This is a genomic window from Streptomyces sp. NPDC059787 (genome assembly GCF_042732315.1).
GTDB lineage: Bacteria > Actinomycetota > Actinomycetes > Streptomycetales > Streptomycetaceae > Streptomyces > Streptomyces atrovirens.
The window spans coordinates 1-54,745 of sequence record NZ_JBHWHX010000041.1 but is presented as its reverse complement, the minus strand read 5'-3'; the positions used below and the strand labels follow the sequence as shown (position 1 = coordinate 54,745).

Genomic DNA, 54,745 nt, shown 5'->3' with positions numbered 1-54,745 from the left:
GACACCCGGTAGAACAGCGGCGACACCAGCACCCCCGTCACCAGCATCGCCTGTGTCAGCCCGTTGCCCAGCAGGGCGATCACGGCGACGGCGAACAGCAGGAACGGCAGGGCGACGAGTGTGTCGGCCAGCCGCAGGGTGATCCACTCGAAGACCCGGCCCAGGTACACCGACAGGATCCCGGGGACCGCCCCCACGACCAGTGCCGTGAGCGCGACTTCGAGCGCGCCCAGCACGCTGACGCGGGAGCCGTCGAGCAGCCGGCTCAGGACGTCCCGGCCGAGGTAGTCGGTGCCCAGCCAGTGGCCGCCGGACGCGGCGGCGAGGGTGTTGTCGCTGGTGGCCAGCGGATCCTGCGGGGCGAGCAGCGGCCCGAGGAGCGCCAGCAGCGCGACCGCCGTCAGGATCGCCACGGCGATGCGGCCGGAGGTGAGGGAGAGGACACGACGCACCATGGTTCACACCCCCCGCTGCGAGGCCGGCGTGACACGTGCCAGCACCAGGTTGACGACGACGTTGAAGGAGACGACCAGCGCGATCGACACCACGAGGACACCCTGCACGGCCGGTACGTCACCGGCCTGCGCGGAGTCGTTGGCGAACCGGCCGAAGCCCTGCAGGCCGAAGATCCACTCGGTGACCACGGAGGCGCCGACCAGGGCCGGGAACTTCAGGCCCAGGGTGGCGAGCGTCGGCCCCAGGCCGTTGCGCAGTACGTGGACGAAGAAGATCCGCCGTGGGCTCAGCCCCCGTACGACCGCGCCCGTCACGTAGTTCTCCCGGTAGGCGGCGACCAGACCGGAACGGAGCTGGCGGGCGACATCGGCGATGACGTCGAAGCTCAGCGCCAGCGCCGGAAGCGTGATGTGCGCGAGCCACGGCCCGAACCCCTGCTCCGCCGGGACGTACCCGGCGGAGGGGAACAGGTCCAGCTGGACGGCGAGGACGGCGACCAGCACGATGCCGACCACGAAGGCGGGCATCACCGAGATCACCGTGACGAACCCGGTGATCGCGCGGTCCACCCACGTGGTGCGGCGCAGCGCCGCCAGCGTGCCGAGCGCGAAGCCCACGACCACACCGATGACCAGCGCGAACGTCGCGATGGACAGGCTCACCCCCAGTCCGAGGCCGATGAGGGTGGAGATGTCCGCGCCGTTGGTCCAGCTCGATCCGAGCTCCCCGCGCAGGACACCGCCGATCCAGTCCCCGTACTGGACCAGGAAGGGCCGGTCCAGGCCCCACTGCGCCTCGACCCTGGCGACGGCCTCGGGGGTCGCCTCCTCGCCCAGCTGGATACGGGCCGGGCTGAGCCCGCTCAGCGACCGCAGCGCGAACGTCACGAACGTCGCCACCAGGAACACGGGCACGAAGATCGCGACCGACCGGGCGAGGGTGACCAGCACGCGGACCAGTGTCTGTCGCGCCCTCCTCATGGCGGGCCCGCCACGGAGGACGGGTCCCGCCTGCACCTCGGCGGCCGTCACGGGGTCGCCCCCTCGCCGCCGATGGTCACGCCGGTCCAGTCGATGTGGGCGGGGATCTTCGGCAGGTCGGAGACCGACTTGCTCTTGGCGATGAGGTTGGGCGAGGAGTACGTGAACACCAGCGCCCTGCTCTCCAGGCCGGCCCGCGTCGCCGCCTGGAGCACCCGCGGGTACTCGGGGGCGTCCAGCGGGGTCTGCCGCACCTTGGTGACGGCCGCCTCGAAGCCGTCCGGCTGGTAGGGGGAGCTGAGGTTCAGCGGACCGTCGGGGCCGAAGTGGGCGGTGAGGGTCTGCACCGCCGAGTCCCGGCCGGTGGTGCTGTAGAGCGAGAACGTGAGGTCCTTGGCGAAGAAGGGCGTGGCCCAGTTCTTGTCTATCCTGATGTCGACGGTGATGCCCACCTTCGCGAGCTGCGACTGGACGATCTCCGCCTGGGGGTCCTCCGCCGGGACGACCAGATCGAGCTCGATGTCACCGGCCCGGTAACCCGCCTCGGCGAGGAGCTTCTTCGCCTTCTGCGGGTCGTAGGGGTAGGCGTCCTCGGACTCCGGGTCGTAGGCCACGTACCCCTTGGGGAACGGCTGGTTGGTCGCCTCGCCGTGACCGAAGGTCAGTTTGTCGACGAACTCCTGCCGGTCGACCGCGTACCGCACGGCGTCGACGACCTTGTCGTTGTCGAACGGCGCCTTGTTGACGTTCAGGCTGATGTTGGAGGCGTTGAACCCGGGCTGGACGAAGACGTCGAGGCCGGCCTTCTCGGCGGCGTCCGCCTGACTCGGGTCGATGTCGGCGAAGTCGTACACGCCGGTCCGCAGTCCGGAGACGACCGTGGAGGCGTCGGGCGCCGAGGTCAGCTCGACGTTGTCGATGTGGATGTTCTCCGCGTCCCAGTAGTCGGGGTTCTTCTTCAGCACCGCCTTGGTCCCCGGCACGAGCTGTGTCACGGTGAACGGGCCGGCGCCGACCGGGTTCCGGTCCAGTTCCTCGGGCGAGGCGGCCGCCTTGGGACTGGCGATCTGCAGGACCCGCTGACCGAGCAACTGTGGGATCTGGTAGTCGACTTGATTGAGGTGGACGACGGCGTCCAGACCCTTGGCCTCCACCGACTCGATCGAGGTCAGGTCGCCGAAGAGGGCCGAGTTCTGCTGCTTCTGGGCCCGCTCGACGGCGGCCTTGACGGCGGCGCCGTCCACCGGTTCCCCGTCGCTGAACTTCAGTCCGGGGCGCAGGTGGAAGGTGATCCGGTCGCCCCTGTCGTTGTACTCCCAGCTCTCGGCCAGGTCCGGGACCGCCTTGCCGGTGGCGTCGGTACGGGTCAACGAGGCGTACACGAGGGCGAGTTCACGGAACTGCGCGCCGCTGCCCGAGACCACCGGGTCCCAGTGGGCGGGGAAGTAGGTCGAGGTCCACTTCAGGGTCGCGGCACCGTTCGCGGAGGCCGCGTCGCCGCCGCAGGCGCTGAGGGCGGGGACGAGCACGGTGGCGAGGGCGGTGCCGAGTGCGGTGGCGCGCGGTCGGCCGGATCGGCAGTGCGGTCCGGGGCGTCGGGGCGTGAGTCGTCCGGGCATCTCGTACTTTCTGTGACGGTGCCGGCTCCCGGGGCCGTACGGCCGCGGGCGGGAGCGGGGCAGGGGAGGGCCGCGCCGCCGCGCCCGACGCCGGTACGGGCGTGCCGGGGCAGGCTCGGAGCGCACGGCGTCGACGGGTTCGCGGAGGCGGACCGCACCAGGAGGGAGGGCTGGCGGGAACGCGCGGAAGGAGGGCGGCGCGGGCGGCGGGCGCGGCTCGGCTGAGCGGCGGACGGCCGGAACTGACGGAAGAGGTCAGGCGCCTGGGAGCCGCGGAGGGCGGCCGGTCAGCGACAGAGGGCGCTGCAGGTGCGCCGCAGGTCCACGTAGCGGCACACCACGCCGGGGTGCGTCGTGAGCATGTGCCACATCCTGTGGGCAGTCGCGAGCGCCTGTCAATGGACACCTAATGGTGTCTCATTCGGCGGGACGGGCCGCTGACCGCGGATCAGGGACCTGTCAGGGGGCGGAGGGAGCGCCCCGCCGGGTGGCCGGATGCGTCGCGGCCTCGTCCGGGTGCAGCCACAGCGGACCGTTCCCGGTCTCGACCCGGACCGCCCCGGGCGGTGGCCACGGCCCGTCCGTCAGCAGCCGGACCTCCGGCCCGGTCAGGCTGCCGTAGCGCTCCAGCGCCTCGTCCGGTGCCGTGGCGGCCGGCCCCCTGTCCCGCATCGGCCGCGAACACAGCTCCTGTACGGCGGCGGCGTACGCCTCGTAGGGACGCCACCCCGGAACCACGCGGTGGCCGCCCGGCGCCCGGACGAGCACGGTCGGCAACGCGTACCGGAAGCCACCGTCGGCGGTCTCCTTGGCGGCGCCCGGATGCGGCGAACCGCCCGGCGCGGAACGGGCCTCGGGAACCGGGCGGCGCGCTTCTGCGTGGTCGGCGCGGACCCGCTCCAGCACGGCGCCGGACAGCGCGTCCACGGACAGCCGAGCCAGGTCCAGTCCCGGTGTGCCCCGTACCGCGGACAGGACCCGCGCGGGAGTGTCGGCCGGTTCGCCGAGGACGAAGACCGTCTCCCGGAGCCTGCGCAGCACCCGGTCGGCCACCTCGGCGCCCTGCAGTTCCGCCGCCTTCGCGGCGAGCGAGGCGGGCCAGGAACTCGCCGCCACCCGGCTCAGCCGGGCCGCCCGCGGAGCACCGGTGTGCCGGCAGACCTCGTCGACGTAACCCGCGTACCAGGCGGTCTCCGCCGCCGGGTCGGGCGGCGGGTCGTCGTCCTCGTCGAAGAGGACGCAGAAGACGCGACGCGGACGGACCCGCTCGGGCAGCACCGCGCGCAGCCGGCGGAACACGGGCTCCGAACCCCACGCCCAGGGGCACAGCGGATCGGTGTACTCCACCACCTCCACCAGGGACCCGTCCGGCTCCGCCGTCACGCGGCTCCCTTCCCGGACAGCCCCTCGCCGGCCGGTGCGGGCAGCAGCGAGGCCACGGTCACCCCGCCCAGCACGGCCGCGGCGTCCGCCTCGATCCGGCGCCACACATCGGGCAGCCCGGCCGCGGCGCCGGGGTAGTCCAGCGCGGCCGGGGACTCGCCGCGCAGGGTGAGCAACTCCCCGTCGACCGCACGGGAGATGTCCAGCAGCGTGATGTCCTCGGCGGGCCTGCCGAGCCAGTAGCCGCCCTCGCAGCCGCGCTGGCTGCGGACCAGTCCGCCCCTGCGCAGCTCGCCCACGACGGACTTCAGGAAGCGGAACGGGATCTGCTGGGAGGAGGCGATGGCCTCGCACGTCAACGGGCGGGCGGGTTCACGGGCGAGCTCCAGCAGGGCCCGCGTGGCGTAGTCCGCCTTCGCGGAGATATGCATGCGCCCATGATGCCGGACCGCACCCTCCCGGCGAGGGGATCCACCGCTTCACGCCCTCTGTTGCGGGAACATTGCCGCAGGTGAACAGCAATGGACACCTCTTGACATCTTTTTCGGCGCCCTTCTAGCGTCCCGGCATGAGCGAGCCGTTGACAGCCCCCGGTGAGGGCTTCCACCCCCATCTTCACGACAGCCCAGGGCGTTCGACCGCCCCGTTGCGCACCCGTCTGCACCATGTGCGCGCGGACTCGCTGGACGGTGACACGGCGCAGACCGGCGGCATGCGCAGATTCGCCGCCGTGAGCGGGCGGACGGTGGGCTCCGAGAAGCTGTGGATGGGCCGGACCCACGTCGCTCCCGCGACCTCCTCCTCCGACCACCACCACGGGGAGTCGGAGACCGCCATCTATGTGGTCAGCGGCCACCCCGAGTTCGTGTTCCTGGACGACTCGGGCGACGGCACCGAGGAGGTGCGGCTGCGCACGTCCCCGGGTGACTACGTCTTCGTCCCGCCGTTCGTCCCGCACCGGGAGGAGAACCCCGATCCCGCCGAGGAGGCGGTGGTGGTCATCGCCCGCAGCACCCAGGAGGCGATCGTGGTGAACCTGCCCCGGCTGCACGCGCTTCCGGCCGAGGAGGCCTGACCTGCACCGGTGTGCCCCGGAGTCGGGCGGACGGTCCGGCCTCCGGGGCACCGCGGTTCAGGTCCGGCAGCTCACAGGATCACCACCGGGCCGGGGAACCGTCACGGTACGAGCCTCAGCAACCGGTTCGGCGAACCCGAGCCGGGGCCGGTCACCTTGCCGGTGGTCGCACCGTTCACCAGGGCCGAGGCGACCTGGGCCGGGGTGGCGGAGGTGTGGCCGGCCAGGTAGACCGCCGCCGCTCCGGCGACGTGCGGGGTCGCCATCGAGGTGCCGGAGATGGTGTTGGTCGCGGTGTCGCCGGTGTGCCAGCCGGCCGTGATCGAGGAGCCGGGAGCGAAGACGTCCAGCACCGAGCCGTAGTTGGAGTAGCTCGCCCGGGCGTCCGTACTGGTCGTGGCGCCCACGGTGATGGCCTCGGTGACCCGGGCCGGGGAGTAGGAGGAGGCGTTGGCGCCGCTGTTGCCGGCGGCGACCGCGTACGTGACGCCGCTCGCGACGGAGTTGCGCACCGCCGTGTCCAGGGTGGTGGACGCGCCGCCGCCGAGCGACAGGTTGGCGACCGAGGGACCGGAGTGGTTCTTGGTCACCCAGTCGATGCCGGCGATGACCCCGGCGGTGGTCCCGGACCCGTTGTTGTCCAGCACCCGTACGGCGACGATCTTCGCCTTCTTGGCCACTCCGTAGGTGGATCCGGCGATGGTGGTGGCCACATGGGTGCCGTGGCCGTTGCCGTCGGAGGCGGTGGTGTCGCCGTCCACGGCGTCGTAGCCGTAACTGGCACGACCGCTGATCTGCTGGTGGGTGATACGCACGCCGGTGTCGATGACATAGGCCGTGACACCACTGCCCGCGCTGTCCGGGTAGGTGTAGGTACCGGACAGCGGGAGCGAGGCCTGGTCGATGCGGTCAAGGCCCCACGGTGCGTTGGACTGTGTGGTGTCGGCCGCGCTCACCCGCTGGTTCTGCTCGACGGAGGCGACCGCCGGGTCGGCGGCCAGGCGCCTGGCCGCGGTGGCGGAGAGGGCGGCGGTGTAGCCGTTCAGCGCGCTGCCGAACGTCTTCCGCACGCTGCCGCCGTACTGCTCGACCAGGTCCCTGCCCGCGGCCGAGGACGCCTTGAGCCCGGCGGCCTTCTTCAGCGTCACGATGTAACTGTCCTTGACCGCGGTCGCGGAGCCGGCGGCGAGCACCGTGCCCTCGGCGGGGGCGGCCTGGGCGGGGGCCGAGGTGACACCGCCGGCGATCGCCGCCGTCGCGACACCGGCGATCGCCGCGAACCGTATTCTCTTGCTGCGCAGTCGTGCCATGACGAGGGGGTCCTCCTCCGGGCGGCGTGCCTGGGTGGGGCACGCGTCTGTGGGGGTGGGTACGCGTGATCGCGCACCCCTGCCTGGACCGTTGCGTTCCGCTCCGGGCTGCAAGCAAGGCTCATCCATGACTTCCTTGCCGGACAAGGGAGTTGAGCATCTGTCAACAATGTCGTCATGGGCACGACATACAAGTATCTCGAATCTGGTATACCGTCCCGAATATGAAACACGAGAAGTCCGGAGGTGCTCCGGACCCCGTCGACGTCCGGCTCGGTGCGCGACTGTCCCGGCTGAGGAGCGAGCACGGCTGGTCGCTCGGAGAGCTGGCGGAGCGCAGTGGGATCAGCCGGTCCACGCTGTCCCGGGCCGAGCGGGCGGAGACCAGTCCCACCGCCTCCCTGCTCAACCGGCTGTGCGCCGTCTACGGGCGGACCATGTCCCAGCTGCTCAGCGAGATCGAGGCGGAGCCCGCGCCGGTGGTGCGGGCCGCCGACCAGCCCGTGTGGGAGGACAGGGCCTCCGGTTTCGTCCGCCGCTCCGTGTCCCCGCCGCACGGCGGGCTGCGCGGCGAACTCGTAGAGGGCCGGCTCGACGCCGGCGCGGACATCTCCTACGACCGGCCGCCCGTCCCCGGCCTGGAACAGCACATCTGGGTCCTGGAGGGAACCCTCGTCGTGACGGCCGAGGACGTCGAGCACCGTCTCGGCGACGGCGACTGCCTCAGACTCCGCGTCTGGGGACCCACCCGGTTCCGCTGCCCCGGCCCCGGAAGCGTGCGCTACGTGATGGCGGTGGTGCGACCGTGAACACCGTCCGGCTGGACGCCGCTCGACTGGACCGTCTCGCACCGTCGTTGGCCGAGCTGCTGGCCGACACGGTGGACGGTGGAGCCTCCGTCGGCTTCCTCGCCCCGCTCGACCGCGCGGAGGCGGTCGCCTGGTGGAAGGAACGGGCCACGGCCGTCGCCGCCGGCCGGCTCGCGGTGTGGGTGGCGTACGAGGAACCCGGAAGGGTGCTGGGCACCGTGAGCCTCGCCCTCCCCGACAAGCCCAACAGCGCCCACCGTGCGGAACTGGTGAAGCTGATGGTGCACCGCGCGGCCCGCGGCCGGGGCCTCGGCCGGCGGCTGCTGGCCGTCGCGGAGGAGGCCGCCGCCGCGCGGGGCGTCACCCTGCTGCACCTGGACACCGAGACCGGCAGTCCGGCCGAGCACCTCTACCGCTCCTCCGGCTGGATTCCCGTCGGCGCCATCCCCGACTACGCGGCGGACCCCGCCGGGGTGCTGCGGCCGACGACGATCTACTACAAGCGTCCGGGAACGGGCCCCGTACCGCCCGCCCCCGGGTGAGTGTCAGTGCCGGCCGCTACGGTGCCTGCCATGCCGGATGCCGAAGACGTACGACGGATCGCCCTGTCCCTGCCGGACACCACGGAGAAGGTCGCCTGGAGCATGCCCACGTTCCGGGTCGCGGGGAAGATGTTCGCCACCCTGCCCGAGGACGAGACCTCCATCGCCGTGCGCTGCCCCAAGGAGGAGCGCGACGAACTGGCCCTCGCCGAACCGGGGAAGTTCTGGATCGCCGGCCACGAGGCACAGTTCGCCTGGGTCAGGGTCCGTCTCGCCGCCCTGGAGAACGAGGACGAGCTGCGCGACATCCTCGCCGACTCCTGGCGCCAGGCGGCTTCGGCCCGGCTCCTCGAGGCGCACCCCCGGCTGGGTCTGCCGCCCGCGGACCGACACGCCTCGGACCGCCGGTCGCCGGGGTGACCGGCCTCGTCGTCCCGGCCCGGTCGGGCCCCGGGGAGGGCCGGTGGTCGTAAACGAGTGCGCGATCACCGCCCGGAGTGCGGTATGGTTTCCGTGCGCGTTCGGCCCGGGGAATCCCCAGGTCAGACGGGCAGCGGGACGTGGCGCAGCTTGGTAGCGCACTTGACTGGGGGTCAAGGGGTCGCAGGTTCAAATCCTGTCGTCCCGACTTGTTGAGCAGCAGGTCGGAGGCCGTATCGGGGATGCCCGAGACGGCCTCTTCGTCATTTCTCCACGCACCGGCCGAAGGGGCCGCCCGCAACCACGGTTGAGTGCGCCTGACGGAGTACCGCCAAGGTCTACCGCGATCGTCGGCCGGCGATCCGCCGGAGCCGGCGGCATGAATTCACCCATGATCAGGAATGGTGATGGCGGGACGAGGGCTCTGCTCGCCTCCCTCCGCGCGGCACCGGCCGCGACCACGGCCGTGACGGTCCCGGGCCGCACCTCGCCCGCGGACCCGGCGTGGTGCACGGGGAAGCCGCGCGACCCGACGTGCGCCGAGCAGGTCACGGCCGAGCGCGGGGAGGAGGCCCTCGTCGAAGAAGACGGCCCGGAGCCTCACCGCTCCCCGCACGCCGAAGATCGTCGCCGAACCCGTCCGAACCGCACGATGCCCGGGCCCGGCCTCGACAGCCGCGCCCGGGCCGTCGTCGTGGTCTACGGGACCGGCCCGGTGGTGCCGGGCTGTTCCACCGGCTGAACCGGCACCCGCACGCCGAACGCCCGGGGTGAATCATCAGCGAATGTCCTTGATATCGACCTATGTCCTGTTTAACGTTCGCCGGGTAGGCGCCGCAGCGGGGTCGGACACCCGCGCCGCGATCCCGGAAGCGAGGTGTGGAGCGCGTGCACGCGAGGCGCGGACGTACCGGAAGGCCGCGACGGACGCGGGCGCTGGTCGCGCTGACCCTGCTGGCATCGGTGCTCGCCGCCTGCGGCGGTGACGAGGACACCTCCCGGCCCACCCTCGACTGGTACAACTTCCCCGACGACTCCGGCGCCCTGCAGCAGGCCGCCGACCGCTGCAGCCGGGCGTCCGGCGGCCGTTACCGCATCAGCTACCACAAACTGCCCCGCGCCGCCGACGGCCAGCGCCAGCAGCTGGTGCGCAGGCTCGCCGCCGAGGACGACTCCCTCGACATCCTGGGCCTCGACGTCACCTGGGCCGCCGAGTTCGCCGAGGCCCGCTGGATCCGGGAGTGGACCGGCGAGACGAAACGCCGGGCCACCGAGGGCACGCTCCGCGTCCCCCTGCAGACGGCCACCTGGAAGGGCAAGCTGTACGCCGTTCCGTACAACACCAACATCCAGCTCCTGTGGTACCGCGAGGACCTGGTGCCCACCCCGCCGAAGACCTGGTCCGAGATGCTGAACATGTCCCGCGAGCTCGCCCGGCGGGGCGAACCGCACTACGTGGAGATCCAGGGCGCCCAGTACGAGGGCCTGACCGTCTGGTTCAACTCCCTGGTCAACAGCGCGGGCGGCTCCATCCTCGACCCGAGCGCCACCGAGCCCTCCCTCGGACCGCCCGCCGTACGGGCCGCCTCGATCATGCGCGACCTCGCGAACTCCCCGGCCGCCGACCCCTCCCTGCCCAACCAGATGGAGGACCAGAACCGCCTGGCCATGGAGTCCGGCGTCGCGGCCTTCGAAATCAACTACCCGTTCGTCTATCCGTCGATGAAGGCGAACAACCCGCGGCTGTTCAAGGACTTCCGATGGGCGCCCTACCCCCGCGTCGACGCCGACCGCCCGTCCCGCCCCACCGTCGGCGGCATCGACCTCGCCGTCAGCGCCTACTCCCGCCACCCCGGTCTGGCCTTCGAGGCGGCCCTGTGCCTGCGCGACCGGGAGAACCAGCTCACCGCCGCGCTCGAGGGCGGACTCCCGCCCACCCTGCGCGCCCTCTACGACGACCCCGCCTTCATGAAGCAGTACCCCTTCTCCGAGGAGGTCCTGTCCTCCCTGGAGAGGGCGAGCGTACGGCCGCTCACCCCCGCCTACCAGAACGTGTCGATCGCCGTCTCCCACACCCTGTCCCCGCCGTCGGAGATCGAGCCCGAGAGCGCGGTCGACACCATCGGGGAACAGATCGACCAGGCCCTGCGATCCGAGGGTGTGATCCCGTGAGCACCATGGCAGAGCCGGCGAAGGACAGGGCGAAGGGCAGGAAGCCCCTCTCCGCCGGCGCCAGGCAGGAGCGCCGACTGGGCTGGCTGCTGTGCGCACCGGCCGTCCTGGTCATGGTCGCCGTGACCGCCTACCCCATCGGCTACGCGGTCTACCTGTCCCTCCAGCGCTACGACCTGCGCTTCCCGGCACGGGCCGAGTTCGTGGGCCTGAGCAACTACGGCGCGGTGCTGTCCTCCCCGTTCTGGTGGGACGCCTTCTGGGTCACGGTGTTCCTCACCGCCGTGTCCGTGGCGATCGAGCTCGTCCTCGGCATGGGCCTCGCCCTGGTGATGCACCGCACGCTCTTCGCGCGCGGCACGGTGCGCACCGCGGTCCTCGTCCCGTACGGCATCGTCACCGTCGTCGCCGCCTTCTCCTGGCAGTACGCCTGGACCCCCGAACTCGGTTACCTCGCCGAGCTGCTGCCCAGCGGCGACGCCCCGCTCACCGAACAGTGGCCCGCGCTGTGGCTGATCGTCCTCGCCGAGGTGTGGAAGACCACCCCGTTCATGGCGCTGCTCCTGCTGGCCGGCCTCGCCCTCGTCCCCGAGGAGACCCTGAAGGCGGCCATGGTCGACGGCGCCACCCCCTGGCAGCGGTTCACCAAGGTCATGCTGCCGCTGATGAAACCGGCCATCCTGGTCGCCCTGCTCTTCCGCACCCTGGACGCGTTCCGGATCTTCGACAACATCTACGTCCTGACCTCGGGCGCCCACGGCACCGGCTCCCTGTCGATCCTCGGCTACGACAACCTGTTCACCGCGCTGAACCTGGGCATCGGGTCGGCGATCTCGGTCCTGATCTTCCTCTGCGTCGGGATCATCGCCTTCACCTTCGTCAAGCTGTTCGGCGCCGCCGCACCGGGCGCGGAGGTGAAGCGCTGATGGCCGCCGCGGGCACGTCGCACGCCACCCGGTGGGGTTTCGTCAACGTCGTGGTGGTGCTGTACGCCCTGTTCCCGGTGTGGTGGATCGCCGCGCTGTCGTTCAAGGACCCCGGCACCCTCACCGACGGCGACTACATCCCGCGGGACTGGACCTTCGAGAACTACCGGGGCATCTTCCAGACCTCCGAGTTCACCCGGGCGCTGATCAACTCGATCGGCATCGCCCTGATCGCCACCGTGATCGCGGTGGTCCTCGGCACCATGGCCGCCTACGCCGTGGCCCGGCTGCGGTTCCCCGGCAAGCAGATCCTCATCGGCATGTCGCTGCTCATCGCCATGTTCCCGCCGATCTCCCTGGTCTCCCCGCTGTTCAACATCGAGCGGATCATCGGGATCTTCGACACCTGGCCCGGGCTGATCATCCCGTACATGACCTTCTCGCTGCCGCTGGCGATCTACACCCTGTCGGCGTTCTTCCGGGAGATCCCCTGGGACCTGGAGAAGGCCGCCAAGGTGGACGGTGCCACGCCCGCGCAGGCCTTCCGGCTGGTCATCGTGCCGCTCGCCGCGCCCGGCGTGTTCACCACCGCCATCCTCGTCTTCATCTTCTGCTGGAACGACTTCCTGTTCGCGATCTCGCTGACCTCCACCGAGTCCGCGCGCACGGTCCCCGCCGCGATCGCGTTCTTCACCGGCAGCTCGCAGTTCCAGCAGCCCACCGGGTCGATCGCCGCCGCCGCCGTGGTGATCACCGTCCCGATCATCATCTTCGTCCTGCTCTTCCAGCGGCGGATCGTCGCCGGACTGACCTCCGGGGCGGTCAAGGGATGAGCGTGAAGGCAAGGAGGCGCCGCCCATGGCCGAGATCGTCCTAGAGGGAGTCACCAAGCGCTATCCCGACGGCTCCCTCGCCGTGCGGGAGGTGGACCTCGACATCGCCGACGGCGAGTTCGTGATCCTGGTCGGCCCGTCCGGCTGCGGCAAGTCGACCACCCTGAACATGATCGCCGGGCTCGAGGACATCACCGAGGGCACCCTGCGCATCGGCGGCCGGGTCGTCAACGACCTCGCCCCCAAGGAGCGCGACGTCGCCATGGTGTTCCAGAGCTACGCCCTGTACCCGCACATGAGCGTGCGGGAGAACATGGGCTTCCCGCTGCGGCTGGCCAAGGTGGACAAGGCCGTCATCGACAGCAAGGTCGAGGAGGCCGCCCGGGTGCTCGACCTGAGCGATTTCCTGGACCGCAGACCCGCCAACCTCTCGGGCGGACAGCGCCAGCGGGTGGCGATGGGACGGGCGATCGTCCGTGATCCCAAGGCGTTCCTCATGGACGAACCGCTGTCCAACCTGGACGCCAAGCTCCGGGTGCAGATGCGCACCCAGATCTCCCGGCTGCAGCGCCGCCTGGGCACCACCACCGTGTACGTCACCCACGACCAGACCGAGGCGATGACGCTCGGCGACCGGGTCGTGGTGATGCGGCAGGGCCTGGTCCAGCAGGTCGGCACCCCCGCCCAGCTCTACGACATGCCGCGCAACCTGTTCGTCGCGGGCTTCATCGGCTCCCCGGCGATGAACTTCGTGGGCGCCTCCCTGTCCGGCGGCGTCCTGCGCACCCCGCTGGGCGACCTGCCCCTCGACGACCGTACGCGCCGGGTGCTGGAACGGCGGGACGCGCCGCGCGAGGTGATCGTCGGGCTGCGCCCCGAGGCCTTCGAGGACGCGAGCCTGGCACGGGAGACCGGCGGTCCCGTCGTCACCGCCACCGTGGACGTGCTGGAGTCACTGGGCTCCGACGCGTACGTCTACTTCAGCGCGGAGGGCGGTCCGGTGACCACCGCCGAACTGGAGGAACTCGCCACGGACTCGGGCGCGCGCGACACCGGGGCCGGGGGAACCCAGCAGATCGTGGCCCGGCTGAACGCCGCCACCCGGGCCCGCGAGGGCGCCCCCGTCGAACTCCGGGTCGACATGGGCAAGGCCCATGTCTTCGACCCGTCGACCGGCACCAACCTCACCCACGCGGGGAGCTAGAGCGCCCCCGCGTCAGATCACGCAGCCCGCGTGGGCCAGGGCCTGCTTCAGCAGCACCCCGTGACCGCCCGGCATCTCGCTCTGCACCGCCTGCGACACGGCCTCCTGCGGGCTGAACCACACCAGGTCGAGGGCGTCCTGCCGGGGCCGGCAGTCGCCCGTCACCGGCACGATGTACGCCAGCGACACCGCGTGCTGACGGGGGTCGTGGAAGGGGGTGATGCCCTGCGTGGGGAAGTACTCCGCGACCGTGAACGGCTGCAGCGACGCCGGGACGCGCGGCAGCGCCACCGGGCCGAGGTCCTTCTCCAGATGGCGCAGCAGGGCGTCCCGGACCCGTTCGTGGTGCAGCACCCGGCCGGAGACCAGAGTCCGGCTGACCGTTCCGTCGGGCCCGATGCGCAGCAGCAGACCGACGCTGGTGACTTCACCGCTGTCGTCGACGCGCACGGGCACGGCCTCGACGTACAGGATCGGCATCTGGGCGCGTGCCATCTCCAGGTCGTCGGAGGACAGCCAGCCCGGCGTGGTTTCGGTCATGTCAGACATTGCTTGATCATACTTTCAGGGGTCAGGGCTTCACGGCCACCGCGCCGTACTGCGGGACCGCGACGGCGGAGTCGGAGGCGGCGTGCCACTGCGAGCAGGACACCAGGCCGGGCTCCACCAGTTCCAGTCCCTCGAAGAACGCGGTGATGTCCGCGGCGCTCCGGGCGGTGATCGGGGGAGTGGCGTTCGCGTTCCAGAACTCCATGGCCGGGACCTGCAGTTCGCCGCCGACCTCGGGGTCGTACGTGGGGTGGGTGAGGACCAGGAAGCTGCCGGAGGGCACCGCCGCCATGATCCGGCGGGTGATCTCCCTGGCCTTGTCGGTGTCGAGCACGAAGTTGAGGATCCCCAGCATCATCACCGCGACGGGCCGTGTGACGTCCAGGGTGCCGGCGGCGCGTTCCAGTATGGCGTCCGGGTCGTGCACATCGGCGTCGATGTAGTCGGTGGCGCCCTCGCGCGTGCCGGTCAGCAGGGTGCGGGCGTGGACGAGCACGATCGGGTCGTTGTCGACGTAGACGATCCGCGAGTCCGGCGCGATCCGCTGCGCGATCTCATGGGTGTTGTCCGCCGTCGGCAGGCCGGTGCCGATGTCGAGGAACTGCCGCACACCGCGCTCGCGGGTCAGATACGTCACCGCCCGGCCCAGGAAGTCCCGGTCCGCGCGGGCGATGTCCCGGATCACCGGGTTGATCGAGGCGACGTGGTCACCGACCTGCTGGTCGACCTCGTAGTTGTCCTTGCCGCCGATCCAGTAGTTCCACACGCGCGCGTTGTGCGCCACACCGGTGTTCAGCCTCGCCGAGCCGCTCGGCGGGGTGTGGCTCTCACTCACGGTCTCTCCCTCTCCCTTGCCCGTACGGCCGTGATCGGGCCGCCGCGGCCATTGTGCCGCGTGGTGATCACGTTGTCCCGCGAATGGGGGAGTGGAAAAGCCCTGTTGACGCGAGGTCATGTGTCCTCGGCCTGGCCGAGTGCGTCCTCGGCCACGTGTCTGTCGGTCGCCGCGCGGACCAACGCCGCCGCGAGGACGGCCGGTTCGGTGCGTCCCGCGAGGGAGAGGAGCCGGTCCGGGTCCTGCGGCAGCCCCAACCGCCGTGCGCCGTCAAGGGCCTTGGTGTCCAGCAGCGGCGCCGCCTCCGGCCAGACACGCTGGACCTCGCGCAGGAAGATGTCGGCGCCCGCCGGGCCCACACCGGGGAACTCCCGCAGCAGACGGCGCAGTTCGCCGACGTCGCCGTCCGCCTCCTCGCGGAGTCCGCGCAGGTCGCCGCCCCAGCGTTCGATCAGCAGCTCGGCTCCGTCGCCCAGTTGGGTCGCGGTGCGCTCGTCGTAGCGCCGGTAGCCGCCCCGGCCGAGCGCGTCCACCTTTTCCCGCCGGCCGGCCTCCGCCATGCGGCGGGGGTCGCGCAGCCCCGCCTCGTGCAGGGCACGGGCGGAGGCCACGGCGATCGACCCCTTGATACGGGCGCTGAGCAGATGGGCCAGCACCAGCAGCCGGTACAGCGGCTGAGGGGTGTCCTTCAGCCCGATGCCGGTCTCCTCCGCGTACGTCCGGCCGTGCGCGTCGACGAGGGCACGGACCACCCGCTCGTCCCGGCCGGCCACGGCGGTTACGGCTTGAGCGGGTCGTGGCCGAGGGTCATCAGACGGTGCCGACGGGGCGTGTCCTCGGCCACGGGCTCGTTCTCCGGGTCCGTCTGCGCCGTGACGGCGTCCACGACCTCCTCCATCACCCGCAGATCGTCCTCGGTGAGGTCGGTGCGGCGTTTCTGCAGGATGGCGAGGACGTGCTGTCCCGTCTCGCTGCCGGCCCGGTCCGGCAGCGGCTCGGTCGTCTCGTCGGCGTCACTCACCCGCAGCCAGGCCGCCAGTTCCGCCGAGGTCATGTTCACCACGCGGTGGAAGTCGTCCCACAGCGCGTCCATCTCGAGGGCGTCGCTCATGATGTGCCCCTTGTGTGCGTGTGTTTCGGTGCCGTGACGGTCAGGACTCGCCGGGGAAGTTCTCCGCCTCGAACATCCAGCGCTGCTTCTCCAGTTCGGCGGTGATCGAGATCAGCAGGTCCTGGGTGACCAGGTCCGCCTTCTCGGTGGCGTCGATGCGTTCGCGCAGGCGCACGACGGCCGCGCCGAGCGCCTCCGTCATCACCTCGACGGCCTGGGAGTCACGCAGCCAGCCCTCGTTCGGGGCCGGCAGCGAGAAGACCTTGGCGATGGTCTCCGGGCGGCCGTCCGGCGGCACACCGAGCGCCGCGGCCCGTTCCGCCACCGTGTCGGCGTGGGTGCGCGCGGCGGAGACCACCTCGTCCAGCTGGAGGTGGATGGAACGGAACCGCGGACCCACGACGTTCCAGTGCGCCTGCTTCCCGATCAGCGACAGCCCGAGCAGGTCCACCAGGGTGTCCTGGAGGGCCTCGCAGGAAACCCGGCGGGCCTCGTCGGGCAGGGTGCTCCTCACAACGGTCATGGGGTGCTGTTCCTCCTTCTCGAATCGTCCGTGGTCCGACGGAGCGGTGCCTCGCGCTCGTCCTCGCCGGTGCCGCCCCGGACGCCCGAGGCCGGACCGCTGTCGAGCGCGAAGCCGGGACACCGCGGGGTCGCCCGGCACCGCGCGCGGACGCGCTCGGCGGCGGCGAGGTCCCGCAGTGCCGGCCCCGTCGACCCGACGGGGAAGAACAGCTCCGTGTCCTCTCCCGCACAGGCCGCGCTCCGCAACCACTCCATGAACGCGCGGGTGCCCCTGGCCCCCGGGCGCAAACCCGGCCCATGGCCGGTGGGGAGCTTCCCAGGGAGCCGCCCGGCGGTCTATAGTCAAAAACTAGCGGTGCTAATTAAGAGTAGTCGCCGACCCCACAGCACAGCCATCGGCATCGGTCAGGAGTCCCCTCGTGCGTCCCGTCCACTTCGCGGCCGCCCGCCGCACCCCCATCGGCAAACTGCGCGGAGCCCTCTCCACCGTACGGCCCGACGACCTCGCCGCCGCCGTGATCCGCGGCCTGGTCGCCGACGTGCCCGAGCTGGACCCGGCCCGCGTCGACGAGGTCTACTGGGGCGCCGCCAACCAGGCCGGCGAGGACAACCGCAACGTCGCCCGCATGGCCGCGCTGCTCGCCGGGCTCCCCGAGTCCGTGCCGGGCGCCACGGTCAACCGGCTGTGCGCCTCCGGCCTCGAGGCCGTCACCACCGCCGCCCGCACCATCGCGGCCGGCGAGGCCGACATCGTCGTCGCCGGCGGCTCCGAGTCGATGAGCCGCGCCCCGTTCGTCCTGCCCCGTCCCGACGAGGCCCTCCCGCACCGCATGGAGACCGCCGACACCCGCCTCGGCTGGCGGCTGGTCAACCCCGCGATGAAGGACCTCCACGGGGTGCTGGCCATGGGCGAGACGGCCGAGGAGGTCGCCGCCCGGTACGGCATCCCGCGCGAACGCCAGGACGAGTTCGCCCTGCGCAGCCACCAGCGCGCCGCCGAAGCCCGCAAGAACGGCCACTTCGACGACGAACTCCTGCCCGTGACCCGCCCGGACGGGGTGGTCGTCGACACCGACGAGTGCGTCCGCGAGGACACCTCGATCGAGAAGCTGGGCCGGCTGAAGCCGGTGTTCCGCGCGGGCGGTTCGGTCACCGCGGGCAACGCCTCCCCGATGAACGACGGCGCCGCCGGCCTGATCCTGGTCAGCGAGGAGGCCCTGAACGAGCTGGGCCTGGAGTCGCTCGGCCGCTACGTCGCCGGCGCCTCCGCCGGCGTCCACCCGGACGTCATGGGCATCGGCCCCGTCCCCGCCACCCGCAAGGTGCTCGCCCGCGCCGACTGGGCGATCGGCGACCTCCAGGAGGCCGAGTTCAACGAGGCGTTCGCGGCCCAGGCCCTGGCCTGCGTCGACCAGCTCGGCATCGACCCCGGCCTGGTCAACCCCAGCGGCGGCGCCATCGCGCTCGGCCACCCGCTGGGCTGCTCCGGCGCCCGCATCCTCACCACCCTGCTGCACCGCATGCGCCGCACCGGCGCCGAACGCGGACTGGCCACCATGTGCGTGGGCGTGGGGCAGGGCAGCGCGGTGCTGGTCGAGAGGCACTGACCGGCGCCCCGGGCGCCATCGGGCGAGACGGTCCTTACCGGCGTCGATTGCCTGCGCATAGCATCTGTCCTCGCAATGAACATGATGACGCTCTGGCACCTCAACGGCTGGGAATTCGCCGCGCTCGCCTTCGCGGCCCTGCTCGTCGGCTTCTCCAAGACCGCCGTCAGCGGGGCCAACACGGTCAGCCTCGCCGTCTTCGCCGCCGTGCTGCCCGCCAAGGCCTCCACCGGCGTCCTGCTGCCCGTTCTGATCGCCGGGGACGTGCTCGCCGTCCTCACCTACCGCCGGCACGCCCACTGGCCCACGCTGTGGCGGCTGTTCCCGGCGGTCGCGGCGGGCGTCGTCGTGGGAACCCTGTTCCTGGTGTGGGCGGACGACGGGATCGTACGGGTCTCCATCGGGGCGATCCTGCTGCTGATGGCCGGGGTGACGGTGTGGCGGCGGCGGACGGCCGACGCGGGGAGGGAGCCCGACGGGGTCACCACCCGGGCCGGCCGCGCCAAGGCCCGCTCCTACGGCGTCCTCGGCGGCTTCACCACCATGGTCGCCAACGCGGGCGGTCCGGTGATGTCGATGTACCTGCTCTCCGCGGGCTTCCGGAAACTCGGCTTCCTGGGCACCTCGGCGTTCTTCTTCCTGATCGTCAACACCTCCAAGCTGCCCTTCAGCGCCGGCCTCGGCCTGATCGACGCCGACTCGCTCCTCCTCGACGCCGCGCTGGTGCTGTTCGTGGTGCCCGGCGCGTTCCTCGGCAAATGGGCGGTGAACAGGATCGACCAGCGGCTCTTCGAACGGCTGGTGATCGCGGCGACGGTGGTGGGCGGCGTCCAGCTACTGGTGCCCTGAGCGGGGCCCGGCCGGTTCGTTGCGCCCGTTCGGCCCGTCCGGGTCCGTGTGCGGTGCGGCCGGCCGCTGCGGGTCGTACGGGGCCTCGTACGGGCGGTGGAGCCGGCTCGGCGCGGCGGTGCGGCCGACCGTCGCCGCCAGCTTGCGCAGCCGCCGCCAGTCCAGTCGCGGCGGGGCCTGTGTGACGCCGGGCCGCCTGCGCGGGACCCGGACGCGCAGCGCGCCGGGTGCGATGCGGCAGTGGACGGGGGCGGGCAGGACCATGGCCTCCCCGTCGACCCCGGCCTCGATCTCCGCGCGGTCCGCCTCGACGACGACCTCGGTGGCGGTCACGATGGTGAGCCCGCTCGGCTCGGGGTTCAGCAGCAGGGCGGCGGCGCTGATGGCGCCCTCCAGCCTCACCCCGAGGACGCCGAGCGCGGCGGAGTCGAGCCGCTCCCGCCGCCCGAGGCCGAAGGGGTCGCCGGTGCGGTACGGATTGTTGCTGACCAGCACGGCCTGCGGCGCGGTGAGCGTCGTGTCCCCCGCGCGGGCCACCAGCCGGGGCCCCTGCTGGCCGGTGAGCAGGTCGGGCAGCATCTCCAGGCTGGTGCCTATCTTGTCGTCGCGGTAGGCGGGGCTCTGCACGATCGCCGCGTACGCGCCGAAGGAGGCGTTGTTCACGAACGGCTGCTCACCCGCGAAACCCAGGTCGACGCGGAGCTCGACACCGTCCGTGAGCGCGTCGAGACAGGCGGCCGGGTCGCCGCGGTCGAGACCGAGGTCCAGGGCGAAGTGATTGCGCGTCCCGGCGCTGATGACCAGGAACGGGATGTCGTGCTCCGCGGCCACGGCCGCCACCAGCGCCTGCGTGCCGTCGCCGCCGGCGGCGCCCAGCAGATCCGCGCCGTCCGCGACGGCGGCCCGGGCCAGCGCGGTGACGTCGTGCTGCCTGCCGGGTTCGAGCAGCACCACCCGGGCGCCCAGGCGCTCCGCCTTCTCCCGCAGCCGGAACCGGCCCACCTTGCCGCCGCCCGACCGGGGATTCATGATCAGCACCGGTCGCCGGGGCGGCGGCAGCCGCCGCTCCCGCACCTGGGCCTGTCCGCCGCCCGTGCCGCGCAGCGCGAACCGTCCGCTCCACACCGCCAGCCCCCACAGGGCCAGGGACACCGGCAGCGACCAGAACAGGGTCACGGCGAACAGGGCGATCAGCCCGGCCGGCAGACACACGGCGACCAGCGCGGACACCCACCGCAGCGGTCCCCGCAGGGTCAGTGTCCACCACAGGGCGGCCGCGCTGAGCCCCACTCCGGCGATCCCGCACACCAGCAGCAGCAGACCGCGCAGCCCGCCGTAGACGAGGGGGGTCGACACCGCGAGCGCGGCGGCGGCCAGCGCCCCCCGCGCCGCCCATCGCTGGGCGTGATAGCCCCGCCTGCTCCAGTCCACGGCCATGCTTCCTCCAGTCACCCGGCGTCATCGTAGGGCGTGTGCGTACGTGCGTGCGGCCGGATGCCGATCTTCGTCGGGCGGGCCGGTGCCGGTCGCGGCGTCCGGGCCTCGTACCCTCGGCGCCATGTCCCCCCACGTCCTGGTCCTCGGCGGCACCACCGAGGCACGCGCACTGGCCGGCGAGCTGTCCGTCCGCCCCGGCCTCAGGGTGACCACCTCCCTCGCGGGACGCGTGACCCGGCCGGGCGCGGTCGCCGGCGAGCTGCGCGTCGGCGGTTTCGGCGGAGCCCGGGGGCTCGCGGACTGGCTGCGCGAGCAGCGCGTGGACGCGGTGGTCGACGCCACGCACCCCTTCGCGGAGACCATCACGGCGAACGCGGCACGGGCCGCGACCGCCACCGGGCTGCCCCTGGTGGTGCTGCGCCGCCCCGGCTGGCAGCCGGGCCCCGGCGACCGCTGGCACCCGGTCCCGTCACTGGACGCGGCCGCCGACCTGCTGCCCCGGCTCGGACGCCGGGTCCTCCTCACCACCGGCCGCCTCGGCCTCGCGGCCTTCGCCCGTCTGACGGACCTGTGCTTCGTCGTCCGGTCGGTCGAGCCCCCCGAGCCGCCCGTGCCGCCGCACACGCGCGTGCTGCTGGCCCGCGGCCCCTTCACCGTGGCCGACGAGACGGCCCTCCTGCGCGACCACCGCGTCGACGTACTGGTGACCAAGGACAGCGGCGGCGCGGCGACCGCCGCCAAACTCACCGCGGCCCGCGACCTCGCCCTCCCGGTCGTCGTCGTTCGACGCCCGCCGCTGCCGGACGGCGTCGTGGCGGTCGAGGACGTACCGACGGTCCTGCGCCGGCTGGACACCCTCGTCCGGCCTTGAGGCCGGACGGCTCGCCTCGTGCCCGGCCCCGCAGCCCGCGCCCCGCCGCGCGGGACGCGGTCGGTCGTCACCTTCACCGAGGCCCGCAGCCCGGGCCTCCGGGCCGTCGTCGTGCGCCGCCCGCCCCCACCGTGCGGCGCGACCGCCGCCGGTGGCGTCCCGGGGCCCTGCGCCGGCCGTCCCCGGCCGGTCGTGACCGGCGGCCCGGCACTCCGCCCGGGTGCGCCCCGGCGGGCCGGCGGCCCGCCGTGCCCGACCGGCCGCTCAGCCCTCGGCCGGTCTGCGGCGCAGCAGGTACGTGTCCATGATCCAGCCCTTGCGCTCGCGGGCCTCCGCGCGGAGCCGCTCGATACGGGGAGCCGCCTCGGCCAGCGGCCCGGAGACGAGGATCTCGTCCGGCGTGCCGATGTAGGCGCCCCAGTAGATGTCGACGTCCTGGTCGGCGTACGCGCGGAAGCTCTGGTGGGCGTCCAGCATCACCACCACGTCGTCCACGCCCTCCGGGAACCCCTCGGCGAGCCGCCGCCCCGTGGTGATCTGCACCGGGCGGGCGACCCGGTTGAGCCCGGTCCGGTGCCGGGCGACGAGCGCCGACACACTGCTGATGCCCGGTACGACGTCGTAGTCGAAGGCGACACGGCCGCGCTCCAGGATTTCCTCGAGGATGCCGATCGTGCTGTCGTACAGCGCCGGATCCCCCCACACCAGGAACGCCCCGGTCTGGTCCTCACCCAGCTCCTCGGAGATCATCCGCTCGTAGATGTCCGCGCGGGCACTGCGCCAGTCCCCGACGGCGGGGGAGTAGGCCGATCCGCCGGCCGTCCGGTCCCGCTCCGGGTCACGTGCCTCGACGACGCGGTAGGCACCCCCCGGTACGTGCGTGTCGAGCATGTCCCGGCGCAGCCGGGTCAGGTCCGCCTTCGCCTCGCCCTTGTCCAGGATGAAGAACACGTCCGTGCTCCGCAGCGCCCTGACCGCCTGCAGGGTCAGCTGGTCGGGGTCGCCCGCGCCGATACCGATGACATGAATCTCTCGCACGCCCCCGAGTCTGCCGCACGCCACTGACCGTGCGCGCACCGCACCCGGTCCCTCCGTCAGGAGTCCCCACGCAGCCGGGGCGCCCGCGCCCCCGCGTCCACCGGGGCGCCCGCCTCCACCTCGGCGGCCAGCCCACGGGCCCAGGCGATCACGCCCGGGAGATCGATCCCGTGCGGCCGGTGGCCGGCTCCCGGGGCCCACGCCTCCGCCGCACCGGCCCCGCGCCGCAGCAGCCGCGCCCCGCCGGTGACGTTCCCGCGCGCGGCATGGGTGAGCCCCACGGCGAGCTGCGCCAGCCCCCGCCACAGCTCGCGCTCCTCCTCCGGCCCCGACTTCCAGGCGTCCTCGAACACCTCGTGCGCGTGGAACGGCTTCCCCTCGTCCAGCAGTCGCTGCGCCTCCGCGATGCTCTCCTCCGGCCGCCGCACCACCCCCTCGGGCTGCCGGGGCACCCCCGGTGCGCCGTACGGCAGGGGCCGTCCGAGTCCGTCCCGCGGCCGGGCGTTGCGCGCCCGCCCCTCACTGTCCCGGTCCCGCGCGGCGGCCGTCCGGCCCGACGACGTGCTCTCCATGCTGCCCATACGCCGATTGTCCCGCGCCCGCTCCGATTCGGGCCGCGCCGGGGGCGTGGGGTAAAGTGCTGTCCGCGCGATCACGCGGATTCACCCCGTGTGAGCGCACCGGGACGTGGCGCAGCTTGGTAGCGCACTTGACTGGGGGTCAAGGGGTCGCAGGTTCAAATCCTGTCGTCCCGACTTTGCGAAGTCGCGGTCCAGGGGCCATTCCAGCGAAGAGCTGGAATGGCCCCTGGCCGTTTCCGGGGCGCCGACCGGGGACAGGTGTCGTGGGGCCGCCGCGGTGACCGCGACGACGGGGCCGGGAGCGCTCCGTCAGGCCTGTTCGGTGAGGGGTTCGGGGGCGGTCCGTTCCGGTGTGCTCCGGCGCCTCGCGCCGTAGGCTGGCGCCGCCGGGCGCACGGCCCGGTCCGGAGCGGGCGGAGGGGACATGCCGGAGGAGCTGGCGCGGTTCGGACTCGGCGACGGGGATGCCGCGGTGTACGTGGCTTTCGAGGACCAGGATCCGGAGATCGTACGGGCCCGGAGCCGTGACCGGTCGGGGAACGGTGCCGTGGACGTCGCGGCGGGACGGTTCGAGGAAGGGCTCGACCAGGTCCGGCAGATGGCCGGGCGGACCCTGGAGCGGATGGTGTCGCTGCCCGCCCCGCCGTCGACGGTGGAGCTCGAGTTCGGGGTGAAGTTCAACGTGGAGACCGGTGCGGTGATCGCCCGTACCGGGGTCGAGGGGCACCTCAAGGTCAAGGTGGTCTGGGAGCGGGGCGAGCGGCCCCGACGGCCCGAGGAGGACGAAGCGCCCCCGGCCGGAGGCGGGAACGGGGACGGCGCGGCCGGGGGTCAGTCGGGCGCGCAGGCGGGGGCGGACGGCGAGGGCTGAGCCGCCGGCGGGACCGCGGGAGTGGCGACCGGCTCGGCCGCGGGGCTCGCCGTGGAGCCGCCCGCCACCGTCGCCCCGCCGGCGGGCACGGGCGCGGGCTTCGGCTCCGGCCCGGGTTCCCGAACGGGAGTGCGGGCCGCCGCCGGAACCGGGTCCGGGGTGTGCGCCGTCCCGGACCGGCTCTCCGTCGCCTCGTCCTGCTCCCCGGCCGTCTCCCGCGGCCGACGCTCCAGTTGACTCCGGTACAGCGTCGTGCGTCCCGTCACCGCCGACGCGCACAGGACCGCCAGCATGCCCGGCCCCAGGAGGGAGGCGTCCGCGACCATCTCCGTCGCCATGACCAGCACGCCGAGCGGCGCGTTGGCCACGGGGCCCAGGCAGGCCGCCATGCCCACCACCACGTACGGGAGCGGTCCGGCCGACGGCAGGTGCAGCGCCTCGCCGACGCGCCAGGCGAGCGCGCCCGTCCCCGCGCCCACGACCATGCACGGTCCGAAGATGCCGCCGGAGCCGCCGGAACCGACGGTCAGGGCCGTGCCCGCGATCTTCGCGAGCGGGATGGCGAGCAGCATCAGTACGGGAAGCCCGGCGACGAGTTCGCGGTCGGTGAGCGCCTCCATCAGGCCGTACCCCGTGCCGAGCACACCGGGCACCAGCAGCCCGAGGACGCCCACGAACAGGGCGGCGACCGCCGGGGCGGCGATCCTGGCCGGTACGGACCGGACGCGGTCCTCGGTGCGCAGGTGCACGGCGTAGAAGGCGCCGGTGTAGAGCCGGCCGGCCAGTCCGCACAGCAGCCCGGTCACGGCGATCAGGACGAAGTCGCCGGCCCCGAAGCCCGGTCCGTCCGCCGAGTGCCGCCCGAGGACGGGCGCGAAGCCGTAGCACGCGCCGAAGACCAGCCAGCCCGCGCAGGCCGCCACGAGCGCCTTCGGCAGCACCCGGGCGTCCATCTCCCTGCGGTACAGGAGCTCCGCGCCGAGCAGCGCCCCGCCCAGCGGGGCCTGGAAGATCGCGCCGACGCCCGAGGCGAGACCGATCACCAGGGCGGTGCGGGCCTGTCGCCGGGACATGCCGGTGCGACGGGCGATCACCGAGCCGAACGCCGCCGAGATCTGCGCGGCGGGCCCCTCCGTACCGCCCGAACCGCCGGAACCGAGGGTCAGCGCCGACGCGACGAGCTTCACCACCGTCGTCCGGCCGCGCATCCCGGACGGGCCGTGGTGGGCGGCGGCGATCGCGGAGTCCGTCCCGTGCCCGCGCGCCTCGGGGGCCAGCCAGACGGCGAACGCGGTGGCGAGGAGCGCACCCCCGGCGGCCACCAGCGGAACGGCCCAGGGGCGTTCGGACGGGACCAGTTCACGGAAGCCGCCCTCGGCGGAGGTCCGGTACGGGCGGAATCCGGCGATGTTTTCGAGGAGTAACTCGGTACACAGATGCAGGAGTCCGAACAGCGCCACCGCGCCCAGCCCCGCCACCGCGCCGATCAGCAGGGCCGGCACGATCCAGCGGGACAGCGGGTCGGCCGAGGCCTCCGGGGAGGGGAAGAGCCGGGCCACGGACCGTGGCAGGGGGTGATCGGTGGTGGAGCGAGGGCCTGTGGTCTTTCGCTTCCAACTCATCGGAACTCCCTGGCTGTTCGGGCCGCGTCGCACGTATTGTGGCCCAGGGGGAGGCAGGCCCGCGCCATCGCCGCGCCGCCTCGATCGCACTGTCGATGAATCGGTCATCTGTTTGGCGGGGTCGATAGGTGGCCATGACAGGTAGAGGAGCCCGCACAGCTCCGCGCACGACGAGGCGCAAAGACACCGGAGGCGGGCGGGCCGTGGGACACGCGCGCGACAGGGGGAGTGCATGAGGGCCGGTCCACTCGAGCGAGGTCCGGACGTCGTACCGCCCGCGAGGGCGCCGGAACCGATGGACCGGACGGAACCGGCGGATCTGCCGGATCTGCCGGGGGTTCCCTGTCTTCCGGATCTCCCGGATCTCGCGGGGCTTCCGCTGGAGGAGCTCCTCGACGCGCCGAACCCGGTGCTCGCCCGCGCCGCCCGGCGCGTCCTCGACCGGCTGATGGCCGAGGAGGCGCCGCTCGCCGCCTACAACTCGTCCGCCGTGCCCATCGACGACCCCCCGGTGTGACCGTGCCCGAGCGGTCCCGGCCGCCGCTCCCGTTCCGGGAGTTCCTGGTCAAGGTGCACAGCCGCTGCAACCTCGCCTGCCGCTACTGCTACGTGTACGAGAGCGAGGACCGGGGCTGGCGCACCCAGCCGGTCGTAATGGCCCCCGCGACGGCCGGGCGGCTCGTCCTGCGGATCGCCGAGCACGCCCGCCGCCACGCCCTCCGTTCCGTCCGGGTGATCCTGCACGGCGGCGAACCCCTGCTCGCGGGCGGGGAGTTCCTCGCCCGGTTCGTCCGCGGACTGCGGGCCGCGCTGCCCGCCGCCACCCGCGCCGAGGTGGCCCTCCAGACCAACGGCACCCTCCTCGACGAGACGGTCCTGAGGCTCTGCCGTACGGAGGACATCCGGATCGGTGTCAGCCTGGACGGCCCGCCCGCCGTGCACGACCGGTACCGCCGCGACCCGGCCGGCCGCGGCAGCCACGCCCGGGTGGCCGCCGTGCTGGAACTCCTCGCCCGCCCGGAGCACCGTCCGCTCTGGAGCGGACTGCTCACCACGGTCGACCCGACGACCGACCCGCTCACCACGTACGACCACCTGCTCTCGTACGACCCGCCCGCCCTCACCTTCATCCTGCCGCTCGGCAACTGGACCGTCCCCCCGCCCGGCCGCGTCCCGGACCCGGCCCGGACCCCGTACGCCGACTGGCTCGTCCAGGTCTTCGACCGCTGGTACGGAAGCGCGGGCCGGGCGCCGCGCGTCACCCTCTTCGAGTCGGTGATCGACCTGCTGCTCGGCGGCGCCTCCGGCAGCGAGGTGATCGGCGGCGGCCCGAGCCGGCTCGCCGTGATCGACACCGACGGTTCGCTCACGCTCTCCGACCATCTCAAGACCACCTACGACGGGGCCGACCGTACGGGACTCAGCGTGCACCGTGACCCGTTCGACGCGCTGCTCCGCCACCCGGGCGTCGCGGCCCGCCAGGCCGGCCGGGCGGGGCTCTGCGCCGGCTGCCGGGCCTGCCCGCTGGTCGCCGTGTGCGGCGGTGGCCACTACCCGCACCGCTACCGGGCGGGATCCGGCGGCGCGGGTCACGACAACCCGTCCGTGTACTGCCCCGACCTCGCCCGGTTCATCGGCCATGTGGCACGGACCGTCGCCGCCGACTTCCCGACGACGGCGAAGGCGGTGACGAGGACAGGGGCGGCGGCGAAGGCAGAGCAGACGGCGGGGCGGACTCCGGGCCGCCGGGGCGCGGAGCACGGCCGATGAGCACCCGGTCCCTGTCCCCGCGCGCTTCCCGGCAGGATTTCTGGGAGTCCCTGGCCGCCGGTACCCCCGGTCCGGCCGTCCTCGCCGCTCTGCGCACCGCCCGCCGCAACCGCAACCTCCTGCTGCTCCGCGTCGCCCACCGGTGTCACCGGGCCGACCCGCACTGGGCGGCGGCGGTGGCCCTGCTCGCCGAGGTCCGGCGCGCCCGGCCGGAGGTCTTCGCCGAACTGCTCGGCGACCCGGAGGCCGGCGCCTGGCTCGCACGGCACGCCCCTCCCCGCGTCGCCGAGGCCGGTGCCGCGCGCGGCACCGGCCGCGAACCCGCTGCCGGACTCGCCCGTCTCGCCGCCGCGGCGGCCCTCCGCGCCGGGCTCCGCTTCCGGATCCGGGTGCCGGTCGCGGACGGTACGGCGCTGGTTCTGCCCGGGCTCGGCGCTGTCCTCTTCCCGGCCCCGGGCCCCGGTGCCGCCACCGTCCTGTGCGACGGGAGCGGCGCCGCGGCCGTACGGGACGGAGAGCGGCCGGTACCGCTCCACGGCGCCCCGGCGGCCGGGCCCGACGGCACCGGGGGCTGGTTCCCCGTGCCGCGGCTGCGCCTCGGCGGCCGGGCCGCCGTACGGCTCGACACCCTCGACCCGCTGCGGCTCGGCGGCCCCGCGCCCCTGCCTCCCCGCCCCCTGCCGCCCGCCGAGCACGCGGGTTGGGTCCGCCGGCTCGACGGCATGTGGCGCTTGCTGACGGAACGCCACCCCGAGCGGGCGGAGACGGTCGCGGAGGTGCTGCGCGTGCTCGTGCCGCTCACGGAGGAGGACGGAACCGGCTGGCGCAGTGCCTCGTTCGGCGACGCGACCGGACGGGTCGCGCTCTCCCCGGTCGACGACCCGGCCGAACTCGCCGCGGACCTCGTCCACGAGACCCAGCACTCGCTGCTCTACGCCGCCATGGACCTCGTCGAACTGCTCGACTCCCCGCCCGGAGCCCGGGCCGACGCCCCCTGGAGCGATCGGCCCCGCCCGCCTGCCGCGCTGCTCCAGGGCAGCTCCGCCTTCCTCGTCACGGCCGGCTTCTGGCGCACCGAACTGCGGCTCGGCGACCCCGCCGCCCGGCGGCTGTACGAGCACAGCCGGCGCGCCGCCGCGACCGCCCTCGCCACCCTCACCGCCCACGACGACTGGACGACGCAGGAGGGCCGGCGGCTACTCGGTGCCCTGCGCGCCGTCCTCGCCTCGTGGGAGGAGCGGGACCGCCGGGAAGAGCGGGACCGTCGCCCGCTCCCGTGAGGCCGCCGCCCGGCCCACGGGAGCGGGCGAGGGCCCCGCGGGTGCCGGGGCGTCACAGCGGGGGCGGCTCGATGTCGCACTCCGCACGTCGCCCGGCCTCCGCCGACAGCGTCTCCCCGTGCTCGGCCCCCAGGGTTTCGTGGTAGCGGCGCACCACCGAGGCCAGCAGCTCCGCGCCCCGCTCCTCCTCCCCGCAGGACACGAGGTCGAGCGACACGTTCCGCAGGGCGGCCAGGGTCGCCGGATGCCGGTCCCCGTAGCGCTCCTCCAGGGTCCGGGCGCACCGCTCGCCCAGATCGCGCGCCGCCTCGTGCTCGCCCGTCCTGGCCAGCCCCGTCGCCAGGTTGACGTGCGCGAGCAGCGCCCACGGATGCGTCTCGTGCAACACCCGTTCGAGACCGGGCGCGGTCTCCTGGTCGAGCCGGAGCGCCTGCGGGAACTTGCCCACCGCGCGCAGCGCGGCACCGTGGTTGACGGCCGCCACGTGCGTCAGCGGGTGCTCGGTGCCGAGCACCGTACGGTACCGCTCCAGGGCCTGCGCGCCCTGCCGCTCGGCGGCCTCGGCGTCGCCCGTCAGCCGCAGGTCGTTGGCGAGGTTGGCGAACGCGGCGAGCGTGTCGATGTGCATCGGCCCGAGGATCGCCACGTACAGGTCGAGCACCTCCTCGGCCAGTGTCCGCGCCCGGTCGAACCGACCGGCCTTGCGGCAGGTCACCGACATGTTCTTGATCGCCCGCATGGTGTGGGGATGCCGGTCGCCGTACTGTGCGCGGTACTGCGCGAGCGTCTGCTCCTGGAGCTCCAGAGCCGCCGCGTACTCGCCGCACTCGCGCATGTCGCGGGCCACGTTGTTGACGGAGAAGAGAGTGGAGAGCGCGGTGGCGCCGAGGACCGTGCGGAGGTCCTGGTGGACGCGCCGGTCGAGGTCCAGGGCCTCCCCGTAGCGCCCGTTGACGCGCAGGCTCACCCCGTAGTTGTGCCCGGCCCGCAGGGTGAACGGGTCCTGCGCCCCGTACATGTTCACGCTGCGCCGGTACGCGTCCTCGTCCAGCTCCAGGGCGTCCGCGAACCGGCCCGCCGTCCGCAGGTCGGCGGCGAGTACTCCGGCGGCCGTGAGCGTGTACTCGTGGTCGTCGCCCACCGTCTCCCGGAGCCGCCGCAGCACCTCCTCGCTCAGCGGCCGCGAGACGGCGAACTCGGCCAGCTGCCAGTGGGCGCTCGCCCGGTGCCGCGTCGCCCACAGGGTCTGGAGGTCGTCCACGCCCAGGAACGACTGCCAGTCCGTGCTGATCCGCTCGCCGAGCTGCGCCGCTCCGCGCAGCACGCCCCGCGCCAGCAGATAGGTGATCATGTTGATCGCGGTGTCCCGGATGTGCCGGTCCTCGCAGCGAGGCAGCCCCGTCGGTTCCAGGTGCGGAAGGATGTCGGCGTAGTTCTGCCAGTGCTCGGACCGCTGGGTGTCGCCCGGGTCGTGCGCGGCGATGACCTGGTGCACCAGGTGCCGCATCTCGCTCTGCTCCGGTGCCGGCAGTTCGTCCTGGAGGACCGCTCGCACCAGTCGGTGCATCTGCACCGTCCCGGCCACGTTGTCGACGGTGAGCAGCGAGAACTGGTTGATCGCCCGGATGGCACGGCCCCGGGACAGCGGGTCGCGGGCGAGCCGCATGAGCGCCGGGGGCAACGGCAGCATCCTGGCGTCGTGCAGAAAGTCCAGTGCCACCGGCTCGGGCCCGAAGAAGGCCAGCAGACGCAGGAGTTCGAGCGCGCCCGGCGCCTGCGTGGCCAGCGTCTCCATGGAGGCCCGCCACACCACCGCCACCGGCAGGGTGATCGAGTCGACCCCCTCGGCCAGCACCTCGGCCCGTCGCTGCTCGATCATCGTCAGGAAGTCCGGCACCGCGATGCCGGTCTGCCGCTGCAGCGCCGCGCACTGTTCCAGGGCGAGCGGCAGATCGCCGAGGAGTTCGGCCAGCTGGTCCGCCTGCTCCGGACCGGCCCAGGGCGCGCGCGCCCGCAGGAAGTCCAGGCTTTCGGCGCGGGTGAACACGTCCACCTTGGTCGCGAGCACCCGGTCCGACCAGCCGGCGTGGCGCGAGGTGATGAGGATGCGTCCGGTCCCCTCGGAGTCGCCGATCAGTGACGGCAGGTACGGGATGACCTCGTTGGGCTGTCCCGCGTTGTCGAACACCAGCAGCCAGCGGCTGTGCGGCGCGCCCGAGGCCAGCGCTGCCAGCACACGCGCCACCGTGTCGCTCTGCCGGTCCGGCACCAGGCCGAGTTCCGGCGCCAGCATGGTCAGCTGGGCGCGGATCACCGCGGGCTGCTCGGCGTCGATCCACCACACCCGGTCGTACTCGTGCCGGTGCAGCTGGACGTACTTCAGGGCGAGCTGCGTCTTGCCGACGCCCCCGAGGCCGTGCAGCGCGTGCGGCAGGACGGCGGCCCGTGTGCTCGCCCCCAACTGCCGGTGCAACTCGGCCAGTTCGTTCTCGCGCCCGGCGAAGTGCGGATTGGGCAGGGGTACGGAACGGGGTGAGCGGGACTGGCCGGAAGGGGCCGGTCCCGTGGTGCCGGTGCCGGTGCCGGTGCCGGTGCCGGTGTCGCCGGGGCCGGGGGACGTGACACCCGGTGCGGTGCCTCCCGCCGCTGGGGGTTCCATGGTGACGGTGTCCTTTGCGTTCGGGGGCGTTGTGCCGTTGTCCTGGGGGGAGCCGGCTCCGGCTCCGGCCTCGCTTCCGGAGTGAGGGCCGTCTCCTTCTCCACCCGCCCCGCCGTCCGCGGGCCCGCCGGTCCGCGAGGCGCCGTCCGCCGGAGCGCTCCCCGCCGGGTCCTCCTCCGCCGTCACCCCTTCCCCGGTGGTGACCGGACCGAACGGAGCCGTCCCCCGAACCGGGTCCCAAACCGCACCATAGGGTGGACCGAGCGCCTTGAGCGCGGGCCCCGCGGCGTCGAGGAGTTCGCGGTCCAGATCGGTGAGGGTGTCCGCCTCGGGCCTCTCCCGGCTGCCGATCACGGTGCGCAGCAGGTCCGGCCGGGCCCCGACCGCACGCCCGGCCAGCGCGGAGGTCTCCTGGAGCGTGCGCAGCAGCTCGGTGCGGCCCAGCCCGCGCAGCAGCCGGGAGCGCACCCCGTCCAGGAACTCGAACATGTACTCCTCGCCGGTCCGCCCCTGGGCGGCCGTGGTGCGCAACGCGAGCAGTCCGCCCAGCAGGATCTCCGCGAACGGCAGCGGTCCGCCGGCCGCCACCGGCCCCTGCCGCACCGCCTCCACCACCTCGGGCCGCAGCGGCACCATCGCGAGCCGGGCCGCCAACCGCCGCGCGGCCGGGGAGGCGTGCCGCAGGAACCGCCGCACCGCCAGGTCCGGCGGAACCGGACGGCGCCGCTCCTCCCAGGTGAACGGAGGCAGACAGTGCGGCGTGAGCCCCTGCTCGTCCACCAGCAGCGAGGTCGTTTCGGTCCACGGCAGAGCGCCCCCGGTCACCATCCGGGCCCAGCCCGTGAACCAGCCGGGTTCCAGCTCCAGCACGGGCACGGGGACGGGCAGCGGATCGGCCGGGTCGCTGTCGCGGGGCCGCTCCCACCGGCCGTACCGCAGCAGTTCGAGACGGGAATTGGGGAGCCCCGGCGCGAAGGCGCGCACCCGCAGGTCCATCGGCACGCCGTCGCAGAGATCCCACAGATGGGTCGGAAGCGGCTGCAGCACGGCGACGGGCGCGCGCCTGCCCCAGGTGTGCAGCAGCCGGGGCACGGCCCCGCCCGCCCAGGCGTCGCCCACGCAGTCGCTCATCACCAGGACGATCCGGCGCCCGTCCGGATGGAACAGTTCGGCGGGGCTGTGCCGAAGCCCCCCGTCGGCCGAGCACAGCACCGCGTGCTTGCCGTCCCGGGTGTCCAGCGACCAGAGCCGTACGTCGGCGAACGCGCCCTGGGTGCGCAGCAGTTCGGCGAACGCGCGAGCCACCGGCTGCCACACCGTCATGGACACGCTGCGCTCCACGACGAGGGCCACTTCGAACCAGCGGTCGGGTGGCCGGGTGAGCACCGGGTGCCATTGGCCGGTCTCGGCCGCCCGTACGGCGGTCGCCTCCTCGTCCAGCACCCGTCGCCGGGAGCCGCCCGGCAGCCGGCGATTGAGCGGCCGCAGGGCCCGGGCCAGGCCCCGGGCGTCGCGGAGCGCGCCGGGTAACTCCTCCCCGGTGACGGCCCCCCGGCCGGAGGAGAGCGTGTGGGAGATCCGGGGGAGGGCGGGCAGCGGGCCGTCGGGAACGGCCGGGCCGGTGGCGCCGGCGCCGGGAGCGGGGGGACCGTGCGCCGTCGCCGTCGCCGTTCCGCCCGCGCCGTTCCCGGGATGCGTCCCGTCGTCCGTTCCGGTGTCCGTTCCTGTGCCGGTGTCCGCTGCTTCGGATGTGTCCTCCGGCGTAGGGGGGGCTCCGGAAGGACCGCCGGGGGCCGCGCCGGTTTCGCGGCCGTCGACGCCCGGACCGCCCGTGTCCCGGTCGCCCGTGTCCCGGTCGTCGGTCTCCCGGTCGGGGCCCGGTGGGCCCTCCTCCTGCCCGATCACCTCCGCGAGCCAGAGCGCCTCCGCCCATTCGCGGGCCGTGGGCTCTGCGGAGCCTTCGGGTCCGGTCATGGTGAGGTGTCCGAGGACAGGTTCCGCCAGAGGGCGTCGCGCAGTTGCAGCCAGGAGGTGTCGTCCGCCTCGGCGGCGCCGTTGGTGAGCATGTGCACGGTGTTGAGCAGCTGGTCGATGGCGAGGTCGGCGCTGTCGCCCCGCTGTTCCACGAACTCCCGCACCAGCTCCCGCGTCCGCTCGTCGAGCGCCCCGCCGAAGTGGGAGGCGACCATCGCGGCGAGCCGCTGCCCGTCCGGTGCGGGCATCCGCACCTCCAGACACCTGCGGCGAAAGGCGGGCGGGAAGTCGCGCTCCCCGTTGCTGGTGATCACCACGATGGGGAACTCGGCGCAGCGCACCCGGCCCGCCGTCACGGTGACCCGGTGGTCGTGGTCGGCGGTGGCCACCTCCACCTGGCGCCGCGACTGGGTGAGCCGCTCCAGCTCGGGGACGTGGTATTCGCCCTCCTCGAAGATGTGCAGCAGGTCGTTGGGGAGGTCCACGTCGCTCTTGTCCAGCTCGTCGACGAGGAGCACCCGGGGCCGCCGCCACGGCAGCAGGGCCGTCCCCAGCGGGCCGAGCGTGAGGTAACGGCCGATGCCGGGCAGCGGGCCGTCCCCGGTGGGGGAGCGGCGTCCCGGCTGCGGGGCGTCCTGGACCCGGCCGATGGCGTCGTAGTCGTACAGACCGTCGCGGAGCGTGGTGCGGCTGACCACCGGCCACCACAGCACCCTGCCCAGCCCCAGCTCGGAGGCGATCTGGTGGGCGAGGGAGGACTTCCCGGTGCCCGGCGCGCCCGTGACGAGCAGCGGGCGGCGCAGATGGATCGCGGCGTTGACGACGTGCAGCGTCTTCGGGGCCAGCGTGCCGCCGCGCCGCCTGCCGAGCCGGCGCCGGGTGTCCTGGTCGTCGGCGGGCAGCGGCACGTCCAGCGGACCGCGTTCGGACTCCGGCCGGAAACGGCGCCAGGCCGGCGGCGGGGGGAGCTTCGGCAGCACCTCGTCCTGCGGTGAGCGGTGCTCACCGGTGTCCCGGAAGACCCACCAGCCGGGGACGGAGGATCCGTCGGTCCCACCCGCGCCGTTCGTGCCGCCCGTCACGCGGTGCACGGTCCCGCTCATCGCAAGCCACCCCCGGTCGACGGATGCCCCAATGCGGAGTCCGCCCCCTCCAGTCCGTCACGGCCGTCCCACACTAGGCTGATGTGCCGATGCAGGTCCAGAACGGAGAAGACCTCCGCGTCCGGCCCCACTTCCCCCCTCAGCATCCTTACCCGCTCGGGCAGTTCCATGAGCCTGCCGGCCAGTACTTTCCGTGTCTTTCGTTCCGCCTCCGGATGGCCGCCCACCTCGCGCACCGCCACGATCACCGGCATCCCCATCTCCAGCAGCACGTTGACCGCGTCCCCCTCCAGACCGCCGGTGTACGGGGGAGGTTCGAGGAACAGCCAGCCGAGCTGCTCGCGGTCGTGACGCAGTTGACGGAGCAGTTCCACCGGCCGCAGCCGCTCGCCGTACGGCACCACGCGTACTGCGGCCGACTCGAAGGCGGTCTCCGGGGCGGTGGTGAGGAGGTCGGACCGGGCGTGGAGCCGCGGACGCCAGTGCGGCTTCGCCCACCGGTCCCGGCTGCGGACCAGGACCGTGTGGTCGGCGCCGATCGGACGGGCCACCGAGTCCGGCGGCCGGGCCATGATCTGGTCCACCGGCAGCCACAGAAGCGGCCTCGGCAGCAGGAACTCGACCACCATTCCCGCGCTCAGCTCCCCGAGCTCCTGTACGCAGGACAGATAGCGGCCCGCGACCTCGCCCTCCATCGCGGCCCGTGAGGAAAGCTGCACCGGCTCGCCGTACGGTCGTGCCCCGTCGGGGCCGGGCGGCACCACCCAGGACCGCACGGTGTAGAGGTCGGGCACGGGCGTGCGCGCGGTGATCTCCAGGAGGAGCCGGTACGGGGAGAGCGGCCGGCCGGCCCGGGCGGCCACCTCGTCGCGCAGCCGGGCCAGCCGCTGCGGACTGCGGCAGCCCAGATGGGCGGCGACCTGCCCGCTCCAGGCGTGCAGCCGGGCCCGGAGCGGGGTGTCCTCCAGGACGGCGACGGTCTCGACGAAGACGAGCAGGGGGTGTGGCTCGTTCTCCCAGCCGTACGGCAGGTCCTCGAAGACCGCCAGCAGGGCCGAGACCTCGCCGTGCCGCTCGTCGTGACCCCGGCCGGAGCCCCGGTCCCCGGGGGCGGCGGGGCCGGCGCCGGTCTCGTGCAGGACGCGCAGGGCGAGGGGGCGTAACCGGGGCGCCTGATCGCAGGATTCCAGGAGTTCGCACAGGGTCCGGCGGTGGTGCGGCTCCAGGAGGTCCGAGGGGAAGAGCTGCCTGTGCAGCCGCTCCACCGTCCGCCAGCTGGTCGTCTTCCGGTGGCCGCGGGAGAACTCCTCCAGATAGACGGCCAGCCCGCCCGGATGGTCGGCGCAGTAGGCCAGTTCCAGGGCGAGCGCCTCCACGGTGGCGCCCTCGGGCGAGCGCGGGGCCGCCCCGTACTCCGAGGCGACCCGCTGAAGCGCCGCCCGCCGGGCCGAGGCGGTGTCCGTGGACGAGCGCTGGAGCCGGAGCATCTCGTTGGCCAGCGCCCAGTACGGATCGCGGGAGCCGCTCATCGGGCGGCCCCGCCGCCGGCCCCCGGCGCACGCAGCCGGGCGACCTCGCGGTCGAACTCCCGCATCGGCAGCGAGCGCGACTCGTACCAGCGCAACGCCGCCGCGAACCGGTCGATGCCGTCCTCGTACTCCAGACAGAGCCCGAGCACCGCCCGGGCGTCGTTGATCAGGACCCCGGTGCGCTCGACATGGAAGGCGATGTGGTCCCCGGTGTCCCGCAGCACCCGCTCTCGGCGGTGCGGGTCGGCGAAGCTCCGCACCTTCACGAGCACCCGGGCGAGATCCCGCTCGGCGCTGGGCGGCCAGGGCGGCGGAAGGACGCCCTCCGCGCCGGGACCGCGGTCCGGTCCGTACGGACCGGGGTAGCCGGCCGGGTCGTGCGGGCCGGGGTAGCCGGCCGGGTCGTGCGGGCCGGGGGCGCCGTCCGGGGCGTACGGGCCGTCCGGCCGGTGCGCGTGGGGACCGGATCCGCGGGGCCCGTCGGTGCCCGGGGCCCCGTCCGCCCCGGCGGCGGGGCCGGTCACCGCGTCCGCGAGGTCGGGGCAGTACCGTACGACGACCTCGACCGGTATGAGCCAGCCGGTGCGGCGCTCCGCGCGGGTGTCCTCCGCGACCACCAGGCCGATCACGTACCCGGAGTCGTCCACGACCCCCGCCCCGCTGTAGCCCTGCCGCAGCCGGTCCCCGGCCTCGCTCGCCGCCTCGAGCTGCATCCACTCGGGGCTCAGCCCGCCGGACCCCACCAGCCGCGCCCGCAGCCACAGCCCGGCGGGCGCGCCGGCGACCTGCCCGAAGGCCCGGACGATCCGGTCGCGGGCGGGGCCGCACGGCCGCAGCCCTGCGGGCCGGCAGTCGACCGGGGCGTCCCCGTACAGGTCGAGCACCGCGACGTCGGCCCGCTCCTCGTCCGGCGGAGCCCAGCCCCGGGGCGCGACTCGGGCGCGCACCGGCCCGGCGCCGGGCGCGAGGGAGCCGGGGAAGTCCACCGTGAGTTCCGCCTCCCGCGGGTCCCCGGCATCGGGACCGAGCGCTCCTTCCACGACGTGCGCGCAGGTCACCACCCTGTTACCGGCCACGAGCACCCCTGCGCCGGCCGGTGTCCCCCGTGCGTCCAGGATCCGTACGCGCCATGACTCCGCGAGTGAATGTTCCACCCCTGCCCCCCGTTTCCCGCTCCGCGAGCCTCCGCCACGCACCCCGTCCGCCGGGGTCGGGCACGGCCGCGGTGAACCAGGTGCTGGAGGCGCGCGTGTTACGGCCATGCTAAGCAGCAATACCCGGTCGGCGTCCCGACAAGACGTCTGAATCGGACGGGAGGGCCGAAGGGTGGCCGAAATGCCGCCGTCGCGGTTTCCGCGGGCCGGGACGGCCGGTGACGGGGCGCCGGCCGGCCAGGGGGTGCCGGCCCGGCAGTCCGGCCACGAGCCGCCGATCGTTCCGCCGGCCGGGACCTGCGCCGGTACGGTCCACTGTTCGAGGCATTCGCCGGCCCGCCCGGCGACGCCGGGGGCGCGGTTCGGCCGGTACCGGACGGTGTCGTTCGACAGCCTGAGGGCGAACACGCTCCCGCGCGGCCCTCCTGGCGTCGGCCGGCCCGCCGCCCTGCGCGTGTCCCACCCGCACGGACCTGCTGGACCCGACGTCACCCGGTCAAGTCCGGTACTCGTTCACCGCAGTGCGATCCGGGCCGCGACCGGCAGGTGGTCGCTGCCGGTCGCGGGCAGGGTGCGGATATGGGGGACGGTCGCCGAGCGGGCCATGACCTGGTCGATCCTGGCCAGGGGGAGGGCGGCGGGAAAGCTGAGGGCGAAGCCCCGTTGCGCCACGCTCATCCGTGAGGTGAGCGGGGCCAGCCCGCGGTCGTTGACCGTGCCGTTGAGGTCGCCCAGCAGGATCACCGTTTCCAGCGGCTCGGCGGCGACGGCCCTGCCCAGCAGGCCGGCGCTCTCGTCGCGCCGGGAGGACGCGAGGCCGCCCGCCCCCACACGGACCGAGGGCAGGTGCGCGACGTACGCCGCGATCTCACCGTGCGGCGTGTGGACCACGGCCCGCAGTCCGCGACTCCAGGGTTCCGTGATGCCTCGCGGTCTGACGTCCAGGAGCCGGGTGTCGGTGAGCGGATGCTTCGACCACAGTCCGACGGTGCCCCGGACCGCGTGGTACGGGTAGTCCGGGGCGAGCGTCTTCTCGTACACCGCGAGCGCCGGGGGCACCAGTTCCTGCAGCGCGACGAGATCGGGTCCGACGGCGGCCAGGGCGCGGGCCGTGCCCGCCGGGTCGGTGTTCTCGTCACTGACGTTGTGCTGCACCACGACCAGGTCGTGCGGGCCGGGCTCCCCGGCGGGCAGGAGCAGCCCACCGAAGTGGTACGTCCAGGCCGCCGTCGGCAGGAGCAGCGCCACCAGGGCGGTGGCCGAACGGCGCAGCAGGGCCCAGCCGAACAGCACGACGATCACCGGCCCGAGCCACGGCAGGAACGTCTCCAGCAGACTGCCCACCCGGCCCACGGAGTTGGGCACCACCCGGTGGAACGCCGACAGCCCGGCCGTCAGCACCGCGAGCGCGGCGGGCACCCGCCCCCGCGTCCACACCCACCGGCGCCACGCCCCTCGGGTCACTGCTGCTCGTTCCACCTGGTTTTCCGTCCGCTCGACTCGTTGTCCAGGACGAACCGCGGAGCGGATCAGTTTCCGTTTCGCCTCGACGCACCGCAAGGACGCTTGACCTGGAGCGCTCTTCAAGCGGAAGACTCCCGGTCCGTGCCCCGACGACGGGGTACGGGAACGGGAGGGAACAGGCTGCCGGTCCTCCCGCCGGCCGGGGTGTCGTCACCGGTGCAGCCGGAGGAGAACCTGGCGGCGGTGGACCTGGAACTGTCGGCGGAGCAGCGGGCCCGGCTGGACGCGGCGCACTGAACCGCCTCATGGTCTGACCAGCAGCTGGAAGTCGAACGAGTACCGGGACGCACGGTAGATGTGGGTCCCGTACTCCACCGGCCGGCCGGTGTCGTCGTAGGCCGTGCGCTGCATGGTGAGCAGGGCGGCGCCCTCCTTCTCGTCCAGCCGGGAGGCCTCCGCCGCGGTGGCCGCGCGGGCGCCGACGGTCTGGCGGGCGCTGTGCAGGGTGATGCCGGCCGAACGCATCATCCGGTACAGGCCGGTCGCTTCGAGCCGGGCGCTGTCGAGGCCGAGCAGGCCCGACGGGAGGTAGTTGCACAGCAGGGCGACCGGCTGTGCACGGGTGCAGCGCAGGCGTTCCAGCAGGACGACCTCGGCGCCCTCGGCCAGTCCCAGGGCGACCGCCACGTCCGCCGGCGCCTGCACCGTCTCGTTGCGGATCACCCGCGTGGTCGGGCCCTGCCCGGCCGTCTCCAGGTCGTCGTAGAGACTGCTCAGTTCCAGGGGGCGCCTGACCTGACTGTGCACCACCTGCGTGCCCACCCCGCGCCGCCGGACCAGGAGTCCCTTGTCGACGAGGGACTGGATGGCCTGGCGGACGGTGGGCCGGGACAGGCCGAGCCGCACGGACAGGTCGACCTCGTTGCCCAGCAGGTTGCCGGGGGCGAGGACGCCCTGCTCGATCGCCGCCTCCAGCTGCTGCGCGAGCTGGTGGTACAGCGGCACCGGACTGCCCCGGTCCAGGGCGAAGTCCAGGGTGCTCAGCGCGGGTCCGGTCGCGGCACGTGCGGGGTCGCCGGTCTTCGCCATGGACGTACCTTCCTGTAGCAGCGCGGTCGGGTTCAGAGGTGCCGGCGGCGGCCGGTCACCTCGGCGTCGTACCGTGCGCGGGCCTGGACGGCGGCCTCGCGGGCGGACACCTCGGCCACCGGCACGTCCCACCAGGCCTCGGCCGGGGGAGCGGTGGGAGCGGGGTCGGTCTCGACGTACACGCACGTCGGACGGTCGGAGGCACGCGCCTCGGCCAGCGCGTTCCGCAGCTCCCGCACGGTCTTGGCGCGCAGTACGTCCATGCCGAGGCTGGCCGCGTTCGCCGCGAGGTCCACGGGCAGCGGGGCGCCGGTGAAGGTGCCGTCGGCGGCCCGGTGACGGTAGGCGGTGCCGAAGCGCTCGGCGCCCACCGACTCCGACAGGCCGCCGATGGAGGCGTACCCGTGGTTCTGGATCAGGACCAGCTTGACCGGGAGGTTCTCCTGGACGGCGGTGACGATCTCCGTCGGGTTCATCAGATAGGTGCCGTCGCCGACCAGCGCCCACACCGGGGTGCCGGGAGCGGCCTGCTGGACACCCAGCGCGGCCGGGATCTCGTAGCCCATGCAGGAGTAGCCGTACTCCAGGTGGTACTGGCGGGGGCTGCGGGAGCGCCACAGCTTGTGCAGGTCGCCGGGGAGCGAACCGGCCGCGTTGATCAGCACGTCCTCGTCGCCGACGACCGCGTCGAGCACGCCGATCACCTGCGTCTGCGTCGGTACGGCCGTGTCGTCGTCCGCGCGGTAGGCGGCCAGGACGACCCGCTCCCAGCGCTCCTTGCCGGCCCGGTACTCCGCCTCGTACGACGGTTCCACGCGGTGGCCGGCGAGCGCCCCGGCGAGCTGTTCCAGACCGGTGCGCGCGTCGCCGACCAGGGTGCGCGCCGCCAGCTTGTGCGCGTCGAACCCGGTGATGTTGAGGTTGAGGAAGCGGACGTCCGGGTTCTGGAAGAGGGTGCCGGAGGCGGTGGTGAAGTCGGAGTAGCGGGTGCCGACGCCGATCACCAGGTCGGCGGTGCGGGCGAGTTCGTCGCTCACCGCCGTGCCGGTGTGGCCGATGCCGCCGAGGTCGGCGGGGTGGTCGTGACGCAGGGAGCCCTTGCCGGCCTGGGTGGAGGCGACCGGGATGCCGGTGGCGTCCACGAACGCCTTCAGCGCCTCCTCGGCCTCGCTGTGGTGGATCCCGCCGCCCGCGACGATCAGCGGGCGCCGCGCGGCCCGTACGGCCTGCGCGGCGGCCGTCAGCTCCGCGGGGTCCGGGGCGGGACGTCGTACGGACCAGACGCGCTCGGCGAAGAACTCCTCCGGCCAGTCGTACGCCTCCGCCTGTACGTCCTGGGGGAGGGCCAGCGTCACCGCACCGGTCTCGGCCGGGTCGGCGAGCACCCGCACGGCGCCCAGCGCGGAGGGGATCAGGGCCTCGGGGCGGGTGACGCGGTCGAAGTAGCGCGACACCGGGCGGAGCGTGTCGTTGACCGACACGTCGGCCTCGACCGGGTGCTCCAGCTGCTGGAGCAGCGGGTCGGCGACGCGCGAGGCGAAGTAGTCGCCGGGGAGCAGGAGCACCGGCAGCCGGTTGACGGTGGCGAGGGCGGCGCCGGTGACGAGGTTGGTCGCGCCGGGACCGATGGACGTCGTCACCGCCTGCGCCGAGAGCCGGTTGAGCTGGCGGGCGTGACCGACGGCGGCGTGCACCATCGCCTGCTCGTTGCGGCCCTGGTGGTACGGCATGACCTCGCGGTACTCGACGAGTGCCTGCCCGATACCGGCCACGTTGCCGTGACCGAAGATGCCCCAGGTGCCCGCGATCAGCCGGCGGCGCACACCGTCGCGTTCGGTGTACTGGGCGGACAGGAACCGCACCAGTGCCTGTGCGGTCGTCAGTCGGCGGGTGGCGGCGCTCATACGGACCTCTCCGGTGCGGTGTAGAGGGGGAGTCGGGGGTCGACCGCCTGGTCCGGCCAGGTGTCGCGGATCCAGGCGTGGTCGGGGTGGTCGCAGATCAGCCAGGCGCGTTCCGGCTCGGGTCCCGCCATGACGTTGAGGTAGTACATGTGGTGGCCGGGCACGGCCATGGACGGGCCGTGCCAGCCGTCCGGGATGAGGACGACGTCGCCGTCGCGCACCTCGGCCAGCACGTCCGTCCCGCGGCCCGGGCCGGAGGGGGAGACCCGCTGGTAGCCGAGGCCGGGGGTGCCGTCGTGGCCGGCGAACTCGAAGTAGTAGATCTCCTCCAGCACGGACTCCTCGCCGGGCCGGTGCTCGTCGTGCTTGTGCGGCGGGAAGGACGACCAGTTGCCGCCCGGGGTGAGCACCTCCACCGCGATGAGCTTGTCGCACTCGAACGTGCCTGCCGCACCGAAGTTGTTGACCTGCCGTGAGCAGTTCCCGGTGCCGCGCAGCTCCACGGGAACGTCGGAGGCCGGTCCGTGACGGGCGGGCAGCCGGCGGGTGCAGCGGGCGCCGGTGAGCGCGAACCGTCCGCCGTCCGCCGAGGACACCGTCGCGCGGGCGTCGCGCGGGACGTACGCGAAGTCGGTGACGCCGTCGAACACACTGGTGCGGCCGGTGAGTTCGAAGGTGTCGTGGCCGAAGTCGTCGTCGGCGGTGACCGTGCAGCCGCCGCTCAGCGGCAGCACGATCCACTCGCTGTCGCCGGTGTCGAAGGTGTGCGCGCCGCCGGGCGGCAGCCGGAGGACGCGCAGGCTGGAGTGGCCCCAGCCGGCGTTCTCCGGGTTCACGTCGACGGCGTAGGGGCCGGCGAGGGCCTTGCCCGCGGGAAGGTGATGTGTCATGGCGTGCCTCCGGGTCGCAACAGGCTTCTCACAACAGGCCGACGGCCGTGTCCACCGCCGTCTCCACACTGCCCTCGGCCGGGTAGAGCAGCGAACGGCCGACGACCATCCCCATCACGGTGGGCAGCCGCAGCGCCTTGCCCCACCGCTCGTACGCCGCCTCCTGGTCGCCGACCTCGCCGCCGAGCAGGACGACGGGCAGCGTGGAGGCCCCCAGCACCTCCGGCATGGCGTCGACGTCGTCGGTGACGGGGAGTTTCAGCCAGGTGTAGGCGGAGGTGCCGCCCAGACCGGAGGCGATGGCGATGGAGCGGGTGACGGCCTCGGCGGACAGGTCGTTGCGGACCCGGCCGTCCACCCGGCGCGAGATGAACGGCTCCACGAACACCGGCAGCCGGCGTTCGGCCATGGCGTCCACGGCGCGGGCGGCGGACTCCAGGGTGGCCAGCGAGCCCGGGTCGTCGTAGTCGATGCGGACCAGCAGCTTGCCCGCGTCGAAGCCCAGCCGGGCGATGTCCTCCGCGCGGTGGCCGGTGAAGCGGTCGTCCATCTCGAAGGACGCCCCGGCCAGGCCGCCCCGGTTCATCGAACCCATGACGACCTTGTTCTCCAGCACCCCGAGGAGCAGCAGGTCCTCCAGGATGTCGGCGGTGGCCAGCACCCCGTCGACGCCCGGCCGGGACAGCGCGATGCAGAGACGTTCCAGCAGGTCGGCGCGGTGGGCCATGGCCAGCCGGCGGTCGCCGATGCCGAGCGCGCCCCGCGCGGGGTGGTCGGCGGCCACGATCATCAGCCGGCCGCTGTCGCCGATCAGCGGGCGCCGTGCCCGGCGGGCGGCGGCCTCGGCGACGGCCTCCGGGTTGCGGGCCCGGACCGTGGTGAGGTCGGGGATGCTGAGGTTCAAGGAAGGGCTCCGTTCAGGACTGGCTCGGCAGGTCCGCCGTGCCCGGCGAGGCGGCCCGCGCGAGGAGGTCCGCGACCTCCGGCTCGGTCGGCATGGCGGACGAACAGGCGAGGCGGGAGGCGACGACGGCTCCCGCGGCGTTGGCGTGGCGCATGGTCCGCTCCAGGTCCCAGCCGGAGAGCAGACCGTGGCAGAGCGAGCCGCCGAAGGCGTCGCCCGCACCGAGACCGTTGACCACCTCGACCGGCACCGGGGGCACCTCGGCCCGGGTGCCGTCGCGGTGCACGGCGAGCACGCCCCTCGGGCCCTGCTTGACCACGGCCAGCTCCGCACCGGCTTCCAGCAGCGCCTCGGCGCAGGCCCCGGGCTCGCGCACACCGGTGGCGACCTCGCACTCGTCGAGGTTGCCGACCGCGACCGTGGCGTGCCGCAGCGCCTCGCGGTAGTACGGGCGGGCCTGGTCCGGGTCCCGCCAGAACATGGGGCGCCAGTCCAGGTCGAAGACGGTGGTTCCGGCCCGGTCACGGGCCTCCAGGGCGGTGAGGGTGGCCGAGCGGCTCGGTTCCTCGCTCAGGCCGGTGCCGGTGATCCAGAAGACGCCGGCCGCGCGTACGGCGGTCAGGTCCAGTTCGTCGGCGCGGATCTCCAGGTCGGGGGCCTTGGGGCGGCGGTAGAAGTAGAGCGGGAAGTCGTCCGGCGGGAAGATCTCACAGAAGGTGACAGGGGTGGGATACGCGGAGACCGGGGCGACCCAGCGGTCGTCCACGCCGAACTCCCTCAGCGCCTCGCGCAGAAACGTGCCGAACGGGTCCTCACCGGTGCGCGTGACGATTGCCGCGGAACGGCCCATTCGTGCGGCCGCCACCGCGACATTCGCAGCCGATCCGCCCAGGAATTTCCCGAACGTCTCCACGCGCGCGAGCGGAACGCCGGTCTCCAGTGGATAAAGATCGACCCCGATGCGACCCATGGTGATCAGGTCGAAATAGTGTGGTGAGACGGCCATTGAGCGACGCTCCTCGAGCTGCTGGGGATGCGGGTCCCAGGGCGCCCTGCCACGGTGGGGACGAGGATCCCAGGGACCTGCCGCCTCACAGGTGTAGGTCTCGGAGGGCGGCGATGTCAATAGTTTGTACTTACATTCGGACTAGTTAGTGAAATGATGTCTTAACAAAGTATTGACACCGGGCGGTTCTGGGGATTGGATCGCGTCCCAGCATGACCGCCGTGTTCCATGGCACACCCCGGATCTCCGGGGCTCCGGGCACCGGATCCTCGGACTCCCGCCCTTTCCCCGCGTAGCACAGTGAGGTGCAGGACAGATGGACCGCTCTTCGCACACCCGCTCCCGCAGAATCGCGTTCGTCGCGGTCGCGGCGGCAGCCGCCCTGACCCTCGCCGGCTGCTCCAGCGGTTCCGGTGGCAAGGAGTCCGAGGAGGGCGGGGCCGACGCCTCCGCGGGCAAGGCGAACACGCCCCGCATGAAGGTCGCCCTCGTCACCCACCAGGCGCCCGGCGACACCTTCTGGGACATCGTGCGCAAGGGCGCCGAGGCCGCCGCGGCCAAGGACAACGTCGACCTCGTCTACAGCAACGACCCGAACGCCGGCACCCAGGCCACCCTGGTGCAGAACGCGATCGACCAGAAGGTCGACGGCATCGCGGTCACCCTCGCCAAGCCGGACGCGCTGAAGGCCGTCATAGCCAAGGCGAACGCGGCCGGCATCCCCGTCGTCGGCCTCAACTCCGGCCTGAGCGACTGGAAGGACCTCGGCCTGCTCGAGTTCTTCGGCCAGGACGAGTCGGTGGCGGGCGAGGCGTTCGGCAAGAAGCTGAACGAGGTCGGCGCGAAGAACACCGTCTGCGTCATCCACGAGCAGGGCAACGTCGGCCTGACCCAGCGGTGCGACGGGGTGAAGAAGACCTTCGAGGGCGAGACCCAGATCCTCAACGTCAACGGCACCGACATGCCGTCGGTGAAGTCGACGATCACCGCGAAGCTGAAGCAGGACTCCTCCATCGACTACGTCGTCACCCTCGGCGCGCCCTTCGCGCCGACCGCGGTGCAGTCGGTGGGCGACGCGGGCAGCAAGGCGAAGGTCGCCACCTTCGACCTCAACAAGGAGCTGACCAAGGCGATCGGGGCCGGCGACATCGAGTTCGCCGTGGACCAGCAGCCCTATCTGCAGGGCTACCTCGCCGTCGACGGCCTGTGGCTCTACAAGAACAACGGCAACTACAGCGGCGGCGGTGAGCAGCCGGTGCTGACCGGCCCGGCGTTCGTCGACAAGTCCAACGTCGACGCGGTCTCCGAGTACGCCGCGAAGGGCACTCGGTGATGAGCATGGCCCAACAGGCTGAGCCGGCGGTGACCCCACCGCCGGCCCCCGGCCCGAAACAGAGCGACGGCCGCACCGTGCGGCGCCCGCTCGCACTGCGGCTCCTCGCCCGGCCCGAGGTCGGCGTGTTCCTCGGCGCCGTGGCCGTCATGGTGTTCTTCCTGTTCGCCGCTCCGCCGGTGCGGGACGGCGGCTCCATGGCGAACATCCTGTACCAGTCGTCGGTCATCGGGATCATGGCGCTGCCCGTGGCCCTGCTGATGATCGGCGGCGAGTTCGACCTCTCGGCCGGTGTCGCCGTCGTGACCTCGGCACTGACCGCGAGCATGCTCAGCTACCAGCTCACCCTGAACGTGTGGATGGGCGTGATCGTCGCCCTGGCGGTCTCCCTGGGCATCGGCGCGTTCAACGGCTGGATGCTGGTCAGGACCGGGCTGCCCAGCTTCCTGGTCACCCTCGGCACCTTCCTGATCCTGCAGGGCGTGAACCTGGCGGTGACCAAGACGGTCACCGGCAACGTCGCCACCGACAGCATCAGCGACATGGACGGCTTCGACCAGGCCAAGGCCCTCTTCGCCTCAAGCTTCGACGTCGCGGGCGTCCAGGTGAAGATCACCGTGGTGTGGTGGCTCGTCTTCGCCGCCCTCGCCACCTGGGTGCTGCTGCGCACCAAGTACGGCAACTGGATCTTCGCCGTCGGCGGCAACAAGGACAGCGCCCGCGCGGTCGGCGTCCCCGTCACCTTCACCAAGATCTCCCTGTTCATGCTGGTCGGCTTCGGCGCCTGGTTCGTCGGCATGCACAACCTGTTCTCCTTCAACACCGTGCAGTCCGGCGAGGGCGTGGGCCAGGAGCTCATCTACATCGCCGCGGCCGTCATCGGCGGCTGTCTGCTGACCGGCGGCGCCGGCAGCGCGATCGGCCCGGTCTTCGGCGCCTTCATGTTCGGCATGGTGCAGCAGGGCATCGTCTACGCCGGCTGGAACCCGGACTGGTTCAAGGCCTTCCTCGGCGTGATGCTGCTCGGCGCCGTCCTCATCAATCTGTGGGTCCAGCGCCAGGCGACCCGGAGGTGACCGCAATGACCGACAAGACCACCGGCACCCACGGCTCCGTCCTCGAGGACACCGTGCCCGACGGCGACCGCCCCCTGGTCGAACTCCGCGCCGCGGGCAAGTCCTACGGCAACATCCGCGCCCTGCACGGCGTCGACCTCACCGTCCACCCCGCCAAGGTGACCTGCGTCCTCGGCGACAACGGTGCCGGCAAGTCCACCCTCATCAAGATCATCTCGGGGCTGCACCGGCACACCGAGGGCGAGTTCCTCGTCGACGGCGAGCCGGTGCGCTTCTCCACCCCGCGCGAGGCCCTCGACAAGGGCATCGCCACCGTCTACCAGGACCTCGCGGTCGTCCCGCTGATGCCGGTGTGGCGGAACTTCTTCCTCGGCTCCGAGATGACCAGGGGCCCCTGGCCCGTCCGCCGCCTCGACATCGACCGGATGAAGAGGACGGCCGACGAGGAACTGCGCAACATGGGCATCGTCCTGGACGACCTGGAGCAGCCCATCGGCACCCTCTCCGGCGGCCAGCGCCAGTGCGTCGCCATCGCCCGCGCCGTCTACTTCGGCGCCCGCGTCCTCATCCTCGACGAGCCGACCGCCGCCCTCGGCGTCAAGCAGTCCGGCGTGGTCCTCAAGTACATCGCGATGGCCCGCGACCGCGGCCTCGGCGTCATCTTCATCACCCACAACCCGCACCACGCCTACATGGTCGGCGACCACTTCAGCGTGCTGCGCCTGGGCACCATGGAGCTGTCCGCCCCCCGCAGCGAGGTCGGCCTCGAGGAGCTGACCAACCACATGGCCGGCGGCGCCGAACTGGCCGCGCTCAAGCACGAGCTGGCGCAGGTCGGCGGCGTCGACACCGAGGAACTCCCCGAGGAGGGCGACCTCCAGGCCCCCGCGGCCGCAACTCCGGAAGGAAAGTCCTGACATGGCAGTCGCGCTCGACCGCATCCGGGTCGGTTCCGCCCCCGACTCCTGGGGCGTCTGGTTCCCCGACGACCCGCAGCAGGTGCCCTGGCAGCGCTTCCTCGACGAGGTCGCCGAGGCCGGCTACTCCTGGATCGAACTCGGCCCCTACGGTTACCTCCCCACCGACCCGGCCCGCCTCGGCGACGAGGTGAAGAAGCGCGGCCTCAAGGTCTCCGCTGGCACCATCTTCTGCGGACTGCACCGCGGCCCGTCCGAATGGGACACCACCTGGGAGCAGGTCGGCCGGGTCGCCGCGCTCACCCGGGACATGGGCGCGAAGCACCTCGTCGTCATCCCGTCCTTCTGGCGTGACGACAAGACCGCCGAGATCCTCGAAGCCCCGGAGCTCACCACCGAGCAGTGGGGCCACCTCACCAAGGGCATGGAACGCCTCGGCCGCGAGGTGCGGGACACGTACGGCCTGGACATCGTCGTCCACCCGCACGCCGACACCCACATCGACACCGAGGAGCACGTCGAGCGCTTCCTCGACTCGACCGACTCCGGCCTGGTCAACCTCTGCCTGGACACCGGCCACTACGCCTACTGCGGCGGCGACAGCGTCAAGCTGATCGAGACCTACGGCGAACGCATCGGCTACCTCCACCTCAAGCAGGTCGACCCGGAGATCCTCGCCGACGTCGTCAAGAACGAGGTCCCGTTCGGGCCGGCCGTGCAGCGCGGGGTGATGTGCGAACCGCCCGCCGGTGTCCCCGAGCTGGGCCCGGTCCTCACGGCCGCGCAGAAACTGGGCGTGGACCTGTTCGCGATCGTCGAGCAGGACATGTACCCCTGCGAGCCCGACAAGCCGCTTCCCATCGCCGTACGCACCCGCAGGTTCCTCCGCTCCTGCGGCGCCTGACGAGCCCGACGAAGGGGAGGCGAGAGACATGAACCGGCGTGAGCCACTGCGCATCGCCGTCATCGGCACCGGCCGGATGGGCGCCGACCACGTACGCCGCATCGACCGGGTCGTCAGCGGCGCGCGGGTCACCGCCGTCGTGGACATCGACGCCGAACGGGCCAAGGCCGTCGCCGCGGGCGTCGACGGCTGCACCGCCCACACCGACCCGGCCGCCGCGATGGCGGCGGCCGACGTCGACGCCGTACTCATCGCCTCCTCCGGGCCGGCCCACGAGGCCGCCCTGCTCACCGCGTTCGAGCACGACCTGCCCGTCCTGTGCGAGAAGCCGCTCACCCCCGACGCGGCCTCCGCCCTGCGCGTCATGGAGGCCGAACAGGCCCTCGGTCACCGCAGGGTCCAGGTCGGCTTCATGCGCCGCTACGACACCGAGTACGTGCGCCTGAAAGCCCTGCTGGAGACCGGGCAGCTGGGCCGCCCGCTGATGCTGCACAACCGGCACCGCAACGTGGCCAGCGCGCCCTTCTTCACGAGTGCCATGCTCGTCACCGACTCCGTGGCCCACGAGGTGGACGTCACCCGCTGGCTGCTCGGCCACGAGATCACCGCCGTCACGGTCCTGCGTCCCACCCCCTCCTCCGGCGCCCCCGAGGGACTGCGCGACCCGCAGTTCGTCGTCCTGGAGACCGACGGAGGCGCGCTCAGTGACGTCGAGATCTTCGTCAACTGCGGCTTCGGCTACCAGGTGCAGGCCGAGGTGGTCTGCGAACGCGGCACCGCCCGCATCGGCGACGGCCATGCCCTGGTCACCAACACGGCCGGCCGCTGGGGCGGCACCATCACCCAGGACTGGACCGAACGCTTCGCCCAGGCCTACGACGACGAGATCCAGACCTGGGTCGACACCACCCGCCGCGGCGGGATCACCGGCCCCAACACGTGGGACGGCTACGCCGCGGCGGCCGTGTGCGAGGCGGGGGTACGGGCGCTGGAGACGGGCGGCCGGGTGGAGGTCGACCTGGTGGAGAAACCCGCGCTGTACCGGTAGCTCCAGCCGCTGCGGGCAGTCGTTCCGCAGGGCGATGGGGGAGGGTGGGCACAGCCGGCGAGGGCCCGCTCAAGCCTGCCGTACCTCCTCGACGGTGACGGGACGGTGCTCGTGCAGCGACAGTGTGCACGCCTCGGCGATCCAGCCCGCCTCCAGGGCGTCCGCGACCGTGCACGGCGAGGGGCGGGTACCGGCCACGACCTCGGTGAACACGGCCAGTTCGGCACGGTAGGCGGCCGTGAACCGGTCCATGAAGAAGTCGTGGGGAGTACCGGCCGGGAAGGTCACGCCCGGCTCCACCGACCGCAGCGGCAGCTTGTCCTCCAGCCCCACCGCGATCGAGTCGGCGAAGCCGTGGAGTTCCATACGGACGTCGTAACCGCGGGCGTTGTGACGGCTGTTGGAGACCACCGCGAGAGTCCCGTCGTCCAGTGTGAGGACCGCGCCGGTCGTGTCCGCGTCGCCCGCCTCCCTGATGCAGTCGGCGCCCCGGTTGCCGCCGGCCGCGTACACCTCGGTCACCTCGCGGCCGGTCACCCAGCGGATGATGTCGAAGTCGTGCACCGAGCAGTCCCGGAAGATGCCCCCGGACGCGGCGATGTACGCGGCCGGCGGCGGCGCCGGGTCCAGCGTGGTCGAGCGCACGGTGTGCAGCTTGCCCAGCTCCCCGGAGCGTACGGCGGCCCGCGCGGCGGCGAAGCCGGCGTCGAAACGGCGGTTGAAGCCGATCTGGACCGGCACGTCACGGCCCTCGACCGCCTTCAGCACCTCCACCCCCTCGGCCATGGTGCGGGCCACCGGCTTCTCGCAGAAGACGGGCACGCCCGCCTCCACACAGGCGAGGATCAGCGCCGGGTGGGCGTCGGTCGCGGCGGCGACGACCACGCCGTCCACCCCGGCCGCGAGCAGGGCCTCGGGGGAGTCCGCGACCTCGGCGTCGAACCGTTCGGCGGCGGCCTTCGCGGCGTCCGTGAACGGGTCGGAGACGACGAGGGACTCGACGGTGCCGAGCCCGGCGAGGGTCTCGGCGTGGAAGGCGCCGATGCGGCCGAGGCCGAGGATTCCGATGCGCATGGGGGACGGTGCTCCTTGCTTGCGGGTTCGTACGAGCGGGGCGTGCGGGGAGGTCAGTCGAGGCCGCCGAGGACGTTCTGGTCCCAGTCGATCACGGAGCCGGTGACCACCCCGGAACGGTCGGAGAGCAGCAGGGCCACGAAGTCGGCGATCTCGTCCGGTTGGCCGAGCTTTCCCATCGGCAGCCGCGCGGCGGCCTGTTCGCGCCAGTCGTCCCCGGCGCCGTGGAAGGCGCGCTGGGTGGCGTCCTCGCCCTCGGTGACGGTCCAGCCGATGTTCAGGCCGTTGATCCGGATCCGGTCCCAGCGGTGGGCGTGCGCCGCGTTCCGGGTCAGGCCGGCGAGGCCCGCCTTCGCGGCGACGTACGGCGCCAGGAACGGCTGCCCGCCGTGTGCGGAGGAGGTGATGACGTTGACGACCGTGCCGGGTGCCGCGCGCCGCACCATGTCCGCGACGGCGGCCTGCATGGCGAAGAACGGCGCCTTGAGGTTGATCGCGATGTGCTGGTCGAACAGTTCGGGCGTGGTGTCGAGCAGCGTCCCGCGCGAGGTGAGTCCCGCGGAGTTGACCAGGCAGTCGACCCGCCCGTACGCCTCCACCACCCGCGCGACACAGGCCGTGGCCTGCCCGGCGTCCGCCAGGTCGGCCCGTACGAACATCGCCTTGCCGCCCGCGGCGGCCAGCTCGGCCACCAGCGCCTCGCCCGGCTCCGGGCGCCGCCCGCTCACGGCCACGACCGCCCCCTCGCGGACCGCGGCCCGCGCGACGGCCGCGCCGACGCCCTGGCTGCCGCCGTTGACGAGGACGATCCTGTCGTCGAGAAGTCCCATGCCTGTGTCCGGGTCCCTTCAGCTCTCGCGCCGCTTGGCGCCGGCCCGCAGTTCGCCCCGCAGGGTCCGCGCGGTCCAGCCCTCGCGCAGCGCCCGGCGTACGACATCGGCCTGCGAGGGCGGGGCGAGGCCCTCGACCGGCGGGTCGCGGTCGAGGTTGGTGGGGAAGGGGTACCCCTCGGCGCTCGCCGCGATCACGTTCTCCAGCCACCGCTCGCCGGCGCCCTCGCCCCGCCGCTTGAGGAGCACCGGGTAGACGGCGCCCGCCACGGCCTCGCGGTCCACCGTCTCCATCGCCCGGCCGAACGCCGACGACACCTGGAGCAGGTTGGCCATGCGCCGGATGTCCGCCGAGTGGTTGGCGCCGGCGGCGTGGAACAGCGCCGGGTTGAAGAACACCACGTCGCCCTTGGCGAGCGGCAGTTGCACGTGGTGCTCCTCGAAGTACGCCCGGAACTCCGGGCGCCGCCAGGCGAGATAGCCCGGCTCGTACTTCTGCGAGTGCGGCAGGTACAGCGTGGGCCCGGACTCGACGGGCATGTCGCAGTGCGCCACCGCGCCCTGGAGGGTGAGCACGGGGGAGAGGCGGTGCACATGCGCCGGGTAGGCGGAGGCGGCCTCGTCGGAGAGGAACCCGAGGTGGTAGTCGCGGTGCACGGTCTGCGCCGCGCCGCCCGGGTTGACCACGTTGACCTGGGAGGTGACCTGGTAGCCGGGGCCGAGCCAGGCCGAGGAGACCAGCGCGATCACGTCGTTGGCGTAGTACTCGGCGAACGCCTCCGGGTCGTACAGGGCCGCCTTCTCCAGGGCGTTCCACACCCGGTCGTTGGCGCCCGGTCTGGCGAAGTGGTCGCCGGCACCGGCGCCCGAGGCGCGCTGCTCGGCGATCAGGGCGTCGAACACGGCGGTGGTCCGGTCCACGACCGCCGGGTCGGTGAAGGCCCCGCGGATCACCACGATGCCGGGGCCGTCCGCGAACGCGCGCACCAGCTCGGCCTGTACGGCACGGCGGTCGGCGAGGGCGAGCCGGTCGGCGTCGTACAGCAGCACGTTCCGCTCGACGCCACCGGCGTGCGGGTAGGCGTCGAGGTCGGTCGGTTGCTCGACCAGTGCGCGGAAGGCGTCCAGGTCGCAGTCCCGCTCGGACAGCCAGGCGGCCGGCACGGGCGTCCGCTGGTGGGTGGAGGATGACATGGGGTCGTCCCTTCGGGTCACGGAGCGACGCGGCTGATGTCATTCTTGTCAGTACAAACCCTTCGAACAACCGGCAGCAAGCCATCAAAAACCCCTCAGGAGCGGATGTGGGCCACCCCTTCCCGATCCGGGAAATCGCACGTCAGGCCGGTTTGAGCGAGGCCACGGTGGACCGGGTCCTCAACGGCCGGGGCGGAGTGCGGGAGAGCACCGCGCGGGAGGTGCACCGGGCGATCGCCGACCTGGACCGGCAGCGCACCCAGGTCCGGCTGGTCGGCCGGACGTTCATGGTGGACATCGTGATGCAGTCGCCGGAGCGGTTCTCCACCGCCGTCCGGGCCGCCCTGGAGGCCGAACTGCCCTCCCTGCACCCGGCGGTGGTCCGCTCCCGCTTCCACTTCCGGGAGACGGGCCCGGCGGGGGAGCTGGTCGCGCTCCTCGACCGGATCGGCCGTCGCGGCTCCCAGGGCGTGCTGCTCAAGGCGCCCGACGTTCCCGAGGTCACCGCGGCCGTCGGCCGGCTCGTGGCGGCGGGGGTTCCCGTGGTGACCCTGGTGACGGACCTGCCGGCGAGTGCCCGGATCGGGCACGTCGGCAGCGACAACCGGGCGGCGGGCGCGACCGCCGCCTACCTCATGGGGCAGTGGCTGGGCGGCCGGCCCGGCAACGTGCTCACCAGTCTCTCCAGCGGCTCCTTCCGCAACGAGGAGGAGCGCGAGATGGGCTTCCGCGCCACCATGCGCGTCCGGCACCCCGGGCGGGCCCTCGTCGAGATCGCCGAGGGACAGGGGCTGGACGCCACGCAGTACGACCTGGTCCGGGCCGCGCTGGAACGCGATCCGGAGATCCGCGCGGTCTACTCGATCGGCGGCGGCAACATCGCGACCCTGCGCGCCTTCGAGGACGCCGGGCGGGAGTGCGCGGTGTTCGTGGCGCACGATCTCGACCATGAGAACACCCGGCTGCTGCGGGAGCACCGGCTGTCCGCCGTGCTCCACCACGATCTGCGCCACGACCTGCGGGAGGCATGCCACCTGGTGATGCGCGCCCACGGCGCCCTGCCGCCCGCCGGTCCCACCCTTCCCTCCGCCGTCCAGGTGGTGACCCCCTACAACATGCCGCCCCCGACGGCGGCGGGGTGACGGCCGGGCGTGTAACCACGTGCCGTGGGCCGGGCCTGCCTACCGTCGTGGGCATGAGGAATCCGACCCCCGAAGGCGGGCCCGAGCGGCTGATCGCGCTCGCCGACGGCGTGTTCGCCATCGCCATCACCCTGCTGGTCCTGGACATCTCCGTGCCGCAGGGGCTGGACTCCGAGGAGTTCCACCAGGCCCTGAGCGACACGCTGCCCAACCTGGGCGCCTACGGGATCAGCCTGGCGGTGCTGGGCGGCTTCTGGCGCGACCACCGGGCGATCTTCCGCACGGTCCGGCAGGTGGACGGGCAGGTGATCTCGCTGACCGTGCTCGGTCTGGGTCTCGCGGCACTGCTGCCGTTCCCGACCGCGCTGGTCTCCGAGTACGGCGACGAACGCGCCTCGGTGATCGTCTACGCGGTGACGGTGGCTTCGCTCGGCGCCGTCCACCTGGCGCTGGCCGTCCTCGTCGCCCGGCGCCCCCGGCTGCGCGGCGGAGCCGCACCCGTGCGGGACGAGGCGCTCTACGCCGTCGACCTGGGGGCGACGGTGGCGGTGTTCCTGGTGACCGTCCCGCTCGCCCTGGCCGTCGGGCCCGCCGCCATGTGGTGGTGGCTGGTGCTGGTGCCGGTGAAGGTGTGGCTGGGCCGACGGGAGAACGCCCGGTCGGAGTGACCGCTCCTCATTCCTCGCCCCCGCCGCCCCTTCCCGTCCCGTCCACAAGGGGCGCTGCCCCTTGGACCCCGGACGCGCGGGTGGAGGGGGGTTGTTCGCGCAGTTCCCCGCGCCCCGTCAGGGGCGCGCGCTACATCGCGCGGGGGTGTGGGGGCGAAGGCCCCCGGGACGGGCCCGGAAGTGGCGGCGGCGGCGGCGGAAAGTAAGA

The 54,745-nt window shown here is 73.0% G+C and carries 52 protein-coding genes, 2 tRNA genes and 1 pseudogene (1 of these 55 cut by a window edge); 26 read left to right on the top strand and 29 right to left on the bottom strand.

The features are described from left to right. The 5 genes from ACFV5H_RS29795 to ACFV5H_RS29775 form a co-directional block, all read right to left on the bottom strand. A protein-coding gene (locus ACFV5H_RS29795) for an ABC transporter permease (protein WP_385051219.1) crosses the window boundary here: on the bottom strand, positions 1-455 show its 5' portion. Its footprint begins 427 nt before the window's first position; only the first 455 of its 882 coding nucleotides appear in the window; its start codon is at positions 453-455; the stop codon falls past the left edge of the window. 3 nt (positions 456-458) lie between these two features. Next, the gene (locus ACFV5H_RS29790; protein ID WP_385198077.1) at positions 459-1,436 is read right to left on the bottom strand and encodes an ABC transporter permease; all 978 of its coding nucleotides are present in this window, start codon (positions 1,434-1,436) and stop codon (positions 459-461) included. Between the two features lie 47 nt (positions 1,437-1,483). Then, complete coding sequence (locus ACFV5H_RS29785; RefSeq protein WP_385198076.1) at positions 1,484-3,055, bottom strand: ABC transporter substrate-binding protein; 1,572 nt, start codon at positions 3,053-3,055, stop codon at positions 1,484-1,486. Positions 3,056-3,514: 459 nt separating this feature from the next. Continuing rightward, a complete protein-coding gene (locus ACFV5H_RS29780) occupies positions 3,515-4,438 on the bottom strand; it encodes a DsbA family protein (RefSeq protein WP_385051225.1) in 924 nt (307 codons plus the stop codon). Next, positions 4,435-4,869: an RrF2 family transcriptional regulator gene (locus ACFV5H_RS29775; protein WP_385051227.1), complete on the bottom strand. Its 435-nt coding sequence runs from the start codon at positions 4,867-4,869 to the stop codon at positions 4,435-4,437. Before ACFV5H_RS29775 ends, ACFV5H_RS29780 begins: the two co-directional genes overlap by 4 nt. Positions 4,870-5,006: 137 nt before the next feature. Here ACFV5H_RS29775 and ACFV5H_RS29770 point away from each other — a divergent pair, with 137 nt between their 5' ends. Beyond that, on the top strand, positions 5,007-5,513 hold the full coding sequence (locus ACFV5H_RS29770) for a cupin domain-containing protein (protein WP_385051229.1): 507 nt from the start codon (positions 5,007-5,009) through the stop codon (positions 5,511-5,513). 101 nt (positions 5,514-5,614) lie between these two features. Here ACFV5H_RS29770 and ACFV5H_RS29765 read toward each other — a convergent pair whose 3' ends face one another. Beyond that, a complete protein-coding gene (locus ACFV5H_RS29765; protein WP_385198075.1) occupies positions 5,615-6,823 on the bottom strand; it encodes a S8 family peptidase in 1,209 nt (402 codons plus the stop codon). A 224-nt stretch (positions 6,824-7,047) separates the two neighbouring features. On the opposite strand from ACFV5H_RS29765, the gene ACFV5H_RS29760 reads away from it, so the two are divergent. The 9 genes from ACFV5H_RS29760 to ACFV5H_RS29720 all read left to right on the top strand — a co-directional run bounded on the left by ACFV5H_RS29760 (position 7,048) and on the right by ACFV5H_RS29720 (position 13,729). Next, a complete protein-coding gene (locus tag ACFV5H_RS29760) occupies positions 7,048-7,632 on the top strand; it encodes a helix-turn-helix domain-containing protein (protein ID WP_385198073.1) in 585 nt (194 codons plus the stop codon). Beyond that, positions 7,629-8,174, top strand: a complete 546-nt coding sequence (locus ACFV5H_RS29755; RefSeq protein ID WP_385198072.1) for a GNAT family N-acetyltransferase — start codon at positions 7,629-7,631, stop codon at positions 8,172-8,174. Before ACFV5H_RS29760 ends, ACFV5H_RS29755 begins: the two co-directional genes overlap by 4 nt. 30 nt (positions 8,175-8,204) lie before the next feature. After that, the gene (locus ACFV5H_RS29750; RefSeq protein ID WP_385051234.1) at positions 8,205-8,594 is read left to right on the top strand and encodes an MmcQ/YjbR family DNA-binding protein; all 390 of its coding nucleotides are present in this window, start codon (positions 8,205-8,207) and stop codon (positions 8,592-8,594) included. A gap of 134 nt (positions 8,595-8,728) precedes the next feature. Further along, positions 8,729-8,802: transfer RNA gene (locus ACFV5H_RS29745), tRNA-Pro, on the top strand. 183 nt (positions 8,803-8,985) lie between these two features. Beyond that, a complete protein-coding gene (locus tag ACFV5H_RS29740) occupies positions 8,986-9,336 on the top strand; it encodes a hypothetical protein (protein ID WP_385198071.1) in 351 nt (116 codons plus the stop codon). A gap of 146 nt (positions 9,337-9,482) precedes the next feature. Beyond that, positions 9,483-10,766 carry an ABC transporter substrate-binding protein gene (locus ACFV5H_RS29735; protein WP_385051238.1) on the top strand — a complete coding sequence of 428 codons (1,284 nt, stop codon included), beginning with the start codon at positions 9,483-9,485 and terminating at the stop codon, positions 10,764-10,766. Positions 10,767-10,771: 5 nt separating this feature from the next. After that, positions 10,772-11,692 (top strand): carbohydrate ABC transporter permease, encoded by a 921-nt coding sequence (locus tag ACFV5H_RS29730; protein ID WP_385051305.1) that lies wholly within the window; start codon positions 10,772-10,774, stop codon positions 11,690-11,692. Further along, on the top strand, positions 11,692-12,525 hold the full coding sequence (locus tag ACFV5H_RS29725) for a carbohydrate ABC transporter permease (RefSeq protein WP_385198070.1): 834 nt from the start codon (positions 11,692-11,694) through the stop codon (positions 12,523-12,525). The genes ACFV5H_RS29730 and ACFV5H_RS29725 overlap by 1 nt, the downstream gene beginning before the upstream one ends. A 25-nt stretch (positions 12,526-12,550) precedes the next feature. Continuing rightward, complete coding sequence (locus tag ACFV5H_RS29720) at positions 12,551-13,729, top strand: ABC transporter ATP-binding protein (protein WP_385051242.1); 1,179 nt, start codon at positions 12,551-12,553, stop codon at positions 13,727-13,729. A 12-nt stretch (positions 13,730-13,741) separates the two neighbouring features. Here the strand turns inward: ACFV5H_RS29720 and ACFV5H_RS29715 are convergent, their stop codons facing one another. The 6 genes from ACFV5H_RS29715 to ACFV5H_RS29690 all read right to left on the bottom strand — a co-directional run bounded on the left by ACFV5H_RS29715 (position 13,742) and on the right by ACFV5H_RS29690 (position 17,004). Next, positions 13,742-14,269 (bottom strand): NUDIX hydrolase family protein, encoded by a 528-nt coding sequence (locus tag ACFV5H_RS29715; protein ID WP_030868386.1) that lies wholly within the window; start codon positions 14,267-14,269, stop codon positions 13,742-13,744. A gap of 31 nt (positions 14,270-14,300) precedes the next feature. After that, positions 14,301-15,113 (bottom strand): SAM-dependent methyltransferase, encoded by an 813-nt coding sequence (locus ACFV5H_RS29710; protein WP_385198069.1) that lies wholly within the window; start codon positions 15,111-15,113, stop codon positions 14,301-14,303. Positions 15,114-15,229: 116 nt separating this feature from the next. Continuing rightward, positions 15,230-15,886: an endonuclease gene (locus ACFV5H_RS29705; RefSeq protein ID WP_385198068.1), complete on the bottom strand. Its 657-nt coding sequence runs from the start codon at positions 15,884-15,886 to the stop codon at positions 15,230-15,232. A gap of 5 nt (positions 15,887-15,891) precedes the next feature. After that, entirely contained in the window at positions 15,892-16,224 is a 333-nt protein-coding gene (locus ACFV5H_RS29700) for a DUF3140 domain-containing protein (protein ID WP_385051248.1), read from the bottom strand. A 40-nt stretch (positions 16,225-16,264) separates the two neighbouring features. After that, positions 16,265-16,747, bottom strand: a complete 483-nt coding sequence (locus ACFV5H_RS29695; RefSeq protein WP_385051250.1) for a Dps family protein — start codon at positions 16,745-16,747, stop codon at positions 16,265-16,267. Next, complete coding sequence (locus ACFV5H_RS29690) at positions 16,744-17,004, bottom strand: WhiB family transcriptional regulator (RefSeq protein ID WP_385198067.1); 261 nt, start codon at positions 17,002-17,004, stop codon at positions 16,744-16,746. The genes ACFV5H_RS29695 and ACFV5H_RS29690 overlap by 4 nt, the downstream gene beginning before the upstream one ends. 164 nt (positions 17,005-17,168) lie before the next feature. On the opposite strand from ACFV5H_RS29690, the gene ACFV5H_RS29685 reads away from it, so the two are divergent. After that, the gene (locus ACFV5H_RS29685; protein ID WP_385051254.1) at positions 17,169-18,356 is read left to right on the top strand and encodes a thiolase family protein; all 1,188 of its coding nucleotides are present in this window, start codon (positions 17,169-17,171) and stop codon (positions 18,354-18,356) included. A 75-nt stretch (positions 18,357-18,431) separates the two neighbouring features. After that, complete coding sequence (locus tag ACFV5H_RS29680) at positions 18,432-19,205, top strand: sulfite exporter TauE/SafE family protein (RefSeq protein ID WP_385051256.1); 774 nt, start codon at positions 18,432-18,434, stop codon at positions 19,203-19,205. Here the strand turns inward: ACFV5H_RS29680 and ACFV5H_RS29675 are convergent. Further along, positions 19,191-20,642 carry a diacylglycerol/lipid kinase family protein gene (locus ACFV5H_RS29675; protein ID WP_385051307.1) on the bottom strand — a complete coding sequence of 484 codons (1,452 nt, stop codon included), beginning with the start codon at positions 20,640-20,642 and terminating at the stop codon, positions 19,191-19,193. The two genes, ACFV5H_RS29680 and ACFV5H_RS29675, sit on opposite strands and share 15 nt — an antisense overlap. Positions 20,643-20,763: 121 nt before the next feature. Here ACFV5H_RS29675 and ACFV5H_RS29670 point away from each other — a divergent pair, with 121 nt between their 5' ends. Next, positions 20,764-21,513, top strand: coding sequence for a cobalt-precorrin-6A reductase (locus ACFV5H_RS29670; RefSeq protein WP_385198065.1), 750 nt, complete (start codon positions 20,764-20,766; stop codon positions 21,511-21,513). A gap of 264 nt (positions 21,514-21,777) precedes the next feature. On the opposite strand, the gene cobF is transcribed toward ACFV5H_RS29670, so the two are convergent. Both cobF and ACFV5H_RS29660 read right to left on the bottom strand, forming a co-directional pair. Further along, complete coding sequence (gene cobF / locus ACFV5H_RS29665; protein ID WP_383340449.1) at positions 21,778-22,551, bottom strand: precorrin-6A synthase (deacetylating); 774 nt, start codon at positions 22,549-22,551, stop codon at positions 21,778-21,780. 56 nt (positions 22,552-22,607) lie between these two features. Further along, on the bottom strand, positions 22,608-23,132 hold the full coding sequence (locus ACFV5H_RS29660) for a DUF309 domain-containing protein (RefSeq protein ID WP_385051260.1): 525 nt from the start codon (positions 23,130-23,132) through the stop codon (positions 22,608-22,610). Positions 23,133-23,232: 100 nt separating this feature from the next. Between ACFV5H_RS29660 and ACFV5H_RS29655 the strand changes: the two genes are divergently transcribed. Together ACFV5H_RS29655 and ACFV5H_RS29650 are read left to right on the top strand one after the other, a co-directional pair. Then, positions 23,233-23,306: transfer RNA gene (locus tag ACFV5H_RS29655), tRNA-Pro, on the top strand. Positions 23,307-23,556: 250 nt separating this feature from the next. Beyond that, a complete protein-coding gene (locus tag ACFV5H_RS29650) occupies positions 23,557-24,003 on the top strand; it encodes a CU044_2847 family protein (protein WP_385051262.1) in 447 nt (148 codons plus the stop codon). Here the strand turns inward: ACFV5H_RS29650 and ACFV5H_RS29645 are convergent. Continuing rightward, complete coding sequence (locus ACFV5H_RS29645; RefSeq protein ID WP_385198064.1) at positions 23,964-25,625, bottom strand: chloride channel protein; 1,662 nt, start codon at positions 25,623-25,625, stop codon at positions 23,964-23,966. The genes ACFV5H_RS29650 and ACFV5H_RS29645 overlap by 40 nt on opposite strands. 295 nt (positions 25,626-25,920) lie before the next feature. Between ACFV5H_RS29645 and fxsA the strand changes: the two genes are divergently transcribed. Genes fxsA through ACFV5H_RS29630 form a run of 3 tightly spaced genes read left to right on the top strand, consistent with a single transcriptional unit; the run spans position 25,921 to position 28,675 of the window. Further along, a complete protein-coding gene (gene fxsA, locus ACFV5H_RS29640; RefSeq protein WP_385051266.1) occupies positions 25,921-26,142 on the top strand; it encodes an FxSxx-COOH cyclophane-containing RiPP peptide in 222 nt (73 codons plus the stop codon). 2 nt (positions 26,143-26,144) lie between these two features. Continuing rightward, positions 26,145-27,395 carry an FxsB family cyclophane-forming radical SAM/SPASM peptide maturase gene (locus ACFV5H_RS29635; RefSeq protein ID WP_385051268.1) on the top strand — a complete coding sequence of 417 codons (1,251 nt, stop codon included), beginning with the start codon at positions 26,145-26,147 and terminating at the stop codon, positions 27,393-27,395. Next, a complete protein-coding gene (locus ACFV5H_RS29630; protein ID WP_385051270.1) occupies positions 27,392-28,675 on the top strand; it encodes an aKG-HExxH-type peptide beta-hydroxylase in 1,284 nt (427 codons plus the stop codon). Before ACFV5H_RS29635 ends, ACFV5H_RS29630 begins: the two co-directional genes overlap by 4 nt. Positions 28,676-28,727: 52 nt before the next feature. Here the strand turns inward: ACFV5H_RS29630 and fxsT are convergent, their stop codons facing one another. From fxsT to ACFV5H_RS29605, 5 genes are all read right to left on the bottom strand, one after another. Next, positions 28,728-33,308 (bottom strand): FxSxx-COOH system tetratricopeptide repeat protein, encoded by a 4,581-nt coding sequence (gene fxsT, locus ACFV5H_RS29625; protein WP_385198063.1) that lies wholly within the window; start codon positions 33,306-33,308, stop codon positions 28,728-28,730. Then, entirely contained in the window at positions 33,305-34,411 is a 1,107-nt protein-coding gene (locus tag ACFV5H_RS29620) for an AAA family ATPase (protein ID WP_385051273.1), read from the bottom strand. Before ACFV5H_RS29620 ends, fxsT begins: the two co-directional genes overlap by 4 nt. After that, a complete protein-coding gene (locus ACFV5H_RS29615; RefSeq protein WP_385051275.1) occupies positions 34,408-35,940 on the bottom strand; it encodes a hypothetical protein in 1,533 nt (510 codons plus the stop codon). Before ACFV5H_RS29615 ends, ACFV5H_RS29620 begins: the two co-directional genes overlap by 4 nt. Continuing rightward, entirely contained in the window at positions 35,937-37,202 is a 1,266-nt protein-coding gene (locus ACFV5H_RS29610) for a trypsin-like peptidase domain-containing protein (protein ID WP_385198061.1), read from the bottom strand. The genes ACFV5H_RS29615 and ACFV5H_RS29610 overlap by 4 nt, the downstream gene beginning before the upstream one ends. A 405-nt stretch (positions 37,203-37,607) precedes the next feature. After that, on the bottom strand, positions 37,608-38,513 hold the full coding sequence (locus tag ACFV5H_RS29605) for an endonuclease/exonuclease/phosphatase family protein (protein ID WP_385198086.1): 906 nt from the start codon (positions 38,511-38,513) through the stop codon (positions 37,608-37,610). A gap of 216 nt (positions 38,514-38,729) precedes the next feature. Here ACFV5H_RS29605 and ACFV5H_RS29600 point away from each other — a divergent pair. After that, positions 38,730-38,855 (top strand): annotated as a pseudogene (locus ACFV5H_RS29600) (aldo/keto reductase); the annotation flags it as partial. A 6-nt stretch (positions 38,856-38,861) separates the two neighbouring features. Here the strand turns inward: ACFV5H_RS29600 and ACFV5H_RS29595 are convergent. The 5 genes from ACFV5H_RS29595 to iolC are packed head-to-tail and all read right to left on the bottom strand — an operon-like array spanning position 38,862 to position 44,351. After that, complete coding sequence (locus tag ACFV5H_RS29595; protein WP_385051277.1) at positions 38,862-39,647, bottom strand: GntR family transcriptional regulator; 786 nt, start codon at positions 39,645-39,647, stop codon at positions 38,862-38,864. A gap of 32 nt (positions 39,648-39,679) precedes the next feature. Further along, positions 39,680-41,551 (bottom strand): 3D-(3,5/4)-trihydroxycyclohexane-1,2-dione acylhydrolase (decyclizing), encoded by a 1,872-nt coding sequence (iolD, locus tag ACFV5H_RS29590; RefSeq protein ID WP_385051279.1) that lies wholly within the window; start codon positions 41,549-41,551, stop codon positions 39,680-39,682. Next, a complete protein-coding gene (iolB, locus tag ACFV5H_RS29585) occupies positions 41,548-42,441 on the bottom strand; it encodes a 5-deoxy-glucuronate isomerase (protein ID WP_385198060.1) in 894 nt (297 codons plus the stop codon). The genes iolD and iolB overlap by 4 nt, the downstream gene beginning before the upstream one ends. Positions 42,442-42,469: 28 nt before the next feature. Beyond that, positions 42,470-43,345 carry a deoxyribose-phosphate aldolase gene (locus tag ACFV5H_RS29580; protein ID WP_385051283.1) on the bottom strand — a complete coding sequence of 292 codons (876 nt, stop codon included), beginning with the start codon at positions 43,343-43,345 and terminating at the stop codon, positions 42,470-42,472. A gap of 13 nt (positions 43,346-43,358) precedes the next feature. Next, complete coding sequence (gene iolC, locus ACFV5H_RS29575; RefSeq protein WP_385198059.1) at positions 43,359-44,351, bottom strand: 5-dehydro-2-deoxygluconokinase; 993 nt, start codon at positions 44,349-44,351, stop codon at positions 43,359-43,361. Positions 44,352-44,667: 316 nt separating this feature from the next. Between iolC and ACFV5H_RS29570 the strand changes: the two genes are divergently transcribed. Genes ACFV5H_RS29570 through ACFV5H_RS29550 form a run of 5 tightly spaced genes read left to right on the top strand, consistent with a single transcriptional unit; the run spans position 44,668 to position 49,629 of the window. Then, the gene (locus tag ACFV5H_RS29570) at positions 44,668-45,684 is read left to right on the top strand and encodes a sugar ABC transporter substrate-binding protein (RefSeq protein WP_385051288.1); all 1,017 of its coding nucleotides are present in this window, start codon (positions 44,668-44,670) and stop codon (positions 45,682-45,684) included. Further along, positions 45,684-46,760 carry an ABC transporter permease gene (locus ACFV5H_RS29565; protein ID WP_385051290.1) on the top strand — a complete coding sequence of 359 codons (1,077 nt, stop codon included), beginning with the start codon at positions 45,684-45,686 and terminating at the stop codon, positions 46,758-46,760. Before ACFV5H_RS29570 ends, ACFV5H_RS29565 begins: the two co-directional genes overlap by 1 nt. Positions 46,761-46,765: 5 nt before the next feature. Continuing rightward, positions 46,766-47,677 carry an ATP-binding cassette domain-containing protein gene (locus ACFV5H_RS29560; protein ID WP_385051292.1) on the top strand — a complete coding sequence of 304 codons (912 nt, stop codon included), beginning with the start codon at positions 46,766-46,768 and terminating at the stop codon, positions 47,675-47,677. Between the two features lies 1 nt (position 47,678). Beyond that, positions 47,679-48,581: a sugar phosphate isomerase/epimerase family protein gene (locus ACFV5H_RS29555; protein WP_385051294.1), complete on the top strand. Its 903-nt coding sequence runs from the start codon at positions 47,679-47,681 to the stop codon at positions 48,579-48,581. 28 nt (positions 48,582-48,609) lie between these two features. Further along, positions 48,610-49,629 (top strand): Gfo/Idh/MocA family protein, encoded by a 1,020-nt coding sequence (locus ACFV5H_RS29550; protein WP_385051296.1) that lies wholly within the window; start codon positions 48,610-48,612, stop codon positions 49,627-49,629. A 69-nt stretch (positions 49,630-49,698) separates the two neighbouring features. Here ACFV5H_RS29550 and ACFV5H_RS29545 read toward each other — a convergent pair whose 3' ends face one another. From ACFV5H_RS29545 to ACFV5H_RS29535, 3 genes are read right to left on the bottom strand one after another with little or no spacing between them, the layout of a single operon-like run. Further along, the gene (locus ACFV5H_RS29545) at positions 49,699-50,703 is read right to left on the bottom strand and encodes a Gfo/Idh/MocA family oxidoreductase (RefSeq protein WP_385198057.1); all 1,005 of its coding nucleotides are present in this window, start codon (positions 50,701-50,703) and stop codon (positions 49,699-49,701) included. A 53-nt stretch (positions 50,704-50,756) separates the two neighbouring features. Continuing rightward, positions 50,757-51,533 carry an SDR family oxidoreductase gene (locus tag ACFV5H_RS29540; protein WP_385198055.1) on the bottom strand — a complete coding sequence of 259 codons (777 nt, stop codon included), beginning with the start codon at positions 51,531-51,533 and terminating at the stop codon, positions 50,757-50,759. 18 nt (positions 51,534-51,551) lie between these two features. Next, the gene (locus tag ACFV5H_RS29535) at positions 51,552-52,727 is read right to left on the bottom strand and encodes a phytanoyl-CoA dioxygenase family protein (protein WP_385051302.1); all 1,176 of its coding nucleotides are present in this window, start codon (positions 52,725-52,727) and stop codon (positions 51,552-51,554) included. 107 nt (positions 52,728-52,834) lie between these two features. Here ACFV5H_RS29535 and ACFV5H_RS29530 point away from each other — a divergent pair, with 107 nt between their 5' ends. Both ACFV5H_RS29530 and ACFV5H_RS29525 read left to right on the top strand, forming a co-directional pair. After that, the gene (locus tag ACFV5H_RS29530; RefSeq protein ID WP_385051303.1) at positions 52,835-53,869 is read left to right on the top strand and encodes a LacI family DNA-binding transcriptional regulator; all 1,035 of its coding nucleotides are present in this window, start codon (positions 52,835-52,837) and stop codon (positions 53,867-53,869) included. A 92-nt stretch (positions 53,870-53,961) separates the two neighbouring features. Then, on the top strand, positions 53,962-54,537 hold the full coding sequence (locus ACFV5H_RS29525; protein ID WP_385198085.1) for a TMEM175 family protein: 576 nt from the start codon (positions 53,962-53,964) through the stop codon (positions 54,535-54,537). Positions 54,538-54,745: the final 208 nt, after the last annotated feature.

Excerpts from the sequence above, each read along its gene's own strand:
- ACFV5H_RS29570 (WP_385051288.1), top strand. The coding sequence starts at position 44,668 with ATGGACCGCTCTTCGCACACCCGCTCCCGCAGAATCGCGTTCGTCGCG.
- ACFV5H_RS29725 (WP_385198070.1), top strand. The coding sequence starts at position 11,692 with ATGGCCGCCGCGGGCACGTCGCACGCCACCCGGTGGGGTTTCGTCAAC.
- ACFV5H_RS29695 (WP_385051250.1), bottom strand. The coding sequence starts at position 16,747 with ATGACCGTTGTGAGGAGCACCCTGCCCGACGAGGCCCGCCGGGTTTCC.
- ACFV5H_RS29660 (WP_385051260.1), bottom strand. The coding sequence starts at position 23,132 with ATGGGCAGCATGGAGAGCACGTCGTCGGGCCGGACGGCCGCCGCGCGG.
- ACFV5H_RS29670 (WP_385198065.1), top strand. The coding sequence starts at position 20,764 with ATGTCCCCCCACGTCCTGGTCCTCGGCGGCACCACCGAGGCACGCGCA.
- ACFV5H_RS29555 (WP_385051294.1), top strand. The coding sequence starts at position 47,679 with ATGGCAGTCGCGCTCGACCGCATCCGGGTCGGTTCCGCCCCCGACTCC.
- ACFV5H_RS29790 (WP_385198077.1), bottom strand. The coding sequence starts at position 1,436 with ATGAGGAGGGCGCGACAGACACTGGTCCGCGTGCTGGTCACCCTCGCC.
- ACFV5H_RS29565 (WP_385051290.1), top strand. The coding sequence starts at position 45,684 with ATGAGCATGGCCCAACAGGCTGAGCCGGCGGTGACCCCACCGCCGGCC.
- ACFV5H_RS29720 (WP_385051242.1), top strand. The coding sequence starts at position 12,551 with ATGGCCGAGATCGTCCTAGAGGGAGTCACCAAGCGCTATCCCGACGGC.
- ACFV5H_RS29770 (WP_385051229.1), top strand. The coding sequence starts at position 5,007 with ATGAGCGAGCCGTTGACAGCCCCCGGTGAGGGCTTCCACCCCCATCTT.
- ACFV5H_RS29730 (WP_385051305.1), top strand. The coding sequence starts at position 10,772 with ATGGCAGAGCCGGCGAAGGACAGGGCGAAGGGCAGGAAGCCCCTCTCC.
- ACFV5H_RS29550 (WP_385051296.1), top strand. The coding sequence starts at position 48,610 with ATGAACCGGCGTGAGCCACTGCGCATCGCCGTCATCGGCACCGGCCGG.
- ACFV5H_RS29560 (WP_385051292.1), top strand. The coding sequence starts at position 46,766 with ATGACCGACAAGACCACCGGCACCCACGGCTCCGTCCTCGAGGACACC.
- ACFV5H_RS29675 (WP_385051307.1), bottom strand. The coding sequence starts at position 20,642 with ATGGCCGTGGACTGGAGCAGGCGGGGCTATCACGCCCAGCGATGGGCG.
- ACFV5H_RS29645 (WP_385198064.1), bottom strand. The coding sequence starts at position 25,625 with ATGAGTTGGAAGCGAAAGACCACAGGCCCTCGCTCCACCACCGATCAC.
- ACFV5H_RS29700 (WP_385051248.1), bottom strand. The coding sequence starts at position 16,224 with ATGAGCGACGCCCTCGAGATGGACGCGCTGTGGGACGACTTCCACCGC.
- ACFV5H_RS29630 (WP_385051270.1), top strand. The coding sequence starts at position 27,392 with ATGAGCACCCGGTCCCTGTCCCCGCGCGCTTCCCGGCAGGATTTCTGG.
- ACFV5H_RS29620 (WP_385051273.1), bottom strand. The coding sequence starts at position 34,411 with ATGAGCGGGACCGTGCACCGCGTGACGGGCGGCACGAACGGCGCGGGT.
- iolC (WP_385198059.1), bottom strand. The coding sequence starts at position 44,351 with ATGGCCGTCTCACCACACTATTTCGACCTGATCACCATGGGTCGCATC.
- ACFV5H_RS29545 (WP_385198057.1), bottom strand. The coding sequence starts at position 50,703 with ATGCGCATCGGAATCCTCGGCCTCGGCCGCATCGGCGCCTTCCACGCC.
- ACFV5H_RS29775 (WP_385051227.1), bottom strand. The coding sequence starts at position 4,869 with ATGCATATCTCCGCGAAGGCGGACTACGCCACGCGGGCCCTGCTGGAG.
- iolD (WP_385051279.1), bottom strand. The coding sequence starts at position 41,551 with ATGAGCGCCGCCACCCGCCGACTGACGACCGCACAGGCACTGGTGCGG.
- ACFV5H_RS29715 (WP_030868386.1), bottom strand. The coding sequence starts at position 14,269 with ATGACCGAAACCACGCCGGGCTGGCTGTCCTCCGACGACCTGGAGATG.
- ACFV5H_RS29650 (WP_385051262.1), top strand. The coding sequence starts at position 23,557 with ATGCCGGAGGAGCTGGCGCGGTTCGGACTCGGCGACGGGGATGCCGCG.
- ACFV5H_RS29595 (WP_385051277.1), bottom strand. The coding sequence starts at position 39,647 with ATGGCGAAGACCGGCGACCCCGCACGTGCCGCGACCGGACCCGCGCTG.
- ACFV5H_RS29760 (WP_385198073.1), top strand. The coding sequence starts at position 7,048 with ATGAAACACGAGAAGTCCGGAGGTGCTCCGGACCCCGTCGACGTCCGG.
- ACFV5H_RS29740 (WP_385198071.1), top strand. The coding sequence starts at position 8,986 with ATGATCAGGAATGGTGATGGCGGGACGAGGGCTCTGCTCGCCTCCCTC.
- ACFV5H_RS29535 (WP_385051302.1), bottom strand. The coding sequence starts at position 52,727 with ATGTCATCCTCCACCCACCAGCGGACGCCCGTGCCGGCCGCCTGGCTG.
- ACFV5H_RS29690 (WP_385198067.1), bottom strand. The coding sequence starts at position 17,004 with ATGGAGTGGTTGCGGAGCGCGGCCTGTGCGGGAGAGGACACGGAGCTG.
- ACFV5H_RS29680 (WP_385051256.1), top strand. The coding sequence starts at position 18,432 with ATGAACATGATGACGCTCTGGCACCTCAACGGCTGGGAATTCGCCGCG.
- ACFV5H_RS29765 (WP_385198075.1), bottom strand. The coding sequence starts at position 6,823 with ATGGCACGACTGCGCAGCAAGAGAATACGGTTCGCGGCGATCGCCGGT.
- fxsA (WP_385051266.1), top strand. The coding sequence starts at position 25,921 with ATGGACCGGACGGAACCGGCGGATCTGCCGGATCTGCCGGGGGTTCCC.
- ACFV5H_RS29540 (WP_385198055.1), bottom strand. The coding sequence starts at position 51,533 with ATGGGACTTCTCGACGACAGGATCGTCCTCGTCAACGGCGGCAGCCAG.
- iolB (WP_385198060.1), bottom strand. The coding sequence starts at position 42,441 with ATGACACATCACCTTCCCGCGGGCAAGGCCCTCGCCGGCCCCTACGCC.
- ACFV5H_RS29610 (WP_385198061.1), bottom strand. The coding sequence starts at position 37,202 with ATGGCCGTAACACGCGCGCCTCCAGCACCTGGTTCACCGCGGCCGTGC.
- ACFV5H_RS29615 (WP_385051275.1), bottom strand. The coding sequence starts at position 35,940 with ATGAGCGGCTCCCGCGATCCGTACTGGGCGCTGGCCAACGAGATGCTC.
- ACFV5H_RS29750 (WP_385051234.1), top strand. The coding sequence starts at position 8,205 with ATGCCGGATGCCGAAGACGTACGACGGATCGCCCTGTCCCTGCCGGAC.
- ACFV5H_RS29785 (WP_385198076.1), bottom strand. The coding sequence starts at position 3,055 with ATGCCCGGACGACTCACGCCCCGACGCCCCGGACCGCACTGCCGATCC.
- fxsT (WP_385198063.1), bottom strand. The coding sequence starts at position 33,308 with ATGACCGGACCCGAAGGCTCCGCAGAGCCCACGGCCCGCGAATGGGCG.